This window comes from Bacillus sp. VA15, assembly GCF_055721145.1.
The window spans coordinates 115,344-173,014 of the sequence record NZ_JBVQPQ010000002.1 but is presented as its reverse complement, the minus strand read 5'-3'; the positions used below and the strand labels follow the sequence as shown (position 1 = coordinate 173,014).

The following is a 57,671-nucleotide window of genomic DNA, read 5'->3' as shown; positions in this document are numbered from 1 at the left end:
AACCGATAGGCGGCATTCTCATTCAGATCGTAACCTTTGCCGAAGGAGAACAGCAATTGTTTTCAGGGTTGATTGGACTGCTAAAAACGGCCGAGCAGGAAAATGCCAAACTAACCGGCCAAATGATTGAAGTCAGCAGTGAAGAAAGCGGAGAAGGCATAGCTGGCAAACTGATAGAAAATCAAATGAGCAGCGATTCATATATCAAATATCACAACGGCACACGATACATTGCTGATTGGCGTGACATCAAAACGGCAAACCAAGACATCAGCAAGCCGTGGAAAGATGATGGCGTTTATCTCATTACAGGTGGTGCCGGAGGCTTAGGCCTTATTTTTGCAAAAGAAATCACGGAACAAACGAAGAATGCGACAGTGATTCTGACAGGCCGCTCGCCTCTTAGCGAAAGTAAAAGCAATAAGCTTAAAGAGCTTCACGGCAAGGGGGCTGAGGTCACCTATCAGCAAACAGATGTTACCGATAAGATTGAAGTCTACCAGCTTATTGACAGAATTCAGAAAACATACGGCCGTCTGGACGGCATTCTTCACAGCGCGGGAATCATCAAAGACAGCTACATGGTCAATAAATCAGCCGAAGACCTGCACGACGTACTGGCGCCTAAAGTAAAAGGACTTGTTTACCTAGACGAAGCAAGCAAGGATTTGCCGTTGGACTTCTTTATTCTCTTTTCATCACTTTCTGGAAGTTTAGGAAGCATCGGTCAGTCTGACTATGCGGCTGCCAATGTATTTATGGATATGTATGCAAGCTATCGAAATAGGCTTGCCGACCTCAGCCAGCGGCACGGGAAGACACTTTCTGTAAACTGGCCGTTATGGAGCGAGGGCGGCATGAAGGTCGATCAAGAAACAGAGAAAAGACTTGTGCAAATGGCCGGGATTGTTCCTATGAGAGCAGAAAAAGGAATTCAGGCATTATATCAAGCGTTTCATTCCGAAGCAAACCAAGTAATGGTGATCGAAGGCGATGTGCAGAAGATAAAACAAAACATGCTGGCAAAAACCGCCTCGGTACCTATGGAAAAGAAGGAAACAGAGAGCATGACTGAACAAGCAAAGAACATTGATACAGACAATTTGCTGGATAAAGTAAAGGCGATGTTAAAGCGGGAGGTCGCCAAGCTGTTAAAGGTTAAGCTTGAAACGATTGAAGATCATGCCGAGATGACGGTGTATGGATTTGATTCTATCTCAATGACGGAATTCACCAACCATATCAATCGCGCCTATAAATTAGAGCTGACGCCAACCGTCTTTTTTGACCACCCGACGATTCATGCGTTTGGCAAGCATTTGTCAGAAGAATATCAAGCGGTGTTTGCGAAGACATTTGCTGTGCGCGCAGCATCGGCCCAGGTTCAGCCTGCTGCCAAACAGGAGCAAGCCTTACATGTCAAAGCTAAAAGACGCCGGAAGCAGCAAGTCACGCTGCCAAACGCCGCACAGAGTGATGCTGGGCATGAGCCTATTGCCATTGTGGGCATTAGCGGGATTTTCCCTATGGCGAAAGATGTTGATGCATACTGGAAGATCTTAAAAGAGGGCAAAGACTGCATGACGGAAATTCCGAAAGACCGCTGGGATTGGCGGGAATATGAAGGTGACCCGGCGAAGGAAGTCAATAAAACGAACGTAAAATGGGGCGGTTTTATTGACGGAATTGCAGATTTTGATCCATTATTCTTCGGCATTTCCCCGCGTGAAGCGGAACAAATGGAACCTCAGCAGCGCTTACTGTTGACTTACGCCTGGAAAGCGATCGAAGATGCAGGATATTCGGCGAAACGTCTGTCTGGCACAAAAACAGGCGTCTTCATCGGAACGGGAAATACAGGATACAGCTCCCTTTTGTCAAAAGCCAACTCGGCAGTAGAAGGCTCAGCGGCGGCCAATACAAGCCCTTCAGTCGGTCCGAACCGGGTCAGTTATTTTCTTAATCTGCATGGGCCGAGCGAACCGATTGATACAGCTTGCTCCAGCTCATTGGTGGCTATCCATCACGCCATCTCCTCAATTGAGGAAGGCACTTGTGACATGGCATTGGCCGGCGGCGTGAATACAATTATCCTTCCTGAGGTGTATATCAGCTTTGATAAAGCGGGGGCACTGAGTAAAGAAGGAAAATGCAAAACGTTTTCGAATCAAGCCGATGGTTTTGCCCATGGAGAAGGGGCCGGCATCCTGTTCTTGAAAAAATTAAAAGCGGCTGAAGAAGCGGGAGACCACATTTACGGAGTCATAAAAGGCAGCGCAATCAATCACGGCGGCCGTGCAGCATCTTTAACGACGCCTAATCCGAAGGCGCAGTCGGATGTCATTCAGTCGGCATATGAAAAAGCGGGAATCGATCCGAAAACCGTAACCTACATTGAAGCGCACGGAACCGGGACGGAGCTTGGAGATCCGGTTGAAATTAACGGATTGAAATCAGCTTTTAAAGCACTGGGTGTGAATGAAGGAGATCCATCAGCCAATCCTTATTGCGGATTAGGGTCTGTGAAGACAAACATCGGCCACTTATCGCTGGCAGCCGGTGCAGCAGGGATCATTAAAATATTATTGCAGCTTAAGCACAAAACCTTAGTGAAAAGTCTTCACTGCGAAACCGTGAATCCGTACATTCAGCTGAAAGACAGTCCGTTCTATATCGTACGGGAAACGGAAGAATGGAAAGCGATGAAAAATGAACGGGGAGAAGAGCTACCTCGCCGAGCAGGTGTCAGTTCATTTGGGATCGGCGGCGTAAACGCTCACGTGATTATTGAGGAATATATTCCAGAAGCAGCCGATGAGATTATACCGTCCATCACACCTGAACATCCGGGTATCTTCGTTTTATCGGCTAAAAATGAAGCGCGGCTAAAAGAATATGCACAGCAGCTGGCAGATGCGATTGATAAGGAAACATATAGTGACGTAAATCTCACCCGCATCGCTTATACACTGCAAGCCGGACGGGATGCGATGGAAGAACGTCTCGGGATTATTTCTGGTTCCATTGAGGATTTACAGCAAAAGTTAAAAGACTTTGCAGCAGGCAAAAGCGATGTGGAGGATTTATTTAGAGGCAGGATTGATAAAGGCACGCTGCAAATGCTGACAGAGGACGAAGAGATTCAAGAAGCCGTTGAAAAATGGATGGAACGGGGAAAGTACGCAAAACTGCTTGAGTTATGGGTAAAGGGGCTTGATGTAGACTGGACGAAACTGTATGGCGAGAATCTACCAAAGCGCATCAGCTTGCCGACATATCCTTTTGCAAAAGACCGTTATTGGATCTCTGATCATATTCAAAAAAGCGGCAGCCCTGAAGCAAACAAAGCAGCCTCCCGCCTTGGCGGAGCCGTGCTCCATCCATTAATGCATCAAAACACATCGAACCTCTCGGAACAAAGATTTAGCTCCATCTATACGGGAGAAGAATTTTTCCTTGCCGATCATGTTGTCAAAGGCCAACGGATCTTGCCGGGAGTGGCACATCTTGAATTGGCGCGGGCGGCTGTCGAACAGGCAGCAGAGGTACAAGGTGTTCCGTGCACCATGAAGCTAAAGAATGCGGTTTGGGTGCGGCCTATTGTTGTAGAGGATCAGCCGCAGCACGTACACATCAGGCTTTTACCGGGAGAAAATGGTGAAATCTCTTATGAAATCTACGGTAATCCAGACGCTGCAGGCGAACAGTCAATCGTCTACAGCCAAGGCAGTGCTGTAATAAGTCCTGCTGAAAACCTGCCGGTGGTTGACTTGCAATCCTTGCGGGAGCAGTGTCAGCAAAGCGATTTCAGCGTTACTGAAGTATATGACACCTATCAAATGATCGGTTTTGAATATGGTCCTGCTTACCGCGGGATGAAAAAAATCTATACAGCCGAACATTTTGTTTTAGCAAGATTGTCATTGCATCCGTCTGCTTTAGATACGCTCAGCCAATACAACATGCACCCGGGGTTGATGGACTCTGCTTTGCAGGCATCGAGCATTTTAACAGGCGCGGGGGATAACCAGCTGACACTGCCTTTTGCGGTCCAAGAGCTTGAAGTCTTCGGAGCATGCTCTTCAGAAATGTGGGTATATGCAAGATACAGTCAAGGCAGCAAGGCAACTGATAAAGTACAAAAACGGGATATTGATATGTTAGATGAGAACGGCAATGTTTGCGTACGGATGAAAGGATTGTCTTTCAGGGCAGCTGAAGGCGGCTCTGGATCGGCAAAACCTGATCAAACGCTGGAAACCCTGATGTTTGAAGAACAATGGGTGCCTAAGGCTTGTGAAAAAGAAAATCCTGAGCCTCATTACGAACGGCACATTGTCATGCTTTGTGACATGGATGGCCTCTCAAAAGACAGCATTGAATCAAGAATGATAGGAGCGGAATGCATCGTTTTGGAGTCTTTCCGCGAAGGACTGGCAGAGAGGTTCCAAGATTATGCCGAACAAGCGCTTGAGACAGTACAGAGCCTTCTCAAAAGCAAGCCGCAGGGCAATGTCCTGATCCAGCTTCTAACTTCTGCCCAAAGAAAACAGTACTCATTCTCAGGGCTATCGGCGCTCCATAAAACCGCCAGCCTGGAGAACAAAAAATTGATCGGCCAGACGATTGAGATCGATTCAAACGAAAACATTGAAAGTGTTATAGAAAAACTGAAAGAGAATAAAAGACACGCAGGAGATCAGCACATCAAATATGAAAATGGCAAACGGTACATCAATGAATTACGTGAAATGCAAATGGCTGATCAGGACATAAGCCTGCCGTGGAGAGATAAGGGTGTATACCTCATCACGGGCGGTGCAGGAGGACTCGGGTTTATTTTTGCAAAAGAGGTTGCTCGTCAAGCCGAACAGCCTGTGCTCATTCTGACAGGCAGATCTGCGTTGAATCCGGATCAGCAGGTACAGCTAAACGAACTTCAGCGCTTAGGGGCTCGCGCAGAATACAGACGGATTGATGTGACACAAGCAGAGGAAGCCTCCGAGCTCATCACAAGCATCACGTCTGATTACGGGGACTTGAATGGCGTCATTCACAGCGCAGGGCTGATTAAAGATAACTATCTCGTGAACAAAACCAATGAAGAGCTGACACAAGTTCTCGCACCTAAGGTAAAAGGACTTGTGAATGTGGATGAGGCAACCGAGCATCTCGCATTAGATTTCTTTATCCTCTTTTCTTCAATATCAAGTGTTGCCGGCAGCGTAGGGCAGGCGGATTATGCGATGGCTAACGCGTTTATGGACAGCTATGCAGCTTATCGAAATGCGCTTGTGACCGCCATGTACAGGCACGGACAAACGTTGTCGATCAATTGGCCGCTCTGGAAAGAAGGCGGCATGCGCGCGAATAAAGAAATTGAAAACATGACTTTGAAAAACACAGGTGTGACTCCAATGCGGACCGAGACCGGCATTCAGGCGCTGTATAAAGGTTTGGCATTTGGCAAAGATCACGTCATCGTCATGGAAGGGATCAGAGACATGATGAGGGAAAAGCTGACTCAAAAACCGTCTTCTGATGATGTTCCAATGAAAACAGTGCAGGTACCGGTGACATCTGAAGCAAAAATGGACCAAGACAGTTTGTTTGACCATATTCAAGAAGCTTTAAAGCAAGCAATCTCTCAATTGCTCAAAATCAAACCTGAAGAGATTGACCCGGATATGGAATTTAATCAATATGGATTTGATTCGATAACGTTGACTGAATTTGCAAATACACTGAATGAGCAGTACAAGCTGGATCTCACGCCTACGATCTTCTTCGAACACGCAACTGTTTATGCATTTGCAGCGTATCTGTCAGAAGAATATCCAAATGCCTTTACAGTTCAAACGCCTGTCAAAGCTGAGCAGCCTTTACAACCTGTAGAAAAAAACATAAAAAACATGACATTTTCAGCTGAAAACCGCTTTGCAAAACCTTCGGTAACGCCAGTGCAAAAGGCAGCTGATCACGGGCCTGAGCCTATTGCGATTGTGGGGCTGAGCGGCGTTTTTCCGAAGGCAAAGGACATCGAGGAATACTGGAAGAATCTGAAAGCGGGCGTAGATTGTATTACAGAGGTTCCAAAAGACCGCTGGGATTGGCAGGAGTATTACGGAGACCCTCTAAAAGAAGCGAATAAAACAAACGTCAAATGGGGCGGTTTTATAGATGAAGTAGCTGACTTTGATCCATTGTTCTTCGGCATATCTCCGCTTGAGGCGGAACAGATGGAGCCTCAGCAGCGCCTGTTAATGACCTATGCGTGGAAGGCGATAGAAGAAGCGGGATACTCAGCGCGAAGCCTGTCAGGAACCAAAACGGGTATCTATATCGGGACTGGAAACACGGGGTACAGTTCGCTTTTGTCAAATGTAGACATCGAAGGCTCGGCAGCTGCGAACATGAGTCCTTCTGCAGGACCGAATAGAGTCAGTTATTTTCTGAACATTCATGGACCGAGCGAACCGATCGACACTGCATGCTCAAGCTCTTTGGTCGCCATTCATCATGCGGTTTGCGCAATTGAAAACGGAAACTGTGAAATGGCGATTGCAGGAGGTGTCAACACAGTTGTAACACCTCAAGGCCATATCGCCTATGATAAGGCCGGGGCGCTGAGCAAAGAAGGAAGATGCAAAACATTTTCTGATAGAGCCGATGGATTCGCAGTCAGTGAAGGTGCCGGCATTCTCTTCCTGAAAAAGCTGACAGCGGCTGAACGAGACGGTGATCATATTTACGGTGTCATCAAAGGAAGTGCGGTAAACCACGGAGGCCGCGCAAATTCTCTGACGACTCCTAATCCGAAGGCTCAGGCGGATGTCGTGAAAACAGCATATGAAAAAGCGGGAATTGATCCAAGAACCGTGACCTATATTGAAGCGCATGGAACTGGAACAGAGCTTGGTGATCCAGTAGAAATCAACGGCTTAAAAGCGGCATTTAAAGAGCTGTCTGAAAAAACGGGAGACCCGGCAGTTCATAGCGGTCATTGCGGACTTGGATCTGCAAAGACAAACATCGGTCACTTATCGCTCGCCGCCGGTGTGGCGGGTGTCATTAAAGTGTTATTGCAGCTGAAACATAAGACGCTTGTAAAGAGTTTGTACAGTGAAACGATAAATCCGTATATCAGACTGGAGGACAGCCCGTTTTATATTGTGCAGGAATCCAGAGAGTGGCAGGCGCTGCAGGATGAAGCCGGCCGAGAGCTGCCGCGCCGCGCCGGCGTCAGTTCATTTGGCATAGGCGGCGTCAATGCCCACGTGGTCATTGAGGAATATATTCCAAAAGAAGCAACTCATTCTGCACAAGCGCCAGCTGTGACAGCACAACATCCGGGCATCTTTATCTTGTCGGCAAAGGATGAAGATCGTCTAAAAGACCAAGCCCGGCAATTAGCAGACTTTATCAGCAGTCAATCTATTACATCTCGTGATCTCACTGATATTGCCTACACACTCCAAGTGGGGCGTGATGCAATGGAGGAGAGATTAGGGATCATCGCTGTCTCGGCAGGGGACTTGTTGAAAAAACTGAACCTCTTTATCACTGGACATGCAAGTGCGAAGTACATGTCAGGCAGAGCAGACAAAGGGATCGTACAGACATTGAGATCAGATGATGAAATACAGAAAATCCTCAATAACAGCTGGGAGCCCGTGATATATGAAAGACTGCTTGAATTATGGATAAAAGGCATGGAAATAGATTGGAGTAAACTGTATGGCGGCAAACAGCCGAAACGCATCAGTCTCCCAACCTATCCATTTGCAAAAGAACGCTACTGGATAACGGATATGAAAGAGGAAGCAGTCACACATCATGCAGCACCTAGTGTCGAAACAGCAGCTTTGCACCCATTAGTACAGTCCAACACATCCGATCTATCAGAGCAGCGTTTCAGCTCAACCTTTACAGGTGCTGAGTTCTTTTTCACCGATCATAAGGTGAAGGGAAGCCCGGTCATGCCGGGTGTGGCATATCTTGAGATGGTTCATGCTGCCGTTACGAGATCAGTGAGAGGAATCATAGAGACACAATCTGTTGTTCACATCAAAAATGTTGTGTGGGTGCAGCCAATTGTGGCGGATGGCCAGCCTGTTCAAGTCGATATCAGTCTGGATCCCCAGCAGGACGGTGAGATTGCTTTTAACATCTTTACAGAGGATGCGCACAATGGGCGGAAAATACACTGTCAAGGCAGTGCTGCAATCAGCGGGGCAGGAGACATTCCAGTTCAGGATATCAGTGAGCTTCAAGATCAATGCTGCCTAAGCACACTCTCACACGAGCAATGTTATGAATTATTTAAGGCGATCGGCATTAAATACGGACCTGGTTTTCAAGGAATAGATCGGCTTTATATCAGCCGCAATCAAGCCCTGGCAGAGCTTTCCCTGCCTCCTGGTATATCTCACACGCTGGACGAATTCGTTCTTCATCCAAGTATGGCAGACTCTGCTTTACAAGCGTCAATCGGGTTGAAGTTGAATTCCGGCGACGAACAGCTTTCTCTGCCTTTTGCGCTGCAAGAGCTAGAAATATTCAGTCCGTGTACAGATAAAATGTGGGTGTCTGTCACATCTCGTCCAAATGAGGACAGAATACAGAAACTGGATATGGATCTATGTGATGAACAAGGCCGAGTGTGTGTACGAATCAAGGGTATTTCCTCAAGGGTACTGGAAGAAATACAACCGCAAGATGAGCCGAAGTCACCAGATATCAAGGCATCTCTTGATGGAGCGCTTCTTATGGCGCCGGTATGGGATCAAGTACAACTGGAGAAGAACAGCATTCCGCCTGCTGATGAGCGTGTTGTCATCCTTGGAGGGGATCACAACAGCAGAAAAGCTGTTCAAAGGCAGTTCCCGTTTGCCGAGGAGCTGTATATTGAGCCGAGCGCATCGATTCATGAGATTGGGAGCCAATTTGAAACACTCGGATCGTTTGACCATATTGTGTGGCTGTCCCCTTCCCGTGTGACAGAAAGTGAATTCGGCGACGAAATGATTGAAGCCCAAGATCAAGGCGTGAATCAAATGTTCAGGCTCATTAAGGCAATGCTCTCTTTAGGCTATGGAGAAAAGAAGATGAGTTGGACGGTCGTGACGGCAGATACGCAATGTGTTGATCAGTATGATATTGTCGACCCGGTCGACGCCGGTGTACACGGCCTGATCGGTTCGATGGCAAAAGAATATCCAAATTGGCAGACAAAGCTGATCGATGTCAGGAAGCATGAGGATTTGCGGGTGTCTGAGATCGTTTCCTTGCCAATTGATCAAGAAGGGAATACTTGGGCCTATCGAAATCAGCACTGGCATAAACTGCGTTTGATTCCAGTGCACAACAATCAACCAGTGCATACGAAGTATAAGCACGGAGGCGTTTATGTCGTCATAGGCGGCGCAGGCGGTATTGGCGAAGCCTGGAGCGAATATATGATCAGAACATACCAGGCACTGATTGTTTGGATTGGCAGAAGGAAAATGGATACAGCGATTCAAAGTAAGCTGGACAGACTTGCGCGTCTAGGGTCAGCCCCATTTTACATTCAAGCTGATGCGGCTAACCGCGAGGAATTAGAACATGCTTATGAAACAATCAAACAAACGCATCGAGAAATCAACGGCATTATACATTCTGCGATTGTCTTGCAAGACCGAAGCCTGATGAATATGAGTGAGGACTGCTTCAGAAACGTTCTTGCTGCAAAAGTTGATGTAAGTGTGCGAATGGCACAAGTTTTCCGGCATGAACCACTGGACTTTGTTTTGTTTTTCTCTTCCGTACAATCGTTTGCGAGAGCTTCCGGACAAAGCAATTACGCTGCCGGCTGCAGTTTTAAGGATGCTTTTGCACAGCGGCTTTCTCAAGTATGGTCTTGTACAGTAGCCGTGATGAATTGGAGTTATTGGGGAAGCGTCGGTGTTGTTTCCTCACCGGAATATCAGAAGAGAATGGCTCAGGCAGGCATTGGCTCGATTGAAGCCCCTGAAGCGATGGAGGCATTGGAATTGCTGCTTGGGGGACCGCTGAAGCAGCTAGTGATGATGAAAATGGCAAACGAAACGAATGATGAAGCGGAACAGATAGAAGAAACAATTGAAGTGTACTCGGAAACTCATAGCTCCGCCATTCAAAAGTTGCGAAGCTATCACCCAGGTGACAGCACAAAGATTCAACAACTGTTATAGGAGGGGAAACGCCAATGCTGAACACAGAAGACATTCTCTGTAAAATGCTTTTCGCACAATTGCAGTCCATAGGGTTTTTCACAGAACGTAAATCCCAGCCGGTATTGGAGAATTTCTATGGCAGATGGTTTGAAGAAAGCCAATCGATTTTAGAACGGCATCAATTTCTCAAGCGAACGGAGAATGGACATATTCCAACGCGCTCAATAGGGACCGTAGGTGAGCTGTGGAAGGAATGGAATGAACAAAAGTCGGACCTGCTTCAAGACAATAATATGAAAGCCATGGTGACATTGGTGGAAACAGCACTTAAAGCCTTGCCGGATATCCTGACCGGCAAGGCGTCTGCCACCGATATCCTGTTTCCGGATTCATCTATGGATTTAGTAGAAGGGGTCTATAAAAACAACCAAGTCGCAGACTATTTTAATGATGTGTTAGCGGACACGTTAACAGCCTATCTGCAAGAACGCCTGAAGCAAGAGCCTGAGGCGAAGATTCGAATATTAGAAATCGGGGCCGGAACCGGCGGTACAAGCGCGGCTGTTTTTCAAAAATTGAAAGCCTGGCAGACACATATAAAAGAATATTGCTATACAGATCTGTCGAAAGCATTTTTGATGCATGCAGAAAATAAGTACGGTCCGGACAATCCATATTTGACATATAAACGATTTAATGTGGAGGAGCCGGCATCTGAACAGCATATTGATGTGGGGAGCTATGACGTGGTCATTGCAGCGAATGTGCTGCATGCCACGAAAAATATCCGGCAGACATTGCGAAATGCAAAAGCAGTTCTGAAAAAGAATGGGCTGCTTCTCTTAAATGAAATAAGTGATCATAATATATACTCGCATTTGACGTTCGGCCTTTTGGAGGGCTGGTGGCTGTATGAGGACCCTGATCTCCGTATACCGGGCTGCCCGGGCCTGTATCCGGACACTTGGAAAATGGCGCTTGAAAGTGAGGGATATCGCTATGTTTCCTTTATGGCTGAACAATCACATCAGCTTGGCCAGCAGATCATTGCTGCTGAAAGTGACGGAGTCGTCCGTCAAAAGAAGAGAACTGAGTCGGCAGAAGATACAGGACCTACACAAATGAATGCTGTAAAAGCTCATTCACAGGAAAGCGATTCTCTCATTGAACAAACTGCACAATTTGTCATGCAGACGCTGGCAAAATCAATCAAACTATCACCAGAGCGTATTCATGAAGATACAACATTCGAGAAGTATGGAATTGATTCGATTTTGCAGGTGAATTTCATTCGTGAATTAGAAAAAGTGACGGGGGATCTTCCAAAAACCATTTTATTTGAACATAACAACACAAAAGAACTCGTTGATTATTTAGTAAAGGAGCACGAAAGCAAGCTCCGGACAGTACTGTTAAAAGAAACACCACAGCCTGCCAAAAACGAAGCTCTTGTTCAAACGGAGCGTGCAACTGCTAGTAAGCCGTTTTCTTTTACTACACGCCGTTTTGCTGGAGATCAGCAGGTTAAAGAAACGCAGCAAGCATCAAATAGCGAGATAAAAAAGGAAACGCCAAGCAATGTCCAAGAGGCCCAGACGAAAGATTCTGGTACAGAAGATATCGCAATTATCGGGATCAGCGGACGCTATCCGATGTCTGATAGTTTAGAAGAGCTATGGGCGCATTTAATCGCTGGAGACAATTGTATTACAGAGGCTCCGGAATCCAGATGGCGCACATCGTTATTGAAAACATTATCAAAAGATTCAATAAAGCCTGCAGATAAGAAGCGTTATGGCGGATTTTTACAAGATATTGAAGCATTTGACCATCAGCTTTTTGAAGTGGAGAAAAGCCGAGTGATGGAAATGACACCGGAACTCCGCTTATGTTTAGAAACCGTCTGGGAAACATTTGAGGACGGCGGCTATACCCGCACCCGGCTGGATGAACTGCGGGATGGCGACACCGGAGTGGGTGTCTTTATCGGGAATATGTATAACCAGTATTTTTGGAATATCCCATCAATAGAGCAGGCAGTCCTCAGTTCAAATGGAGGAGACTGGCATATCGCGAACCGCGTTTCCCATTTTTTCAATCTGACCGGACCGAGTATCGCTGTCAGCTCTGCATGCTCCAGTTCATTAAACGCCATTCATCTTGCCTGTGAAAGCTTGAAATTGAATAGCTGCTCTATTGCAATTGCTGGAGGGGTCAATTTAACACTTGATCTCTCAAAGTATGATTCTTTGGACCGAGCCAATCTGCTGGAAAGCGGAAATCAAAGCAAAAGTTTTGGCACAGGAACCGGGCTTGTTCCCGGGGAAGGCGTCGGAGCTGTTCTGTTAAAACCACTATCGAAGGCAATTGAGGATCAGGATCATATTTATGCTGTGATCAAAAGCAGTTTTGCCAATCATAGTGGAGGAAGACAGATGTATACAGCTCCAGATCCGAAGCAACAAGCAAAATTAATTGCCAAGTCGATTGAGCAGTCGGGCATTGATCCGGAAACTATCGGTTATATTGAATCAGCGGCAAACGGTTCAGCACTCGGCGATCCCATTGAAGTAATTGCATTGACAAACGCGTTTCAACAATACACAAATAAGAAACAGTTTTGTGCGATAGGCTCTGTCAAATCCAACTTGGGGCATTTGGAGGCGGCCTCCGGCATTTCTCAGCTGACAAAAGTGCTGCTACAGATGAAGAAGGGCACGCTGGTGCCGACAATCAACGCAACACCTGTCAATCCAAATATTAAACTGGAAAATACGGCTTTTTATCTTCAGGAACAAACGGAGCCATGGCATCGCTTGAATGATCCTGAAACCGGAAAACAATTGCCTCGCAGAAGCATGATCAATTCCTTCGGAGCGGGGGGAGCCTATGCCAATCTCATTATAGAAGAATATATAGAGACGGCTCCTGAGAGACAGATTGCTTTCCGCCAACAGGAATTTACAGCCGTTTTTTCAGCAAAAACAAAATGGAGCCTGCTCAGCTATCTTGAAAACATGCAATTGTTTTTAGAGAAGGAAGCTGCTCTGGGTATTGAACCAATTGTACAGGCTTTACACAGGAGAAATCACAATTTAGAGCATAGGGCTGCATTTACAGTAACATCGACTCAGGAACTGATCGAAAAACTAAAGATGTTCCGAACATCAAAAGAAAGCTCACTCCAGCAAGGTATTTATACATCATTCGATTTACAGCCATGTGCGGGATCAGCCCATAAGGATAAAGAAACAAACCCAGCAAAGCAATGGGCACAAGGGGCATCCATTGCTTTTAAAGAAGCAACTCAAGGGAACCGATCCGGCTGGGTTCACCTGCCACACTATGCATTTGATCATCATACAGCATTTCATTTCGATGTTCCGTCGGGTCAGGGGAAACCACCGGCTGTCGAAAGCAATATCAATCATCCGGTCATACAAGATCAATTCACATATGATGAGCCTTACGTGCGAGGCCACGTCTTTAACAATGAACGGGTGCTTGTCGGTGCAACATACAGCAGTCTGGCCATTGATGCATTTTTTAACTTGTTTCCTGAGGAAACCAGCGGCCGTATCAGCAAATTAAGTTATATCAACCCAGTTGTCATCAAACAAGGCGAGACCATTGAACTACAGGCAAACCCGCTTCAAAAAGATCAAGTCATAGAATTACAAATCATGTACCGTGAGCTGGCCTCTGATACATGGAAGCCTGCCGCCATCGGGCAATGCCAAAAAAGTTTATTTGGAACAAAAAAAGTCAATATCGAGAGCTTAAAGCAGTCATTAACCGAGCTTCATCACATCGAACAGATGTATAAAGCCGGAAACGGGCCTGAGTGGGGAGAGCTATTTAAGACGATTACTCATCTTTACAGAGACAATAGGTCGATACTGGCAAAAATTCGCCTTCCTCAAAGCGGTCTGGCAAACAGGCATCTGTACACTGTAAGCCCATTGGTAACAAACAGCGCCTACTTGGCTATCCTCAGTTTCTTAGAGCAATTTGACATTGAGGGCAGCTTCCTGCCATTTGGAATCAATGATATCCAATTTACAAAACATACGATACAAGAGGATTGTTGGCTTCTGATTACATTGGTTAAAAATACAGGTGACATGCTGCTGTTCGATGTAGATGTAATCAATGAATCGTCAGAAACAGTGCTGCGCTATTCGGGCTACTCGTTAAAGCAACTACGTATTTCAAATCACAGAGAAAATGAAAATCAGCCCATCAAAGTCAGCAATCTAAAAGACCGTATCAGAAGCTATGTAACAGATAAACTGGCAGTAAACATGGCCGACCCGTCAAAACTGTCTCTTTCAAAAGCGCATATTATGGATTTGGGGGTTGATTCCTCTCAGTTGGTTGCGCTGACAAGGGAGATGGAATCAGAAACAAAAATCGAATTAAATCCGACGTTGTTTTTTGAATATCCAACTGTTCAAGAGCTTATCGACTTTTTTGCGGACAAACATGAAGAATCATTTGTCCGGCTGTTTGGTGAAGCTGATCAGCTGCAGGAACGCCCGGCTAAAATTGATAACAAAATGAAACAGATCCCGGCACATGAGGTGAAGACGGATAAAACAATTGAACATGCGACAGACGGAATAGCCATTATCGGCATGTCGGGGCAGTTTCCGAAAGCAAACAGCGTCACGGAATTTTGGGACAACATCATTCACGGAAAGAACTGTATCTCTGAAGTGCCGAAAGAACGCTGGGACTGGCGTAAATTTGCTTCAGCTGATAAAGAGGAACAATCTAGCCTTCAATGGGGCGGATTTATAGAGGGAATAGGTGAGTTTGATCCGCTGTTTTTTGGCATATCACCTAAAGAAGCGGCACATATGGATCCGCAGGAGTTTCTGCTCTTGATACATGCATGGAAGGCGATGGAAGACGCAGGCTTAACAGGACAGGCCTTATCTAGCCGTCCGACAGGAGTGTTTGTCGCGGCCGGCAATACAGATACAGCTGTGATTCCTTCCTTAATTCCTAACCGTATCTCCTATGCACTGGATGTAAAAGGGCCAAGCGAATATTACGAAGCTGCCTGCTCCTCAGCTCTTGTGGCTTTGCACAGAGCCATACAATCAATTCGATACGGCGAATGTGAGCAAGCCATTGTCGGGGCTGTGAATTTGCTGCTTTCACCAAAAGGCTTCATTGGCTTCGACTCAATGGGATATTTGAGTGCAGAAGGACAGGCCAAATCCTTTCAAGCAGATGCGAATGGCTTTGTCAGAAGTGAAGGAGCAGGGGTTCTTATCATTAAACCTTTGCAAAAAGCCATTGAGGATTCAGATCATATATATTCGGTCATTAAAGGGACAGGTGTATCACATGGCGGCAGGGGAATGTCACTTCACGCGCCAAATCCGGTTGGTATGAAGGATGCACTGCTGAAGGCTTATCAAGGAGCGCAAATCGATCCAAAAACGGTGACCTATATAGAAGCGCATGGGATTGCCTCTCCATTAGCAGACGCGATAGAAATGGGGGCATTAACTGCAGGCTTAAGCCAGCTTGAATTGGAACTTTCACAGGAAGTACAGGAGGAAGCGCCATGTTATATCAGCAGCTTAAAGCCAAGCATCGGACACGGTGAACTGGTCTCCGGCATGGCTGCTCTCATGAAGGTCAGCATGGCAATGAAGCATCAAACAATACCAGGCATATCCGGATTTGATTCATTGAATGATCAGGTGTCAATAAAGGGCACCCGTTTCCAAATGACTGCGGAGAACCAGCAGTGGGAGGATGTAAAGGACGGCTCAGGCAGAAAAATCCCGCGCAGAGCGAGTATCAACAGCTATAGCTTTGGAGGCGTAAATGCGCACGTCATTTTAGAAGAATACATTCCTTCACCAAAAGCACCGATTCATATGAATGAGAATGAAGCTCACATTGCGGTTCTTTCTGCAAGGAATCAAGACAGGCTAAAAGCAGTTATTCAACAGCAGCTTGATTATGTGAACAAACAACAAGAACTGTCATTACAACATTATGCTTTTACACTTCAAACCGGACGAGAGGAGATGGGAGACCGGCTGGCGCTGGTCGTCCGCAATAAAGAAGAGCTGGTAACCGGCTTGCAAGACTGCTTAACAGCCGCGGAAAAAGGCGAAAAGCCGAAAAGTTCTGTACCTGTCTTTAGCGGAAATGCGGAAGAGGGCTCGTCAGATATCGAAGCCTTGCTGGATGGTCCATTAAGAGAAATGGTGATAGAGACTTTGTTGTCTGAAAACAACCTTGAAAAGATTGCATTTTGCTGGACAAAAGGGGTGCAAATCCCGTGGGAGCAGCTTTATCAAGGAAAAGATGCTTGCAGAATACCGTTGCCAACCTATCCATTTGAAAAGAGAAGTTGCTGGAATGGCTTTCAAGCAATAGAGAATACGCCTTCTGTTTCACATGATGAGCATATCAACATCCGCGATCATCACATGTTAGCTGATGTATTAGGGATGGCTCCAGAAGAATTGCATCCTCATAAGCAATTGCAACATTACGGATTTGATTCGATTTCTTGCATACAGTTATTACAGCAATTGCAATCAAAGGTTGACCCTCTCATCACCTTGGCGGAGCTGCAAGCATGCCAAACTGTACAGGACATGACGGACTTGATCGCAAAGAAACAGGAGGATGCATCTTTACAAAATGATCATGCTCGCACGTTTGCGGAATTGATACCGTTAAATGACGGTAAGCGGGGGCGCCCTGTATTTTGGTTTCATGGCGGGGTAGGAGGCGTTGAAATCTATCAGCAATTTGCACAAAAAAGCCAGCGCCCTTTTTATGGTATTCAAGCCAGGGGATTTATGACTGATCATGATCCTTTACATGGAATTGAACAAATGGCTTCCTATTATATAGAGATCATTCGAGCTATACAGCCGGAAGGCCCTTATGATGTAGGCGGATATTCCTTAGGCGGAATGATTGCATATGAAGTCACACGCCAGCTCCAAAATAAAGGTCTTTCTGTCAAAAGCATGGTGATGATTGACTCTCCATACAGTTCTGAGACGAAAGAGTATGAGGCTTCTATGAAAGCGTCAATGCTGCAAACAATCAATACGATGCTGGCATCGATTGCAAATCCGGATAAGCTTACTGACGTTCTCATCAGCCGTGAAGAGGTAGACACCAGCACAGAGGAAGAAGAATTCCTGTCTGAGCTGATTGATTTGGCAAAAAAACGGGGATTAAATAAACCGGAGAAGCAAATACGTGCGCAGACGAAGCAAATGATGAAAACACAGTGTGCCTATGATGTTGAATCGTATACTGTACAGCCTCTGCCTAACCCTGAGGCGGTAAAATGTTATTACTTCCGCAACAAAAGCAGGTCTTTCTTTGGTGATTTAGACATTTATTTCACTTTCTCAAATGAAAAAACATCGTTCGATCAAGCTGCCTACTGGGAGGAATGGGAGCGGCAAATTCCCCATTTCAACCTGATAGATATCGATTCAAGCAACCACTTCATGATATTAACGGAACCTAAAGCGTCCAAAGCCATGTTAGAATTTTGCGAAAAACTCTATTCAAATAAGGGAGTAGTAAACGCGAATTTCCTTAAGGCTTTCCGGAAAAAACATGAAGCGAAAGAAGAAAAAGAAGATGAATTGGTGAAGCGCTGAGAAACACAAACGCCCCCTATTTAAGGGGGCGTTTTGAATATGTTATTTTGAAAGTGAAACAGGGAGACATTCTAACCCTCTTAAAAAGACATTTTTTCTCCATTGAATGTCATTAGGCGCTGCCGCGAGTTCAATATCCGGAAATCTCTTTAGAAGCGCGTTGAACGCAATGTGGCCTTCCAGTCTGGCAAGCGGTGCTCCTAAGCAGAAATGAATGCCAAAGCCGAAAGAAATATGTCTGTTAGGCGATCGATTTAGATTTAATGTTTCCGGGTTCTCAAAAAAGTTTGGATCGCGATTGGCAGATCCGATGCCTATAAAGATCATGTCTCCTCTTTTGATCGAATGCCCCTTGTATGTAAAGTCCTCGATGGCCCACCGATTTGCCATCATAACGACAGGCGAGGTGTATCGCAGCAATTCTTCAACTGCTGTAGCGATCATTTCGGGATGCTGCTTCAGTTTTTCGAACTCCTCCTTGTGCTGAAGCAATGCGAGGGTGCCTGATCCGAGTAAATTAACGGTTGTTTCAAGGCCCGCTACAACCAGCAAAAACAGCATCGAATAAAGCTCTTTTTCACTTAACTTGCTGCCGTTTTCATCAGCATGCACAAGCTTACTGATTAAATCGTCCTTTGGCTGTATTCTTCTGTCATGGATCAGCTTGGCGATATAGTATTTAAATTCACGAAGGGCTTGATTTGTCAGCTCTCTGTTACTTTCAGAGGTATCAACCATCGCATTGGTCCAGATTTGAAATTGTGCCCGATCCTCTTTAGGAATTCCCATCAATTCAGATATAACAATAAAAGGCAAAGGGGATGCGAAGGATTTCATGATGTCCACTTTATTTTCTTTTTCCATTTCATCTAAAAGCTGTTCAGAAATTTGTTCGATGCTGCCGCGCAGATTTTCAATGGTGCGGGGAGTAAATGCTTGATGAACAAGTGATCTTAAGCGGGTATGGTCAGGTGTGTCTTTTGCCAGCATATGATCGGATACGAAATCGATATCCTCGCTGACGTTGAGCATTTTGATTTGTTCTTGGCTCATCACGTTTTTAACGTCTCTTGTAATTCGATTGTCTTTTAAAAAGGCCATACAATCATCATATCGGGTGATTAACCAAGCCGGATATGTGCCTCCGAATCGTTTTAATTCAAATCGGTGAATGGGATCTTCCTCTCTAAATCGGCCCAATACTGAAAAAGGATTTTGATGAAATTCTTTACCATGCGGATGAAACATCAATTTTTCCATGTGCATTCTCCTCGCCTAAAATAGGGTAAATTGGTAATTTCATTTTGTTATACAAGTTGCAGGTTGCAAAAAACAGAATTGTTTGAAACTTGATCCTGTCTCTAAAACTATATATCTATTCTAGGCGGCATTCAATAGGGTGAAGAACGAAAAAATGAAAAAGTGGCGTCATGTAAAGCAGCGCCTTTGAATGAAAGCTCAAAGGCGCTAAGCTGTATTATTTTGATGAAAGTGACTATCAGCTGTGCTGGATATCAAATGTATATACTGCACGATCTGTTACAACCTTCAATCCTTCGTTTTCTTGGTGAATATGAATATCGCCTAATAAAGGAATCTCATAGGCATTTTGCGGAAGCGGTACGTCGCCGTCCTCAGTGAATGTTGTTCCTTCGCCTTCTAAAACGAGTTCTTCTTTTGCAACATAGTCATCAGGATGATTCGTGCTGCGTATACCCACTTTTTGAAGATGGAGAACAATCTGATCCAGGTCTGAAATCTCTTCATCATGGGTCAATTCACCTTTTCTAATATCAAGCGTTTGGCCGACTTTTGATTCCAGCCATTGAGAAAGCTGTGTATTCGTGTGTGCCATCAATATTCCTCCTTTTGATCTACACGATACTATTCCCAATTGCTGCATCTTTTACACGGAAAAGAGCCGCCTCATTCTCTATGTATGAAACAATTCGCTGTTCAGAGCCTTGATATAACGTACGGCCGAACGCTGGACTGCTTCGCCGGCATTCTCTCTGACAACTTTAGAAAAAGCATTATAAATCCGGTTAAATTGAAGCGGTTTCACTTTGGCTGCTATTTCTTCAACTTTGGAGGCGGGGAGGGGAATGAGATTTGGATAGCTGTACATAAAGCTGACCCAGTTCCGGTCGGCCGCAACCGTAATGACATCCCCGGTCAACAGACAGCCTTTCCCTTCATTGCCCTTGCTCCAATGCAGAACAGCACCGCCTTTAAAATGTCCGCCCAGTCGGTAAAGGTCCAGTCCCGGCTTCACGTTGAGCGTTTCCCCTGACCAGAAGTGAATGTGATTGCTTGGTCTTGTCACCCATTCTTTGTCATCCTCATGGATATAGATCGGGGCCTGAAATGCTTCAGCCCACTCAACCTGAGTAGAGTAATAATGTGGATGAGACAAAGCGATGGCCTGAATACCGCCTAATTCGTTGATTTGGTCAATTGTCTTTTGGTCAAGATATGTAATGCAATCCCACAGCACATTGAAGCCCTTATGCTGGATAAGATGGGCTGTTTGTCCGATCGCAAACTCTGGTTCAGTTTTGATGCTGTAAAGATGCTCTTCCTCCTTTTTGAGGATGTTTTGGAGGTTTTCTTTCTCACGCATGTCTTCAAGGGTTGTCCAAGATTGTCCATCCGGATGAATATACTGCCTTTCGTCATCGCAAATCAGACATGAGTTCGGCGAATTTACAGTCTGCGCATGTTGTACTCCGCATGTTTTGCAGATATAATATGGCACTTTTTCACTTCCTTCATCCATTTTCTATTATTTTATCCCATTATTATGGAAATTCAAAACATAAAGCCGGCAGTTCTGCAGAGAGAATTGCCGGCTTTATGGTACTGTCTATTGGCCAGGAACGGAATTTTCTGCGTTGACGGCGCCCGCTCCGTAAACATTCGGATCTTCATCTTTCCATTTGTCCGTGCCGTTTTTCAAAAGCTCTTTCACTTCATCAGGTGTAAGATCCGGATTTTGCTGAAGGATTAAAGCTGCAATTCCTGCACAGATCGGTGTTGCCATCGATGTTCCTGACATTGTAAAATACTGAGATCCTACACGGCTTGATTTTTGAAGCTTATCGATATAAGAATTGGGAGAGCGCAGGGAAATAATATTAACACCCGGCGCTAAAATATCGGGCTTTTCTTTCCCGTACACTGTCGGCCCGCGGCTTGAGAAGGAAGCGACCGTATCATCATCGCTGTTTGCGGTATTGTTATCGTCAAGGGCACCTACTGTAATCACCTTTTCGCTCACGCCCGGGCTTGCAATGGTTTGTGGATCAGGCCCTGAGTTTCCGGCAGCGACACAGACGACAATCCCTGCGTTCCACGCTTCTTCAACCGCTCTGACTAACGGGTCTTCTTGTTCATTATCATATCGAAGCGCATCGCCACCGAGCGACATACTGATAATATCAATCGGTTCATTCGGGTTGTCCTCATTGTATTGAATACACCACTCTACACCTTCAATAATATCAGCTAACGTTCCCGAACCTTGCTTGTTCAAAACCTTCACACCGATTAGATTGGCTTCCGGTGCAGGCCCGCGGTATTGGCCAGAAGAGGATGCGCCGCTGCTTGCAACATCACCTGCACAGTGTGTGCCATGACCATTATCATCATACGGTTCTGTTTTTTGATTGACCATGTCCGCGAATCCGATAATTCTGCCTTCTAAATCAGGATGCGGGTAGATTCCTGTATCGACAACAGCGACAGTAACACCTTTTCCAGTCAGGGTCTGCCCGTTTCTGACGACTTCCTTCGCGTGGCTTGCTTCGGTTGCCGTGTCCAGTAGCGCTTTGACTTCGCGGTTTAAATACACTTTGCGGATATCACTGCATTCAGATAGAAGGGAATGTAACGCTGAAGGGGTCACCTCGGCGCTGCAGCAATTGATTTTATTGAATCGGCTTTTTAACTTGCTGCGTTTTTCTTTTTGCAGTACCTCTCCAGCCATTTGACAGCCGGTCTCGTGACAGCCTTCTTCAAATTCAATAATGACTGACATTTTTTTTCTGTTTTTCAATTTGGTTTCGAAAAACTGATGCAAGAAGCAAGGAGTCCATTTGAAGGGCTTGTAAAGCTGCAAGACGCTTTCCCGTAACGGCCAATCTAGCTTATGAGCATTTGCTCTCACCATTTGTACCATAGAGTACCCAAACATGTATTTTCCTCCTATTATAAGGTTCACTGTATACTCTATGAACAGATGATAGTTTTGGTAAGTTTGTTTGTCCTTTATAAGAGGCGGACAAGAGTTGGTTTTTATGAATCTTTCGAATTAGATTCAGGAGTTGTGGCAATCATTGGGGATTGAAAAGGAACGTTTGTTCGTATTATAATATTGTCATATTAAACTGGCAAAGGGAGAGCAGCTGTATGAATTTCTTCTTTCATCGGTCTTTGGAAAGCCAAATACCAATTAGCATTATATATATGAAGAAAGACGGAACGATTAGTAAAAGAACAATTATTGTAAGACAGAAAAGCCAAACGCAAATCAAAGCATTTTGTTTTTCGAAACAACAGATCAGAACGTTTTTGTTGGATTCGATCCTCTCCTGTGACTTTGTGAGAACAAATAAACAAAACCTCTATTTGGCAGACAGATAACAGGCTGTCCGTCTCAGCAACTGGGCAGCCGCTAATAAAACCCTCCTTAAACCTCTATACATGTAATTGCCAAGTGAGGTTATTCCTACCTTTTTTATCTTTCCTCTCAATCTTTTTTCACTCATATTTCAAATGAACCGCTATTAACCGTGACAATCAATTGATTTTTTGAAACCGGGAACTTTTTCACTGATGATATAGCGTATACAATGGTAAGATAAAACCTATTGGCTAAACCTCATATAATGAACCGTGCCATTCTTATGAAAGGAGTTAAACATGAGAAGATTTATACTAAATGTCATATTAGTCTTAGCCATTGTCTTATTCCTGAGATATGTTCATTACTCATTAGAACCTGAACCATCTAATCAGCCAGATACATATTCAAATTTCAGCAGCTTGGCAGAAAATGAGAGCCCAGCCGATTATGATATTTCTTATAGTGAGAAAAAAGGAAGCAAAGTGTTAATTATGTCTCCACACGGCGGAAGAATTGAAGGCGGAGTAAGCGAGCTTGTGCGGTATTTCAATAATGAATTCTCTACATACCTGTTTGAAGGGTTGAAGTCACACGATAACCAAACGCTTCACATTACAAGCACCAACTTTGATGAGCCATTGGCCGAAAAGAAAATCAAGGAGCATCAATATGTTGTGGCTTTTCACGGATATAAAGGAGAGAACAAGAATACACTTGTTGGAGGCACAGATCGAAAGCGGGCGAAAATGATCGTAAGAGCCCTTGAGAGAAGAGGGTTTTCCGCTGAGTTAGCGTCGTCTAAAAGCGGTCTTGCTGGGTTGAGTGCCGAAAACATTAACAACCAAGGGGAAACGGGGCTGAGTATCCAGCTGGAAATCAGCCGCGAGCAGAGAGAAGCATTTTTCGATGATTTTTATTATAAAAATAGGAAATACACAAAGAACAGTGAATTTTATGCTTATGTGAGTGCGATCAAAAGTGTCCTTGAAAAAGAGTATTCGTAATAAGCAGATCAGAAGACAAAATAAGAGAAGATCAGTAGACTGAAATAGGATTATAAAAGGAGGCAAAACATACGATGGCAGAACATCATTTTTATTTAAAAGCGAACTGGCCAGGCAACCGCAATGATGTCGGTACGATCGAAAGCGGGAACTTAATCACATCTATTTCCATTCCTAAAGAAATGGATGGACCGGGAGAGGGGACCAACCCAGATGAAATGCTTCTCGGGGCGGCAGCGACCTGTTACATTATTACACTTGCTGCAATGATGGAAAGAAGCGGGCTGGAAAAGGAAGACTTGCAGATGGAGTCAGAAGGTATTGTCGACGTCACAAAAGGAGTTTTTACATATAAAAAGATCATTCATCGTCCCTCTGTCGTGCTCAAACATGATGCCTCACAAGAAGATGTCACATTGGCGCACAAGCTTTGTGAAAAGGCGGAATCGTCATGCATGATTTCACGCGCAATTCAAGGAAATGTCGAGCTGCAGCTTGAAGCCTCCGTAAAACGGGCTGGAGAATAAGAAACAGACGGTCACTCACAGACCGTCTGTTTTTTATCTTTAGCAGGGGCTTTCGACTGATTTAACACGACGACGCCTGCAATGACAAGCGTGAGCCCGAACACTCCCTTTAAGCTGATGGTTTCGCCAAAAAGCAAAAACCCGACAATGGCTGTAAGCGCCGTTCCAACGCCAGACCATGTCGCATACGCGCTTGATAAGTCAATTGTTTTTAAAGAAAAGCTTAGAAAGGTAAAAGCAGAAAGAAATCCGGCAATGACTCCGACAATGGGCCAGGCTTGTGTAAATCCTTCTGAAAGCTTCAGCATTGTGCTCCCGAAAACCTCAGATACAATGGCAAGAGCCAAATAAAGCAATCCTTTCATCATTATCACTCCTTTACTGCCAGTTAAGTAACACGACCCCTGATATTAATAAAAGAATCCCGATAAGCCCTTTGACATTCAATTCTTCCTTAAACCATTTCACTCCGATCACTGCCGTCAGCACCGTGCCTGCACCGCTCCAAGTCGCATACGAGAGGCTGAGGGGGATATGGTTTAAGGTCAGCGACAGCATATAAAAGGCGAGGGAATAGCCAATCACGACTAAAGCGCTTGGCTTCCACTTTTTGAAACCGTCAGATACTTTCAACATGGCCGCTCCTATCGATTCCGAGCATATGGCAATCGTGAGGAATATATATCCTACCAACATCTTAAATTCTCCTCACTTCAACTGCATTTTTAGATTTGAAAAGATCTTCAGCTAGAAAAATATTAGTGTATGCCTATGTATGAGTCAAGAGATTCATTTTCAATCACCTAAAAAGACCCCTTTTTGAAGAGGCCTTTTGTGTTTAATAGTAGTAAGGGAATGGGGCGTACGGATAATAGGGATATCCGCCATAAAAATAAGGATTAAATAAAGCGCTTCCTACAAGCCCGCCAACTAGGCCGCCGAAAAAAGGTCCCCCGTAAAAACCGAAAGGCCGGCCAAACCCAAATCCAGGTCTTCCAAACCCGTAGCCGAATCCAGGTCTTCCAAATCCGAAAGGCCTTCCAAATATTCTTGTATCTTCAGCAGTGAAATGTTCTATCTCGTTCATTTTTTCTTGCCTCCTGTAATAAAGTGTAGATGATGCAGTGTATTCAGCCTACCCAGATTTGATTGGGCGTTTGATGAAAAAGAAGGGATGTGATCACATTGGGCCTGTATCCGTCTGACTGGTCAAAAGCGCCGCCTCACGCACATGCTTATCATGTCAAAACGACGAGAGAACAGGAACATTATCATCTCATTGAAGGATTTACTCAGCCGGCTAATGGATCGAATACCGATCAGCATACACATTACTTTACAGGGATCACTTCTTTTGAAAGCGGCCATTTTCACCGGTATTACGGAATCTCAGGACCTGCGATTCCCTTAGCGGACGGCACCCATTATCACGAAATCGAGGAAACGACGTATCTGGCCTATAATGAACCGATTGAGATCCGGTACGGAGGCGTGGTGTATGATCCGAAAGATGACGGAAGAAAAACGCATCGGCATGCCCTGAAAGGAAAGACGAGAGAAATCGTCGGCAATGAGCCGCTCGGGTGGTAGAAGAATGTTTACCAGTGCAAAAAAAGGGCAAAATGGATAGGTGGTTGTACATGATGAATGCTATAATGGGGGGAGATTTATAAAAGAGAGTGATACACATTGAATAATACGAAGCAGCCCGTTGTCATTTTAGTCGGACCGACGGCAGTGGGGAAAACAAATTTAAGTATTCAGCTAGCCAAATCCTTGAACGCGGAAATTATCAGCGGTGATTCGATGCAGGTTTATAAGGGGATGGATATTGGAACAGCTAAAATTACTGAACAGGAGATGGAGGGAGTGACCCATCATCTGATTGACATTTTAGATCCCCAAGATTCCTTCTCCACCGCCGATTACCAAGGCTTAGTGAGAAACAAAATAAGTGAGATTGCAAAAAGAGGAAAGCTTCCGATGATTGTCGGCGGTACAGGGCTTTATATACAGTCTGTGCTTTACGATTATACATTTACGGAAGAGGCGAACGATCCTGCGTTTCGACAGAGCCTGCAAGTAGCTGCCGAGCGGGAAGGCGCTGACTTTCTTCATGCCAAACTTGCAGAAGCAGATCCCGAGGCAGCAGCTGCGATTCATCCCAATAATACAAGAAGAGTCATTCGCGCGCTGGAAATTTTACATACGTCTGGAAAAACGATGTCTCAGCATTTGAAGGAACAAAAACGAGAACTTCTGTACAATGCAGTGTTAATCGGACTGACAATGGATAGAGACACGCTTTACGCAAGAATTAATCAGCGGGTCGATATGATGATGGAGGCAGGTCTTCTTCCAGAAGTGAAACGCCTCTACGACAGGAACGTGAGAGACTGTCAATCGATACAGGCGATAGGCTATAAGGAGCTATATGCATATTTTGACGGTTTTGTGACACTTTCTGATGCCGTCGATCAGCTAAAGCAGAACTCAAGGCGGTATGCGAAACGCCAGCTGACGTGGTTTCGCAACAAAATGCAGGTTACCTGGTTCGATATGACACCGCCCGTTGATATGGAGCTGAAAAAAAAGGAAATTTTCACACATATAGCAGGAAAACTCGAACTTTAATCGAAACTGTATGATATAGAGAATCAAGGAGGACGAAACATGAAACCGATTAATATTCAGGATCAGTTTTTGAATCAAATCCGGAAAGAAAATACGTATGTCACTGTTTTTTTGCTGAATGGCTTTCAGTTGCGTGGCCAGGTGAAAGGCTTTGATAACTTTACCGTATTACTGGAATCGGAAGGTAAGCAGCAGCTTATATATAAACATGCGATCTCAACGTTTGCGCCGCAAAAAAACGTCCAGCTTGAACTCGAATAGATCAAAAAATACCATGTCAAGGCATGGGGAGGCTGTCGGGGGAATCCCGGCAGCCATTTTTTAAAATTGATCCACTTCCGTTCCAAGCTTTTTTGTAAGCAGACCATGCCAAGGCACGGTCTTTTTTTATGAAATCAACATATGCAAGACTAACTTGAATATCATGTAAAAATCACAATCTGGGAGTGACGCGACCTTGTTTGAAAGTGAAGCAGAACTGAGACGAATCAGGATTGCGCTTGTGTGGATAGCTGTATTTTTGCTGTTCGGGGCGTGTGGGAACCAAGAAACCATCATTGAAACAGACAGCGGCAATTCAGACTATGAAACGCCTCAGCCAACCTCGTTCCCGCTTGAACATAATCATTTTGGCGTTGTGGAGGACGGCTATATCAAAATTTATGAGTATAATGAGTCCCGCAATGAGGTAAAGCTGAAGAAAGAATACGCGGATGATGAGCTTGAATAAAATTCACAAGCATCCGAATTTACAAAGCGGATGCTACCCGCTAAACTAAATACAGACACAGATCAAACAGAGGGTGAAAAAATGAAGCATAAAGTGATCGTGAATCATTGGGAAGAAATTTGCGAAGATGATTCTTGCTATGAATACGGAACAAGCATCATTGTGAACGGAAAAGAATTAGTCAGAGAAGCGTCAATTATCAGCGCTTTGAAGGCGGTTTTAGAAGAGATCGGTGCGGATGTTGAAATAGAAGAAACAGTAGAGAGCGAAAAATGCTGTGATAGCTTAAGAAAAAAAAATCTAGACTACTAAGCAGTTTTTTTTCATGTTATGATATACATCGGCTTAAAAACGACACCCCGAGTAGGACGAGAGATGATTCTCGTTCTGCTCTCTTTTTTGGGCCCTAATGAGTCTGCCCATTTGCCTGATTTGATCAAAATATGAATTTTTCATAAAAACAAATCTATATATTGTGTTTTTGATAGAGGGTAGTATACTATATATAGTGTTAGTGATGAGAGATTCATATTTTTTGATAGGTCGTGATAAAACGTGGTACAAATCATATTTGATTCGAAAACAGGGAATGTTCAGCGGTTTGTGAATAAAACAGGCTTTCAGCAGATACGCAAGGTGGACGAAATTGATCACTTGGACACTCCGTTTGTTTTGGTCACCTACACGACAAACTTCGGTCAGGTACCGGCATCAACACAATCATTTCTCGAAAAATACGCCCATCTTTTATTAGGAGTCGCTGCGAGCGGCAATAAAGTATGGGGCGATAACTTTGCAAAAAGCGCCGATACCATTTCAAGACAATATCAGGTGCCGATCTTGCACAAATTTGAACTCAGCGGCACATCTAAAGACGTTGAATTGTTTACTCAGGAGGTAGAAAGAGTTGTCACAAAATCAAGTGCCAAAATGGATCCAGTTAAATAACGAAATCATGATCCAAAAAGATGGAAAATTCCAGTTTGATAAGGATAAAGAGGCTGTACATAGCTATTTTGTAGACTATATCAATCAAAACACAGTTTACTTTCACGATTTAAAAGAGAAGCTGGATTATTTGATTGAAAACCAATACTACGAAGAGGAATTCTTAAGCCTTTATTCTTTTGAAGACATTAAAGAAGTGTTTAAGACAGCTTACGCTAAGAAGTTTCGTTTTCCTTCCTTCATGAGTGCGTTTAAATTCTATAATGACTATGCTTTGAAAACGAATGACAAAAAAAGAATCCTCGAGCGTTATGAGGACCGGATCTCAATTGTTGCGCTGTTCTTCGCAAACGGCGACACTGAGAAAGCAAAAGAATATGTGAACCTGATGATCAATCAGGAATACCAGCCGAGCACACCCACATTTTTGAACGCCGGCAGAAAACGCCGCGGAGAACTTGTGAGCTGCTTCCTGCTCGAAGTCAATGATTCATTAAACGATATTTCAAGAGCGATCGATATCTCTATGCAGCTTTCTAAACTGGGCGGCGGGGTTTCTCTTAACCTGTCCAAGCTTCGCGCGAAAGGTGAAGCCATTAAAGATGTTGAAAACGCCACAAAAGGCGTTGTAGGCGTCATGAAGCTTCTAGATAACGCGTTCCGTTATGCTGACCAAATGGGGCAAAGACAAGGATCTGGCGCGGCGTACTTAAACATTTTCCACCGCGATATCAATGATTTTCTCGATACGAAAAAGATTTCAGCGGATGAAGATGTGCGTGTCAAAACGCTATCTATCGGTGTTGTCATTCCGGATAAGTTCGTTGAGCTTGCACGTGAAGACAAAGCGGCTTACGTATTTTATCCGCACACGATTTATAAAGAGTACGGCCAGCACATGGATGAGATGGATATGAACGAAATGTACGACAAGTTTGTCGACAACCCTCGGGTGAAAAAGGAAAAGATCAACCCGCGGAAATTGCTTGAAAAACTGGCGATGCTTCGCTCTGAATCAGGCTATCCATACATCATGTTCCAAGATAACGTGAATAAAGTGCATGCAAATAACCATATTTCCAAGGTGAAATTTTCTAACCTTTGCTCTGAAGTGCTGCAGGCATCTCAGGTTTCTTCATACACAGACTATGATGTAGAAGATGAAATCGGTTTGGATATTTCCTGCAACCTGGGTTCGCTTAACATTCTCAACGTCATGGAGCACAAATCAATCGAAAAGACAGTTAAGCTTGCGACAGACTCTTTAACACACGTGTCTGAAACGACTGATATCCGCAATGCGCCTGCTGTAAGACGGGCAAACAAAGCGATGAAATCAATCGGTCTCGGCGCTATGAACCTTCACGGCTACCTTGCGCAAAACGGTATTGCGTATGAAAGTCCGGAAGCGCGTGACTTTGCAAACACGTTCTTTATGATGGTGAACTTCTACTCTATCCAGCGTTCTGCGGAAATCGCAAAAGAGAAGGGCGAAACGTTTGATCAATATGAAGGATCAACCTATGCGACAGGTGAATACTTCGACAAATACGTTTCAACTGATTTCTCACCGAAATACGAAAAAATTGCTAACCTGTTTGAAGGTATGCATATCCCGACGAGAGAAGACTGGGAAAAGCTAAAAGCATTTGTAGCTGAACACGGCATGTATCACAGCTACAGATTATGCATTGCGCCGACAGGCTCGATCTCATACGTTCAATCAAGCACGGCGTCTGTTATGCCGATTATGGAACGGATTGAAGAAAGAACATACGGCAACTCAAAAACGTACTACCCAATGCCTGGGCTTGCATCTAATAACTGGTTCTTCTATAAAGAAGCCTACGATATGGACATGTTCAAGGTTGTAGATATGATCGCGACTATCCAGCAGCACATTGATCAGGGAATCAGCTTCACATTGTTCTTAAAAGACACAATGACGACTCGTGATTTAAACCGAATCGATCTGTATGCACATCACAGAGGAATTAAAACCATTTACTATGCAAGAACGAAAGATACTGGGCAAGACAGCTGCCTTTCTTGTGTTGTTTGATTAAAGGAGAGTTTATAGTGACGAAAATTTATGACGCAGCAAACTGGTCAAAGCATGAAGACGATTTTACCCAAATGTTCTATAACCAAAACGTGAAACAGTTCTGGCTTCCGGAAGAGATTGCTTTAAACGGCGATCTCCTCACATGGAAGTATCTCGGAAAAAACGAGCAGGACACTTATATGAAGGTACTGGCCGGACTGACTCTTCTTGATACAGAGCAGGGGAATACGGGGATGCCGATCGTGGCTGAACACGTTGACGGCCACCAGCGGAAAGCGGTGCTGAACTTTATGGCGATGATGGAGAACGCTGTCCATGCGAAGTCGTACTCTAATATTTTCATGACCCTGGCACCGACTGAAACGATTAATGAAGTATTCGAATGGGTTAAACAAAATAAATATTTGCAGAAAAAAGCGCAAATCATCGTCGGACTTTACAAAGCGATTCAAAAAGATGACGAGATTTCACTGTTCAAAGCGATGGTTGCTTCCGTCTATCTGGAAAGCTTCCTTTTCTACAGCGGTTTCTATTATCCGTTATATTTCTACGGACAAGGAAAACTAATGCAAAGCGGGGAAATTATTAACTTGATCCTTCGTGATGAAGCGATTCACGGCGTCTATGTGGGTCTCCTTGCTCAGGAAATTTACAATAAGCAGACAGAAGAGAAAAAAGCAGAGCTTCGCGAATTTGCGATCGACCTTCTGAATGAGTTATATGAAAATGAGCTTGAGTATACAGAAGACTTGTACGATCAAGTTGGACTCTCACACGATGTAAAGAAATTCATCCGCTATAATGCCAATAAAGCGCTGATGAACCTTGGATTTGATCCATATTTTGAAGAAGAAGATATCAATCCGATCGTTTTAAACGGATTAAATACAAAAACAAAATCACATGACTTCTTCTCTATGAAGGGGAACGGTTATAAAAAGGCGACAGTTGAGCCGCTCAAAGACGATGACTTTTATTTTGGAGATGAAAAAGAGCAGATATAATATCTGCTCTTTTCGGCTTGAAGGTTCAAATGAGGAGGACGCAGTAACCATGGGAAAAATGGACGAAATGATTTTAGTCGCCCCGCGCGATGACGTGTTTAAGAAAGAAAGCTTAACCTTCCAGGGTGTGAACAGTGAAGATAGCAAAGTAGCAGAAATCATGGCTCAGATCGAAGCAGGCTATCGTGAAATGAGAAGGGGAGACGCAGAAGAAGATCCGCATTTCAAGCAGCCGATTCCTTATGTCGTCATTAAGCGCGAAGATGAAGTTTTCCTTTACGAGCGGCTGGCTGGCGGAGGGGAATCACGTCTGCACAATAAGCTTTCTCTCGGCTTTGGAGGCCATATGAACTCCATCGAAGGAGCAGCCTCATTTGCTGAAGTCTTAAAGCTGAACACAGACCGTGAGCTTGACGAAGAACTGCAAATAAATGAAGAGGATAAACAGGCGATTGTCACACTGGGACTCATCAATGATGATGAAAACAGTGTCGGCAAAGTGCATATCGGTATTCTTTCTGCGCTTCAATTACAGCCAGGCTCACAAGTGGAAGTGAAGGAGAAAGAACAAATTGCTGGAAAATGGATGAAAGTCTCTGAATTAAAACAGGACGACATCTATAACCGTCTGGAAACATGGTCACAATTTGTTGTTGATATCCTTGAATAAAAAAACCCGGTTTCTCGTGATGAGGAGCCGGGTTTTTTTATGAGACGCTCGTCCGCGTTTAGACTATGATTCTAGAATCACAATAGCGTCAAAGCCGGCATTTCTCGCTTTGGCAGCAAGAGCGTCTGCATTGTCTTTGGATGAAAATGCGCCAATTTGTACTTTGTATAATCCATCCTTTAAAAGGACAATCGTGTCAAAGCCTTTAGCTTCGGCACTGCTTGCAAGTGAGTCCGCATTCGCTTTGACTTTAAATGCGCCAATTTGAACCTTATATAACCCTGAGCTGGATGTCTTTTTAAGGCTAAAGGCTTGCTCCAGCCCGTTTGCATGGCCTCTCGCTAAGCTTTGAATAAAGCTGTTTGTTTTCAGCTTATTTGCATCCGCAACGGTATCAATGAAGCCGTTCTCGGTTAATAGGGCAGGCATTGCCGACTCCCTTAGAACGTGGAAGTTTGCTGTTTTTCTGCCGCGGTCTGCAAAGTCGACAGCTTGTATCACATTAGAGTGAATTGCCGATTGGTAAGTCGTCGTCGGGGCACCGACACCCGGGTAAATATAGCTTTCAAAACCTGTGCCGCCCCCGGAATTAATGTGAATGGACAAAAAGAAGTCTGCTCCCCAGTTATTTGCAGCGTTTGTCCGGTCGCTTAAGCTGACATATTGGTCGCTTGTCCTGCTCAGCAGCAAAGAAACGCTTTCATACTCATTTGTCAATATCGTACGTAAAGCTAAAGCGATTTGCAGGGTTAACGTTTTTTCTTGAAGGCCATTTCCTGTTGCGCCTGGATCAGACCCGCCATGGCCAGGATCAATAAAAATCTTAACCATTCTTCATCACCTCATTACAGGATATGAAAAAGCACGGCTCCTGCTTGTACGATTATCATTCGTCTGAAAAATGAGGAAATAACCCTTTCACATGAGGAAATTATTTCTCGGGAAAGCGCACAATTCAACATGAAGCGACAGCAGATTCTATCTGAATGAAAAATGTGAATATGTTATTTGTTTGTGAGAATTATGGGTTCGGCTTTATTTCAACTGATTCCGTCTGGTCTTCGGTTTTGCGTCAGGCATTCGGAACGTAAATTCATACGCAAAGCTCCTTTCATATGCTGAGAAGAAAAAGGGAGGGAAAACGTGTCGCTGAAGACATCTCTTTATTAATAGAAGAAAAAGAAATGTCTCAGGTATCTTAAGCGAATGAGAACAGCAAATTAACCGCGATCCATATGCTGACAGGTGTGATCGATTCGTATTTTTGGCTCGCTCCCTGTTCAAAACCGAAGTGTCATGCCAAACAGGGTGAGCAACGGAGAAAGAACACAGCTTAGGAGGGGATCTTCCGCTGAGAGATTCGTTTGAGCTGTTAAAAGCGATATAGGAAGTGTCCGTGATAAAGAGATTTATATGTCAAAGGCATATCACCATATTCATCGCTCAGTGTTCCTTACAAAATTGTTAAAAACAAAATCTCTTGGTTTGTCCACCCCATGTCCGTGAATACAATAAGAAATAAAGTATTTCTCGGGAAAGCGCAAAATTCCTTATCATTCCCGAAAAAAGCAATTGTTTCGACACATGATAGGCGTTTGTCACAAACGGCATCCGCTTGAATATCATATAGAGAGAACAGAGAGGTGAAAATGTTGGAGCGCGCTGTGACATATAAAAACAACGGACAGATCAACATTATTCTTAACGGGCAAAAGCAGGTGCTGACGAATGCTGAGGCAGAGGCGGAATATCAAGCTGCATTGCAAAAAAACGAAGCAAAGCACGGCATTTTGAAGGAAATCGAAAAAGAGATGAGCGCACTGGTTGGGATGGAGGAAATGAAACGCAACATCAAGGAAATATACGCCTGGATTTTTGTGAATCAGAAACGCGCGGAGCAAGGCTTGAAGGTGGGGAAGCAAGCGCTGCACATGATGTTTAAAGGAAATCCGGGAACGGGAAAAACAACGGTTGCACGGCTGATCGGCAAGCTGTTCTTTGAAATGAATGTCCTGTCAAAAGGCCACCTGATAGAAGCGGAGCGGGCAGATCTGGTCGGGGAATATATCGGCCACACCGCCCAAAAGACGAGAGATTTAATCAAAAAGTCATTAGGCGGCATTTTGTTTATAGACGAAGCCTACTCGCTGGCAAGAGGAGGCGAAAAGGACTTTGGAAAAGAAGCGATCGACACGCTCGTAAAGCATATGGAAGACAAACAGCATGAGTTTATTTTGATCCTTGCCGGATATTCTCGTGAAATGGATCATTTTCTCTCATTAAATCCCGGTCTCCAATCAAGATTTCCCATCTCCATTGATTTTCCGGATTATTCTGTCACACAGCTCATGGAGATTGCGAAACGCATGATCGCTGATAGGGAATACCAGCTCAGCCAAGAAGCGGAATGGAAATTGAAAGATTACTTAATGACAGTCAAAAGTACGACAAGTCCCATTAAATTCAGCAATGGCCGTTTTGTCAGAAATGTGATCGAAAAATCAATCAGAGCGCAAGCCATGAGGCTTTTAATGGGCGATCAATACTTAAAAAGTGATTTAATGACCATTAAAAGCCAAGATCTTTCCATTAAAGAAGAAGCATCTGGCTCTGCATAGACCTCTCGGTTTTCGAGAGGTCTGTTTTTTGCTTGTATTTCTTGCTTTTCAAAGCAATCGATTTGTGGTATACACATGCAGGGTTTGGTATGATAATACTACTGCCCAATATGCAAAAGAAAGGAACATCCATTTGAACGAACAGGAAACAAGACAGGAAAAAGCTATTTTAGTCGGATGTCAGCTGCCGCATATCACGGATGAGCATTTTGAAAATTCTATGGAAGAGCTTGCATCTCTGACAAAAACAGCAGACGGAAAAGTATTGACCAGCGTCACACAAAAACGGAACAGGGCTGACGCCGCTACATATATAGGAAAAGGGAAGGTAGAAGAGCTGAAGGCACTGGTGGAAGAGCTTGAAGCTGATCTCCTCATCTTTAATGATGAGCTGTCGCCAAGTCAGCTAAAGTCATTAGCAACAGCAATTGAAGTGAAGATGATTGACCGTACGCAATTGATATTAGATATTTTCGCAAAGCGGGCGAGAACGAGAGAAGGCAAACTCCAAATTGAGCTGGCTCAGCTGCAATATGCACTTCCGCGCCTGACGGGGCAAGGGATCAATCTTTCCCGGCAAGGCGGTGGAATTGGGGCGAGAGGTCCCGGGGAAACGAAACTAGAAACTGACCGCCGCCATATCAGAAATCGCATTCACGAAATCAACACACAGCTTTCAACTGTTATTCGCCATAGAAGCCGATACCGTGAAAGAAGAAAGAAAAACGGTGTGCTTCAAATTGCGCTTGTCGGATATACAAACGCGGGGAAATCAACATGGTTCAATCGCCTGACAAGTGCTGACAGCTATGAAGAAGATCTCTTGTTTGCCACACTGGACCCGATGACCAGAAAAATGGTCCTGCCAAGCGGGTACAGCGTGCTTCTGTCAGATACAGTAGGATTTATTCAGGATCTTCCGACGACATTGATTGCTGCATTCCGGTCAACGCTTGAGGAAGTCAAAGAAGCGGATTTGATCCTGCATTTAATTGATTCCTCAAATGAGGATTACCCAGGACACGAAAAAACGGTGCTTCGGTTGCTTGAGGAGCTTGAAGCCGACGACATCCCGATGCTGACGGCTTACAATAAGCGAGATCAAAAGCTGCCTGATTTTATTCCGTCCGCCGGAAAGGATCACATTATGGTCAGTGCGAAATTTGAGGAAGACGCTGAAACGTTTAAAGAAACGATTCAACGCTATTTGCGCCAAGAGCTGTTAACGTCTTTTGAAGCGCATGTGCCGGCAAGTGAAGGCAAACTCCTTTCGAGAATCAAATCGGAAACGATGGTTGACCGCTTCTATTTTAATGAAGAAAATGAACGGTACGACATATCAGGCTATGTACAAGAAGAGCAAAGCATCATTGGTGAATTAAAGAAGTATATGTAGGAAGGAAATTCAAAAACATGTTTGACACATTAACACACGGAGAGTTATTGAAAAAAACGGCAATGGAAGTGGAAGCGGACATTGCCGGTGTTCATAAACAAATAGAAGAAATTAGCGAGCGCAATGAATGGAGAGTGCTTCAAAGCTATAGAAAACACAAAGTAAGCGACACTCATTTCACGCCGTCTACTGGATACGGCTATGATGATATCGGAAGAGACACGCTTGAAAGCATTTATGCGGATGTGTTTGGCGGAGAAGCGGGACTTGTAAGGCCGCAAATTATCTCAGGCACGCATGCCATCTCGATTGCTTTGTTCGGTGTTCTCAGGCCGGGGGACGAGCTTCTTTATATAACGGGCAAGCCATATGATACGCTAGAAGAAATTGTAGGCGTCAGAGGCGGAGAAAACGCTGGATCGTTAAAGGATTTTCAAATCGGCTACAATGCGGTTGATCTGACGGAAGACGGAAAAATTGACTATGATGCAGTCGCCGCTGCGATCAATCCGAAGACGAAAGTAATCGGCATTCAGCGCTCAAAAGGATATGCGAATCGCCCTTCTTTCTTAATTAGTGAAATAAAAGAGATGATCCGTTTTGTAAAAGAAATCAATGAAAACCTGATCGTCTTTGTGGACAACTGTTACGGAGAATTTGTGGAAGAGCTTGAGCCTTGCCATGTCGGAGCCGATCTGATGGCGGGATCTCTCATTAAAAATCCCGGCGGCGGTCTTGCGAAAACAGGGGGCTATCTCGTGGGAAAAGCGAAATGGATTGAAGCTTGCTCTTACCGTATGACGTCACCTGGCATCGGCAGAGAAGCAGGAGCATCTCTCTACTCGCTCCAAGAAATGTATCAAGGCTTCTTTTTGGCGCCTCACGTTGTGTCCCAAAGCTTAAAGGGAGCGGTGTTTACAGCGAGATTCCTTGAAAAACTGGGTTTCACTTCAAACCCGAAATGGGATGCGAAAAGAACAGATTTGATACAATCCGTTGAGTTTTCTGACAGAGAAAAGATGATTGCCTTTTGTCAGGCCATTCAATATGCATCGCCGATCAATGCCCACGTGACGCCTTATCCAGCCTACATGCCGGGATACGAAGATGATGTCATTATGGCAGCAGGCACATTTATTCAAGGAGCAAGCATCGAATTATCAGCAGATGGCCCTATCCGCCCGCCATATGTAGCGTATGTTCAAGGTGGATTAACCTATTCGCATGTGAAGAATGCCATATGCAGTGCAGTGGATTCACTCATGGAAAAGCAATTAATTTAAATTTTTTAAAAATTTCACTGAATTACATGTTAAGAATCCTCACATCATATTGACACAAAATATAACATGACCTATAATGAAACTAAGTTAAGAAAAGGAGGAAATTGAGATGAGTGATAATATTCGCCGCTCAATGCCTTTATTTCCAATAGGAATTGTCATGCAGTTAACGGAGTTATCAGCAAGACAAATTCGATATTATGAGGAAAATGGATTGATATTTCCAGCCAGAAGTGAAGGGAATAGACGATTATTTTCATTTCATGATGTAGATAAACTGTTAGAAATCAAGCACCTGATAGAACAAGGTGTAAACATGGCAGGAATTAAACAGATTCTGGCGAAAGCGGAAGCCGAGCCGGAGCAAAAACAAAACGAGAAGACGAAAAAACCAATGAAACATGATCTGTCCGATGACGAACTGAGACAGCTCCTGAAAAACGAGCTCATGCAAGCCGGCCGTTTTCAAAGAGGGAATACATTCCGCCAAGGCGACATGTCCCGCTTCTTTCATTAATCCGTTAGCAACTGTTTTGCTATATACATTTACCTTTTAAGAGGAGGAGTTTTACGAAATGGCAAAGTACACTAGAGAAGATATCGTAAAATTAGTAAAAGAAGAAAACGTGAAGTATATCCGTCTTCAATTTACTGACATTCTTGGGACAATCAAGAATGTTGAGATTCCTGTAAGCCAGCTTGAAAAAGCGCTTGATAATAAAGTCATGTTTGACGGTTCTTCTATTGAAGGATTCGTTCGCATCGAAGAGTCAGACATGTACCTGTATCCAGATCTGAATACATTTGTTATCTTCCCATGGACAGCTGAAAAAGGTAAAGTAGCACGTTTCATCTGTGATATCTACAATCCGGATGGCACACCTTTCGAAGGTGACCCGCGAAACAACTTAAAACGGATTCTGAAAGAAATGGAAGACCTCGGCTTCAGTGATTTCAACCTCGGGCCTGAGCCTGAATTCTTCTTATTCAAATTAGACGAAAAAGGCGAGCCGACGCTTGAACTAAACGACAAAGGCGGATATTTCGACTTGGCTCCAACTGACTTGGGAGAAAACTGCCGCCGCGATATCGTTCTTGAGCTTGAAGAGATGGGCTTTGAAATCGAAGCGTCTCACCACGAAGTAGCACCTGGCCAGCACGAAATCGACTTTAAATATGCTGGTGCAGTCCGCTCTTGTGACGACATCCAAACGTTTAAACTAGTTGTCAAAACAATTGCCCGCAAACACGGCCTGCATGCGACATTTATGCCAAAACCATTATTCGGTGTGAACGGTTCCGGTATGCACTGCAATCTATCACTCTTCAAAAATGGTGTTAACGCATTCTATGACGAAAACGCAGATCTTCAGTTAAGTGAAACAGCGAAACACTTCATTGCAGGTATTGTGAAGCACGCAACAAGCTTTACAGCAGTAACAAACCCGACAGTAAACTCTTACAAACGTCTTGTTCCTGGCTATGAAGCACCTTGCTACGTTGCATGGAGCGCGCAAAACAGAAGCCCGCTTATCCGTATCCCGGCTTCCCGCGGCATCAGTACACGCGTTGAAGTCCGCAGCGTAGATCCAGCTGCTAACCCGTACCTTGCACTTAGCGTATTGCTTGCTGCAGGCTTAGATGGAATCAAAAACAAACTGGAAGCGCCAGCTCCAATCGACCGCAACATCTATGTGATGAGCAAAGAAGAGCGCATGGAAAACGGAATCGTTGACCTTCCAGCAACACTTGCGGAAGCGCTAGAAGAATTCAAATCAAACGAAGTCATGGTCAAAGCACTGGGCGAGCACCTCTTCGAACACTTCATCGAAGCAAAAGAAATCGAGTGGGATATGTTCCGCACACAAGTTCATCCTTGGGAGCGCGAACAGTATATGTCTCAATATTAATCTTTCAATCCCTTGGCACTATTGGTGTCAGGGGGTTTTTGATTTGATCGATAGAATGGAAAAATAGCATTTTTGGTCATTGACCAAAATATGACCAAAAATATTTGAAGTTATGAATCTAACTCCACAATTGAGGACACGTATTTCTCGTAATCATTAATTCGATTTTGGTCGAGCTTCTTACTAATAAGTGAATAAACATAGGCAGTCACCATCATGCTTTTATGATCTAAACGTTCTTGATTATATTTCATATCAGCGGAAAATGGTGAATGTACTAATGCTTAATTTTTTTGTGAGAAAAAATTCCAAAGGGTTCAAATGAGTTTTTGAGATAAGATAATTACCATAAGGAAGAATTTGAGGGCTTAAGAAACTTCAAGGGACAATTGATTCTTAAATAGAGGTGTTACATAAAATGAAATTGTATAATGAATTTATAAATATAGCTAAAACTTTTAATAAAGAGTTAGACATAATTCCATTATTATATGGCTCTTTAGGTCTTGAAAAGGTAACTGGGTTGGACTTTTCCCCAGAAGATATTGATATCCTTATTCCTTTATTTTTTTTAGAGGAAAAGTGGGAAAAACTAAAAAAAGTTATGGAACTGCAAGGATACAAAATGGTTGATTTACATGAGCATGAATTTATGAAAACTAATACTAAAATAGGCATTGCTTACATTGAGGATTTAAAACCATTTGCAGATGTAGACTATAATAACCTAGAGGTTTTTGAAGATGACGGAGCGAAATATCATTTGTTAACTATTGATGATTACCTCAAGGTTTATAATAAGTCTTTTTTAGATGGGTATAGAAGAACAAAGAAGAATCATAAAGACCAAAGTAAAATTAACATATTGAAAAAACTAATACAGAATTAATTTCTATTATTCTCTTTTGTTCCAACAACAAACATAAGTTTGTAGCAATGTTCTAGGATTCTTCCATGTAGGCATCTGATAAGTCGCCTTCACCCGAGATATCAGGAATACACTCGTTAAAAAAGCAATTTTAACAATTCGATCAATCGATTGGTCAGCAATGCCAGCCTAATCTTCATAAAATGATTTTATGTATTGGCCCTCCTGAAAACTCGCTATCTAAGCAGTTTTGATAACATCCCGAATATAAAATATCCTGTATATATCATAGTTGGTATATCAGCCACCATAGGCCAGAGACTTCCCTCACATTCTTTCTGGCGTTTAAACTGTAAGGAGGACAACACTGTGTGGAAAGCTTTAAGACGTTTATTCAAGAAACAGAAAAATCAAAGTCCAAACACTGATGGCTATTTGCATATTTTAGAGAAGGATATAAATCTAGAATTAAAACAAAAAATATATGCGTTGGAAGGCTTAGGAGAAGTAGTAGCAGAAAAACTGCAACGTAAATACACAGATGTTTTTGGAAGTCAGGGCAAACGTAACCTTAGTATCAAAATTTGTAGAGACATAGATGGAGATGTGTTAAGTGATTTAACAGCTGAGAGGTGCTTGGAAAAAGAATACCGTTCCCAGATAACAATTAATTATGGAATTGTGGCAGCCTACGATGAAGATTTAGACGCTTTTACAATTGATTTATGGTACTACTACGGTGGGTTTAAAGGAACTGGTAGGGGAACATTATTTGATGTAAAGAACAATGATCTAGAGAAAGAAATTGAAGAGATGCTAATATATTTACAATATGACAAACAATCCGCGAAATAAAAAAGAAAGCTTCAAAGGGATTTCAAGCTTTTGTGATCTCTGTCTTTACACTGCTACTACTGATTTTTTTATTTAGATGAGATATCTAAATAGAAAAAATACAATGTAAGTTCAGTTTTTAGTGAATAGCTAATATTTGCTGTATTATTTTTAAGTAACTAGAAAGTCTTTTAACCTTTCCCAAAAAGTCTCCCCCCTAGTTTCGCATTTGTGATACTAGATGTTCTCCTGTATCTGTAATAATAACAGCCTGATTAGGATTAAACGTTACATCTTTAGTGCTTTCATATTGAGTACAACAGCGCGAACTTTATCCTGCTTATTAAAGTAAAGTGATTATGCATCGTCATTTGACTGAATTTCAAGGATATCACCTTCGGCAAATATAAAGATTCATACTGCCTATTTTAGTTGGCTTTGATGGAGTGGCTATACCTGTAATTTGATTTTTCATTATAGCCGTCATTTTTTAGGACGACCGACTACGTCATCATGGTTCAAACTTTCCCTAGTTCAATTGACAAAGATATTTCCAATTGGGACTTACTTCTTTGCGGAAGCGGCAGGAGCGTTAGTTTCCATGAATATGGTTTGCAAGAACAAGAGCTCAAACAGAGACAGCAAAAATGATAGTTGCAAATCTTCATTTCTTTATTCGGTTCTCCTGTTAGTAATTTTCTTCATTTCAATTCTGAACGGGTATACAAATATTGTAAACTAATCGATGTTTTGTATATTCTTTTTGACGATCATAATTATTTTAAGAATACAAAGTAATGACATTAAAATTGAGGCAACAGCAATTCGTATTAACACTAAACCGGCAATGATATAACCTTTCATTTCTTCGCTTATCAAATTATCACTCCAATAAAGAATGACCTCCCACAAGTTTGCAACAATTTGATTTTTTATTCCATAGGCTAAAGATACTCTCTTGTAAAATTGGACTGAACAGAACCGGAAAATAAAGAAATAAAGACGAAAACTAAAGAAAGGCCTACATATTGAGTAAGACTTCTGACCATTAAACGATTAACGTTAATTTACTTGGAAAATGAGCTGACTACAATAACAGTAGGACAATGAAAAACTTTTGAAAAGAGATTCGATGAGATTTTTACTAAATCAAATGAATTACAATATTACATAAGTTGTTTATAAAGGTGAGTAATATCCCTTTGATTTAACGAAACCTGTGATACTTATTAATTAAAATCGCCTTTGTTTCTTAACAAATATTTATATGATTGGTAGCATTTATTAAAGAAAGAAGGTGATTTATGAGATTGTCTGTTTGATAAGTATGTATGCAAGGTGAGAGTTTTTTTACAAAGGGGTTATTTTAATGAACAAGTCTTTTTTTCGAACGATCCTAGCATTAGTTGCCGTATTTGTACTGGCTTTTGCAACATTTCCGCAAAACAGTGATGCAAAGAGTACAATTTCAACAGATAATATCGACAAGGATAAGGTAAAAACAGAGGCGGAATTTATTGCAGATCATACGATTGATGTAAGCGATGATAATAAGGAAAAGCTTCTTTTAAAAGCTGAAAAAGCAATTGAAAATGGAGACATTACATATCACAAGTCAAATGAAAAAGTATTTGATAATGAATCAGTTAGAGCTATTAACTATGATGATGGCACAGTCACTTATTCAGTTTCTTATCTATACGTGGACACTGAAAAAGTTGATAGAAGAATACTATGAAGTTGATATGAAGAAGATCAGCAGCACACAAAACGAAATGACATATTGGGTTAATGGAGTAATAGACGAAGACAAGTCAGGAGTCTTTGAAACAGAAAAATCTTCAGACAATGAAACAGGGTCAACAAACATGATGAGTACCCAGAGTTGGACTGGGTGTGTATCTGATTGTTTAGGTGATAAAAATATTAGCCAATGGGCAATCACGGGCTTAGCTATTTTATGTGGTGCTGCATGTACAGCTGGTGTCCCAGCAACAGCAGGAACTGCTTGCTATGCTTGTGTAAATACTGCAGGAATCATTGGTGTTAATGCATTCTTTGACTGTATGGAGAAGTGTAAATGATCAATATCTTAAGTAAAATACTATTTATTTTGTCTGGTTGTGCATTGTTGATTTTTGGGATCGTCTTTAAGAATGGATCAATGGCTTTTGGATTGTTCGCTTTATTCTTCATAGCGGCTATCATCGTTCGTGTATTTCATAAACGAACTGAAGAACATTAGTAGCAGCCATATTGTAGGAGAGGAAACTCTCCTACTTAAAAGAAAATTAAGATTTGAAAGTCAAAAAAACACTAATATAAATTTCATGTTGATATCGGATTATATGACCTGACCTTTAATGGTCCAATAAGGTTTTAAGCTTTCAATTAAGCTGTTTTCAATGAATAAGGAAGCAAGTGAAGTTTTTTATGAAGGGGAAGGCAAAACAATTTTCACTGAAATAATACCTGATTATTAAATATTTTCAACTATGTAGGGAAAATAAAAAGATTTTAGATGAGGTACAGAGTGGTTTTATGGTATTGGAAATATTCTGGGAGTTGTACAATGAAGTTACCTTCATGCTTTGTTATTCATCCAGTTGACGCTGAGGGGAAGAGGCTTTATTGTCACTTTCAGTGGAAGTGACTCCATTTTTTTGAGTCTTATTCTGTGACGTTGTTGCTTTTTAACAGCAGTTTTTTTTGTTTCACACAGCCATTAAATCCTCTGTCAGTCACATATCCATTCTTACTCTAAATTGAAAGCTTCTCTGATTTGCTTCTTGTTCATCTTTCTTAAATTGATCTATGTATTTGGTGTTAGGCTCATATACATACGCTACTCGCCAATCCTTCATTCAATAATGTCTCTTGGACAGATTTTCCATCAACATAAGCGTAAGCTGACTTCTTCACATTTTTATCTCTGCGATCACCTTCATCAAACTTCAATTGCAATCTTACCGTTGCTAACCAATTCCTTGTTTCGCTTAGGTGCATCTTTGCCACTGGTTTCTTAGTCTTAGGAGTGTTTGCGAGTAAGAAGCGAACTGTATCAAGAAGGACTTGGCTTCATTAATTGGTACGTGACATTTCTTAAATATTTGAGAAAAGGAATGTATAAAAAGAAGGCAATTACCGACATATTTCTTGCAGGCTGATTTAAATTTTCTGAAAAAGATGTTGAAAAAGTCAAAAGGATTTTATAATATTAAATCAAGTTAGTTTGTTCGGTCAACAAACTAATAAGATGAACTTTAATTGACCATCGGTAAAGTTCTTGCTAAATATGGATGGAAGGGGGATGAGAGGCTCAATTTATTTGGAGCTTAACAATATAAGAAGCGGAAGAAAGAGGCTTTTATCCTTTTTTAGGCATATAAGGTATGACGAAAAAAGATGAGTTTACTGCTTGTTGATCACCATTTAGATGATGAAAATGCTCTGTGAACGTAAATCACTATAATTCTTTTTGAAAGCGCTTTTATAAACACTTCCTGTCCATAAGTTTAAGGGAATTTTTATACCATTTCATACTGTTCCTTATTAAAGGATCGAAAAGGGGAGAAATCATGCTCAGTGAAAATGTAAAGAAGATTAGCATGGTTGAAAAAGTTGGATATGCGTCTGGAGATTTTGCATGTAATTTAATTTATGCAACAGTGTCTACTTATCTTTTGTTTTTCTATACAGATGTATTTGGTTTATCGGCAGCAACAGCCGGTACTATGTTCTTGGTGGTTAGAATAATCGACGCTCTTGCTGATCCTTTTATTGGAACAATAGTTGACAGAACGAATAGCAGGTTTGGACGCTTTAGACCGTATCTTTTATTCGGAGCTTTTCCATTTGTCATACTGGCAATACTCTGTTTTACAACCCCAGATTTTTCGGATATGGGGAAATTAATATACGCCTATATGACCTATGTTGGCTTGTCGCTTACATACACAATGATAAACGTTCCATATGGCGCGTTAACTTCTGCAATGACTAGAAATAATCAAGAAGTTGTTAGTATAACATCTGTCCGTATGTTATTTGCGAATCTTGGGGGACTTGTCGTTGCATTTTTTGTTCCCTTACTGGCTGCCTATTTAAGCGATACTTCCGGCAACGAATCTCTTGGCTGGCAACTAACCATGGGTATTTTGGGAATGATAGGCGGGGGCCTTTTAATCTTTTGTTTTAAAAGCACAAAAGAGCGTGTCACTCTTCAAAAATCTGAAGAGAAAATTAAATTATCTGATATATTTGAGCAATTTCGTGTTAATCGTCCACTTGTTGTATTAAGTATTTTCTTTATTATTATTTTTGGAGTGAATTCAATCAGTAATTCGGTTGGCATTTATTACGTAACGTATAACTTAGAAAGAGAGGATTTAGTGAAGTGGTACGGTTTGATAGGAAGTTTGCCCGCTTTGGTCATTTTACCGTTTATTCCAAAGCTACATCAATTATTGGGGAAGAAGAAATTACTAAACTATGCATTATTACTGAATATTATCGGCCTCTTAGCTTTACTGTTTGTTCCGCCAAGTAATGTATACCTCATACTTTTCTTTCGATTAATCGCTGCTGCTGGAAGTCTCACTGCGGGGGGATATATGTGGGCGCTCATTCCTGAAACAATAGAATATGGAGAGTACAGGACTGGGAAAAGAATGGGTGGGCTCATATACGCTATCATCGGATTTTTCTTTAAGTTTGGTATGGCCCTGGGAGGAATTATTCCTGGTCTGGTTCTAGATAAGTTTGGATATGTGGCAAATCAGGCACAAACTCCGGAGGCATTAACGGGAATTTTAATTACAACAACCATTATTCCAGTGTTTTTGCTGGTTCTAGCCATGATTGATATTAATTTCTATAATTTAGACGAGAAAAAATATAAAAACATGGTACGAGAATTAGAGAATAGAGATAAAGTTTATTTGGATCATATTGATGATTTCAAGGCTTAAGAAATAATGAGTCAAAAGAAAATAGCTGAGGAGGAGTTCCAAATGAAGATTATCAATCCAGTACTTAAAGGATTCAATCCCGATCCAAGTATTTGTAGGGCAGGAGAGGATTATTATATCGCTGTGTCTACATTTGAGTGGTTTCCAGGTGTCCAGATACACCATTCAAAAGATTTAGTGAATTGGCACTTAGTCGCACATCCATTACAGAGAGTTTCACAATTAGACATGAAAGGGAACCCTAATTCAGGCGGGGTTTGGGCACCATGTTTAAGTTATAGTGACGGAAAGTTTTGGCTGATCTATACGGATGTTAAGGTAGTAGATGGCGCTTGGAAAGATTGTCACAATTATTTAGTTACTTGTGAAACGATTGATGGTGATTGGGGGGAGCCGATTAAATTAAATAGTTCGGGGTTTGATGCTTCTTTGTTCCATGATACGGATGGAAAAAAATATTTATTAAATATGTTATGGGATCAGCGTATTGATCGGCACTCATTTGGAGGAATTGTCATACAGGAGTATTCTGATAAGGAGCAAAAATTAATCGGTAAACCGAAAGTTATATTTAAAGGAACTGATAGAAAATTAACAGAAGCTCCGCACCTTTATCATATCGGGAACTATTATTATTTATTAACTGCAGAAGGAGGAACACGGTTCGAACATGCTGCTACAATTGCCCGTTCTACAAATATTGAAGGCCCATATGAAGTTCATCCCGATAATCCAATCCTAACGTCATGGCATGATCCAGGAAATCCACTGCAAAAATGTGGACATGCATCGATTGTTCAAACACATACAGGTGAGTGGTATTTGGCTCATTTAACGGGACGTCCTATTCATCCTGACGATGATTCAATTTTTCAGCAAAGAGGATATTGTCCTTTAGGCAGAGAAACAGCTATTCAAAAACTCTATTGGAAAGATGAATGGCCTTATGTAGTAGGTGGAAAAGAAGGAAGCTTGGAGGTAGAAGCGCCTTCTATACCCGAAAAAATGTTTCCAGCAACGTACCCGGAAGTTGATGAATTCGAGGATTCGAAATTAAATATTAATTTTCAAACTTTAAGGATCCCGTTTACGAATGAATTAGGTTCATTGACTCAAGTGCCAAGTCATTTGCGATTATTCGGTCATGAATCATTAACCTCGACATTTACTCAGGCATTTGTAGCAAGACGTTGGCAAAGTCTCCATTTTGAAGCGGAAACTGCTATTGAGTTTTATCCGGAGAATTTTCAACAAGCCGCTGGTTTGGTGAACTATTACAATACAGAGAACTGGACGGCTCTTCAAGTCACGCATGATGAAGAACTTGGCCGTATTCTTGAATTAACAATATGTGATAACTTTTCTTTTTCACAACCATTAAAAAATAAAATTGTTATTCCTCGCGAAGTAAAGTATGTATATTTAAGAGTAAATATTGAAAAGGAAAAATATTATTATTTCTATTCTTTTAACAAAGAAGATTGGCACAAAATTAACATTGCATTGGAATCGAAAAAATTATCTGATGATTACATTCGGGGAGGAGGGTTCTTTACAGGAGCCTTTGTAGGGATGCAATGTCAAGATACCAGTGGTAATCATATTCCGGCCGACTTTAGATATTTTCGCTATAAAGAAAAATAATTTGTACGTGAAAAAGGAGACTTCTATTTTAGGACTCCTTTTTCATATGAGAAGGTATCATACGTAAATATTCCTTAACAAAATTGTCCTATTCAACATTAAAATAACAAAACAAAAAACTCATCTTTGAAGATGAGCGTAGAACATAGAGATTTGTACATTTTAATAATGAATTACATTTTAACGATATCTAGAAAATGTTCAATAACAATGGAAGACATCCCTAATGCCGGTGCATTCTTTCCTAAGGAAGATGGTAATAATTCATAGCTATTGCCTAATTGGGGATAAACCCTGGACGACACTTCACTTCTAATTGAATTTAAAACCATAGGATGCGATTCAATTATGCTGTTTCTTAAAATGATGGCTTGTGGATTGAATGTATTAAGAATATTGGTAAGGCCTATTCCTAAATAGAATCCGAAATTCTGTAATGCATTTAAGGTGCCGATATCATTCAGATGGGCGAGGTCTATGATATCTTGATAGGACACTTTTTTCTCTTTAGTCTGAAGAGATTTTAATAAAGCCTTCTCTGAAGCATACAATTCCCAGCAGCCTCGGTTTCCGCAACTGCATTTAGGGCCATTAAAGTCTATTGTCATATGTCCCATTTATCCAGAGAATCCGCTTACCCCTCTATATAATTGATTGTTGATAATAACACCGATCCCTATACCTGTGCTGATACTTGCATAAATAATGTTATCGTGATTTTTTGCAGCACCAAATACTTTTTCCCCATATGCACCAGCATTTGCCTCATTTTCAATAAAAACAGACACATTGAACTTCTCTTGTATGAAAGATTTTAAGTCAATTTCTCTCCAGTTGGAGTTCGGAGTGAAAACAATTTTTTGATTTTTATCAATTAGTCCAGGCACGCATATGCCTATACCAATAAGCCCGTACGGAGATTGTGGCATATGCGTAATAAAGTGATGAATCATATCAATTAAAATGTCTTTCGTTATTTCTGGAGAATTGCATTCCAAATGGTGGTGTTGATCAAGAATGATCGTTCCTTCAAGGTCTGTTAAAATGCCATTGATATAATCCACACCAACATCTATTCCTACGGAGTATCCTGCCTTTTTATTAAAAACAAGCATGACAGGTCTTCTTCCGCCGCTTGATTGTCCCTGACCTATCTCAAATACAAGATTTTCTTTCATCAGCGTGTTAACCTGTGATGAAACAGTTGATTTATTTAATCCAGTCATTTCAGATAATTTTGCTCTTGAAATAGGTGAATTCTTAAGTATTTCTTTTAATAATAACTTTTGATTTACTTTTTTGACAAAGGTTTGATCTGCGATATCCACTTCATCCACTCCATTTGTATAACCTTTAAATTAAGTTGAAATTTTTGTGTTTTCAGTATGAAACATAGTACATAGCGAATCTTACCTTTATTATATCGAATGTGTTCATAAATAACTAAAAAAATATTGAAAATACTGATGAGGTTATATAAGATTAAAATAAGTTAGTTTGTTTGGGCAACAAACTAATGTACAACTTACTTACAATATGACATACAATGCGCCTGTATTTGAATTTATTTTTAAGGGGGAAATCACATGGCTCAATCTCATTCTGGTTCGGTTAACTATTTTGGAAGCGTAAACAAAGTGGTTTACGAAGGGAAAGATTCCACTAATCCTTTAGCATTTAAATATTATAATCCTCAAGAAGTAATCGGCGGAAAAACGATGAAAGAGCATTTGCGATTTTCTATTGCCTATTGGCATACATTTACTGCTGATGGCACAGACGTTTTTGGAGCAGCTACAATGCAAAGACCATGGGATCACTATAAAGGCATGGATCTAGCTAGGGCGAGAGTAGAAGCAGCATTTGAGATGTTTGAAAAACTAGATGCACCATTTTTTGCTTTTCATGACCGAGATATTGCACCAGAAGGAAGTACGTTAAAAGAGACAAATCAAAATTTAGATATTATCGTGGGCATGATTAAAGATTACATGAGAAATAGCAACGTTAAGTTATTATGGAATACTGCGAACATGTTTACAAACCCCCGTTTCGTCCATGGTGCCGCGACTTCTTGCAATGCAGATGTATTTGCGTATGCTGCAGCACAAGTAAAAAAAGGGTTAGAAACAGCAAAAGAGCTTGGCGCCGAGAACTATGTATTTTGGGGCGGCCGTGAAGGATACGAAACATTGTTAAATACCGATTTAAAATTTGAGCTTGATAATTTGGCGAGATTTATGCATATGGCAGTAGATTATGCGAAGGAAATCGAGTATACAGGGCAGTTTTTGATTGAACCAAAACCAAAAGAGCCGACCACCCATCAATATGATACAGATGCAGCAACAACCATTGCCTTTTTGAAGCAATATGGCTTAGACCATCATTTTAAATTAAATCTAGAAGCCAATCATGCCACATTAGCCGGGCATACATTCGAACATGAATTACGCATGGCAAGAGTACATGGTCTTCTTGGCTCTGTTGATGCGAACCAGGGGCATCCTCTTTTAGGCTGGGACACGGATGAATTTCCGACAGATTTATATTCTACGACATTAGCAATGTACGAAATCCTGCAAAATGGCGGCCTTGGAAGCGGTGGATTAAACTTTGACGCGAAGGTCAGAAGATCTTCTTTTGAGCCTGATGATTTAGTATATGCCCATATTGCAGGGATGGATGCATTTGCAAGAGGATTGAAAGTAGCCCACAAATTAATCGAAGATCGTGTGTTTGAAGATGTGATTCAACATCGTTATCGCAGTTTTACTGAAGGAATTGGTCTTGAAATTACAGAAGGAAGAGCTAATTTCCATACTCTTGAGCAATATGCGCTAAATAATAAAACAATTAAAAACGAATCTGGAAGACAGGAGCGATTAAAAGCGATATTGAACCAATACATCTTAGAAGTATAACAGAAGAAAGAGGAGCCCCAGATCCATCTATAAGAAGATATAGCAAGATAGCCAAGTCACCTAACTACCCGTCATGATTCCTTTACTATTTCTTATTGTTATGACGGGTAATTTCTATAATTGGGATTTATTTAAAGTGAATGGTTTTTTAAAAGGTTAAGGAGTGAAAAAATGAAGTATGTCATTGGAATAGATCTTGGAACGAGTGCTGTTAAAACCATTTTAGTCAATCAAAACGGCAAAGTTTGTGCAGAAACGTCCAAAAGTTATCCGCTCATCCAAGAGAAGGTGGGATATAGTGAGCAAAACCCTGAAGACTGGGTGCAGCAAACAATTGAAGCATTGGCTGAATTGGTTTCTAAATCCAATGTTCAAGCCAAGGATATTGACGGGATAAGCTATTCAGGACAAATGCATGGGTTAGTACTGCTTGACAAAGATCGTCAGGTGTTACGTAATGCCATTCTTTGGAATGATACCAGAACGACGCCTCAATGTATCAGGATAACCGAGAAATTTGGCGATAACCTGCTTGACATCACAAAAAACCGTGTTCTAGAAGGGTTTACATTACCTAAAATGTTATGGGTGAAGGAACATGAACCTGAACTTTTTAATAAAACTGCTGTTTTTTTGCTTCCGAAAGACTATGTGAGATTCCGTATGACTGGTGCGATTCACACCGAATACTCCGATGCAGCAGGAACTTTACTTTTACATATTACTCGCAAGGAGTGGAGCGATGATATTTGCAATCAATTTGGTATTTCTGCAGATATTTGTCCTCCGCTTGTTGAATCTCATGAATGTGTAGGATCGCTGCTTCCGAACGTTGCGGCGGAGACAGGGCTATTGAAAAAAACAAAAGTGTACGCTGGGGGAGCAGATAATGCCTGCGGTGCTATTGGAGCGGGGATTCTTTCTTCCGGAAAAACATTATGCAGTGTTGGGACGTCAGGGGTCATACTTTCCTACGAAGAAGGCAAAGAAAGAGACTTTAAAGGGAAAGTGCACTTTTTTAATCATGGAAAAAAGGATTCTTTTTATACGATGGGAGTCACGCTCGCTGCAGGATACAGCTTGGACTGGTTTAAAAGAACGTTTGCACCAAACGAAGCGTTTGAGCAATTATTGCAGGGGGTGGAATCTATTCCGATAGGGGCCAATGGACTGCTATACACTCCTTATCTGGTTGGTGAAAGAACGCCACATGCAGATTCTTCTATTCGGGGAAGCTTGATCGGAATGGATGGAGCCCACAAAAGAGAGCACTTTTTGAGGGCAATAATGGAAGGCATCACATTCTCTTTACATGAATCAGTTGAGCTATTCCGCGAAGCAGGAAAATCAGTTCATACTGTTGTTTCTATTGGTGGGGGAGCTAAAAATGAAACGTGGCTGCAAATGCAAGCTGATATTTTCAATGCGAAGTTGATTAAGTTAGAAAATGAACAAGGTCCAGCCATGGGGGCCGCTATGCTAGCTGCCTTTGGAAGTGGATGGTTTGAATCCCTTGAAGAATGCGCAGAGCAGTTCATTCGTGAAGCTGCTGCATTTTATCCAAAGCAACAAAATGTTCAAAAATATAAAACACTATTCGAGTTGTATAAGAAAATTTACACACACACAAAGGATCTAAATGCAGCTTTGAAGAGCTTTCGAAAAAACTAATCATAAGTGTGATTCGTAAAGAGTGTATTTTTTGTCAGGAGATCAACGAAAGAACAATTAACGATTAATCATCATCAAAGACCTTTAATGACATAGCAATATTTTTAATCACAAAACACTAAGCTATTACAATAGTAACTTAACTGATAGCAGGAACAATAATATAACTACTATGGCTGCCTTTTTTTGAGAAATGGTGAGAACAAACATTACGGTAAGGTCTAAATACAACCTAATCAAACAGGAGGAATACCGAATGAAACAAAAAAGAATGAAGTTTTTGTTAGCGGTTTTATTTAGTCTAGCGCTGACATTACCTGCATGGCCCGCACAGGCGGCAACTACTATTACCTCAAATCAAACTGGCTCTCAAGATGGCTATGATTATGAATTGTGGAAGGATTATGGGAACACCAGTATGACGCTCAATAGCGGCGGCGCATTTAGTGCCCAGTGGAGTAACATTGGGAATGCTTTATTCCGAAAAGGCAAGAAATTCGATACAACCAAGACTCACTCAGAGCTTGGAAACATATCAATGAATTACAACGCAGCCTTCAATCCGGGCGGAAATTCCTATCTATGTGTTTATGGATGGACGAAAGATCCGCTCGTAGAATATTACATCGTAGATAATTGGGGCACCTATAGACCGACCGGAACGCCAAAGGGTACTTTTACTGTTGATGGGGGCACATATGACATTTATGAGACCACTCGAATCAACCAACCTTCCATTATAGGTATCGCAACCTTTAAACAGTATTGGAGTGTCCGGCAGACAAAACGAACGAGCGGAACCGTATCTGTCAGCGAACACTTCAAGAAGTGGGAAAGCTTAGGAATGCCAATGGGTAAGATGTATGAAACCGCGCTAACGGTAGAGGGATATCAAAGTAATGGCAGTGCTAATGTAACTACTAATGTACTGACTGTTGGAGGGAAAAGTAAATCATCCTTTTAAGTTTTGATTCAAACCTGATTTGGTATCAGTCCAAACTCTTGATTGAATTCGGGAGTATATTTGCACACAAATAACCCCTCACATTAACGTGAAGGGGTGTTTTTTATTATCTACACGATCTAATAGCTATTTTTATATTATTCAACAAGATTCATGTTTAAAAAGCACGATCAACTCTATCTTGTAGGAGTTACTAAACCAGATAAAAACATATAGGATAATATAGTATCTCCTGGAACTACTATACAGCAGAAAATTTCACAGGCATAGTTGCATGACCTCTGTCTATTTTAGATTGGTAAGCAGAATGGAAACTAGACACGCCAGCTACATCTTCCTTAACTCAGTTTGCAAACGTTTCTGTTCCTCGAGTTGACGATGGAGCAGAAGAGGTTTCATTTTCATTTGTACTGGAAGTTTCACTCAATTCTTTCTTTGGGAGATGCATTCTGATACGTTGCTGCTTTTTTACCCTTAGTGTTTGTCTGTTTCACGCAACCATTAAATCCTCTGTTAGTCACATAACCATTCCTGCTCCAGATTGAAAGTTTTTCTGATTTCGCTTCTTGCTCATCTTTCGTAAATTGGTCTATGTATTTTGTGTTAGGCTCATATACATACGCTACTCTGGCCAATCCTTCTTTCAATAATGTCTCTTGAACAGACTTGCCATCGACATAAACGTAAGCTAACAGTCTTCCATACTTATCTCTGCGATCGCCTTTATCAAATTCCAGCTGAAGCTTACCGCTGTTGACCAATTCTTTATTTCGTTTTGACGCATCTTCACCGTATGGTTGAACACAAGAATGTGGTTTCTTCGTCTCAGGTGTATCAACGAGCAAGTAGCGAACTGTGTCTTCCTTTCCGTTGTAAATAACCTTAATCGTATCTCCATCAACTGCTCTATCTAATGTAACATTCACCAATTTCTTATGATTTTTTGAATGAGATGTGCCAGCCTTTTGTTCTGGCTGTTTATTTTCATTAGATTGAGTATCTTGAGAGACTTGCTCTGTGTCATTAGAATCTGAATGGCTTTTTTCTGCGTGATTTGATTCACAAGCTGCCAAAGTAATGCTTAAAACGAATGCGATAATACTGACCAAAACTTTCTTCATATGATTTCCTCTCTAGAATGTAAGTTCTTGTATGCTCTCCTTTAAATCGGTTAAACATCATCATTATAACGAGTTGTACATTTTTTGTGAATGAAAAATATCCATAACGCTAAGGGAGATTACATTGAATGCTTACAGTCAAAATGTAAACTTCACAATGAAGTGACAAAAACATACCTATCACACAAAGGAAACAAACAATTCTGAAGATTATATTGATTGAAAACGCTTTTGGAATTATGATAATATCAGATATGACAATAATGTGACAAAAACATCACTACAACATAACAATTCATCGCTTATGTGTATTCTATCGACGAAATATGAAAGCGATTACAAATCCAGAGGCAGAAGTCTAAGATAGAGATGACTTTAGTTTTGTATCAATATCCACACTGAAAGAACTTATTAAGTATTCTTAATAAAGGCAGGGGAAATGGATATGAATGAACATCGAAATCGAAGATTGAAATTAATAATGATTTCAGCAACATTTGGAGGGCTTCTCTTTGGATATGACACCGGAGTTATAAATGGAGCTTTGCCTTTTATGGCAAGACCAGATCAGCTTCAGTTAACACCGGTTACAGAAGGGCTTGTTACAAGCATTCTTTTATTAGGTGCGGCGTTCGGAGCGTTGTTATGCGGCAGATTAGCTGATCGCTATGGCCGCCGTAATATGATCCTTAATCTTTCTTTTTTATTCTTCCTGGCATCACTTGGAACAGCGTTAGCACCTAATGTTTTAATCATGGCGGTCTTTCGTTTTTTGCTCGGGCTGGCTGTTGGGGGAGCTTCAGCGATGGTACCGGCCTTTTTAGCAGAAATGGCACCGCATGAGAAGAGAGGACGTATGGTAACCCAAAATGAGCTAATGATTGTTGGCGGGCAATTTTTAGCATATGTTTTTAATGCGATCCTTGGTGTAACAATGGCAAATACCGGACATGTTTGGAGATACATGCTGGTCCTTTGTGCCGTTCCGGCTTTAATGTTATTTGCCAGTATGCTCAAGGTTCCAGAAAGCCCGAGATGGCTAATCTCCAAAGGCAAAAAAAGTGAGGCGCTGCGTGTTCTTAAACAAATTCGAGAAGAGAAACGTGCAGAGGCTGAATGTAGAGAAATACAAGCAGCGGTAGAAAAAGATACAGAACTGAAGAAGGCATCACTCAGTGACTTTTCTACACCATGGCTGCGCCGTCTTTTACTCATTGGAATTGGTGTTGCCATAGTGAATCAAATTACAGGTGTTAACTCGATTATGTATTATGGCACTCAAATCCTTAAAGAATCTGGTTTTGGTACAAAAGCAGCTTTAATCGCTAATATTGGGAATGGGCTGATATCGGTCATAGCAGTTATATTTGGGATTTGGCTGGTCGGAAAAGTGAGCCGGCGTCCAATATTATTGATTGGTTTGGCGGGGACCACGACAGCACTTTTATTAATAGCAATATTCTCAATAGTGCTTGATGGATCTGCAGCACTCCCTTATGCTGTACTTTCTTTGACCGTTTTATTTCTTGCCTTTATGCAAGGATGCGTAGGGCCTGTGACTTGGCTGGTCATAGCAGAAATATTCCCTCAAAGATTAAGAGGGCTTGGTTCTGGAATAAGTGTTTTTTTTCTGTGGATTTTAAACTTTATGATTGGTTTTGCTTTTCCAATATTGCTTAGCTCTGTCGGTTTGTCTTTTACCTTCTTTATATTCGTGGCATTGGGTGTATTGGCAATCGGTTTTGTTTACAAATTCATGCCGGAAACAAAGGGGCGTACACTTGAAGAACTAGAAGAGCATTTCCGTTCTCAACACGATAAAGATACCCCTGAAAAATCAGCTATTGAGGTATAATAAAATCATTATACTGATGCATGAAATCTCTCTGCTTATAGGAGGGATTTTTTGTTTGGTTTCAGAAAAGTAAAACCCCTCCGGTAGCGGAATCTTGATTCAGCATAAAAGAGAGATTTTGGGGTATTTACAAAAAAACGCAAATGCAAAACTACACGTATAATACTGGAGTTGATACTTTAAAAATCTCGCCATCTCTTATATAAAAACGAGGGATGCGGCGGCTTAATGTAGACACGACTTCATAGTTAATCGTATTGAGCATTTCAGCCACTTCATCAACGGAAATCTCGGCTCCTTTTTGCTTACCGTAAATCACGACTTCTTCTCCTTGTTTACCTTCACCGTTCTCTCCTAAACTGACCATGATCATATCCATTGTTACTCTTCCCGCCACTGGGACTCGTTTTCCGCGATGAAGAACAAACCCGCGATTTGAAAGTGCACGGGAATAACCGTCAGCATATCCGATCGGGAGTGTAGCAATGACTTCGTCGGGTTCTGCAATGTATGTAGCACCATAGCTAATGGTTCGGGGTTCTGTCCGCATGGTTTTCACATAAGCGATACGCGCCTTTAAACTTAATGCAGGAACAAGCTTCACGAGGTTTAGTTGTTTGATATAGGTTGAAGGATATAACCCATATAAGCCGATACCTAAACGAATCATATCAGCACTAAATTCCGGAAAAGCAATAGCTGCAGCCGTGTTGCTCATGTGCACGGTGGGCAGTTCAATGCCCTGGTTCTTTAAAAAGCTGAGAAAACTAATGAATTTATCGTGCTGCAGCTTGGTTAGTGTGGTGTCAGCTTCATCAGCTGTAGAAAAATGTGTAAATATCCCTGTCCACCTGAGGGATTTGCTTGCCTTTAGTGCCTTCACTACTGCTAAAAGTTCTTCCTTTGTGCGTACACCTAATCGTCCCATCCCAGTATCCACGTTAATATGAATAGCCAGCCGGTCAGTACTCGCTTCTTTTTCCAATATCTCGTTAGCTTCTTTAATCCAATCAACCTGAAATGCTGATAATGTTATATTCCAAGCTGCTGACTTTTTCACACAACTAAGGGAGGTAAAACCAAGCACAAGGATAGGTGCTGTAATCCCCGCTTTTCGTAAAACGATTCCTTCCTCCACGCTGGCAACAGCGAGCTCACTCGCCCCGTGTTCCAGTGCATGGCGCGCCACTTCTACAGACCCATGACCATAACCGTTCGCTTTTACGACAGCCATAATTTTGCTTTTATTTGGAATATGACGGCGAATTGTTCGCAAATTTTTTTTTATGGCATCAAGATTGACTTCAATCCAAACTTCTCGGCAAAGCTTTGTCATTAATGCTTCCTTCCTTCTTATGGAATAGTAAAAACCGCATTTAGCCGCAAAATAAATGTTAATTGTTGGATGGTTTCGATCTTATTTTATTCAACTTCATTTGAAATCATTCAACAGCAAATCTATGATATATGAGAAGGTGTCATCGATGCCGAAATATTTGCTTTCAATGTTCTATAACCCAAACGTGAAACTGAAGATACTGGCC

At 42.0% G+C, this 57,671-nt stretch carries 40 protein-coding genes and 1 pseudogene (1 of these 41 only partly in view); 29 read left to right on the top strand and 12 right to left on the bottom strand.

Annotated elements, in window-relative coordinates:
* Both AC0DBE_RS06025 and AC0DBE_RS06020 read left to right on the top strand, forming a co-directional pair.
* Positions 1–10,214 carry the 3' portion of an amino acid adenylation domain-containing protein gene (locus AC0DBE_RS06025; RefSeq protein WP_472961946.1) on the top strand. Its footprint begins 6,190 nt before the window's first position, so 10,214 of the gene's 16,404 nt are visible here — the last part of the coding sequence; the start codon falls outside the window, past its left edge; its stop codon occupies positions 10,212–10,214.
* Between the two features lie 14 nt (positions 10,215–10,228).
* Positions 10,229–17,860, top strand: coding sequence for a beta-ketoacyl synthase N-terminal-like domain-containing protein (locus AC0DBE_RS06020; protein ID WP_472961453.1), 7,632 nt, complete (start codon positions 10,229–10,231; stop codon positions 17,858–17,860).
* 42 nt (positions 17,861–17,902) lie between these two features.
* Here the strand turns inward: AC0DBE_RS06020 and AC0DBE_RS06015 are convergent, their stop codons facing one another.
* The 4 genes from AC0DBE_RS06015 to aprX form a co-directional block, all read right to left on the bottom strand.
* The gene (locus tag AC0DBE_RS06015; protein ID WP_472961451.1) at positions 17,903–19,120 is read right to left on the bottom strand and encodes a cytochrome P450 family protein; all 1,218 of its coding nucleotides are present in this window, start codon (positions 19,118–19,120) and stop codon (positions 17,903–17,905) included.
* Between the two features lie 238 nt (positions 19,121–19,358).
* Positions 19,359–19,715, bottom strand: coding sequence for a protein YmzB (locus tag AC0DBE_RS06010; protein ID WP_079287773.1), 357 nt, complete (start codon positions 19,713–19,715; stop codon positions 19,359–19,361).
* A gap of 78 nt (positions 19,716–19,793) precedes the next feature.
* Entirely contained in the window at positions 19,794–20,618 is an 825-nt protein-coding gene (locus AC0DBE_RS06005) for an MBL fold metallo-hydrolase (RefSeq protein ID WP_472961448.1), read from the bottom strand.
* Positions 20,619–20,726: 108 nt separating this feature from the next.
* The gene (aprX, locus tag AC0DBE_RS06000) at positions 20,727–22,055 is read right to left on the bottom strand and encodes a serine protease AprX (protein WP_014113866.1); all 1,329 of its coding nucleotides are present in this window, start codon (positions 22,053–22,055) and stop codon (positions 20,727–20,729) included.
* A gap of 215 nt (positions 22,056–22,270) precedes the next feature.
* On the opposite strand from aprX, the gene AC0DBE_RS05995 reads away from it, so the two are divergent.
* From AC0DBE_RS05995 to AC0DBE_RS05985, 3 genes are all read left to right on the top strand, one after another.
* Positions 22,271–22,504: a hypothetical protein gene (locus AC0DBE_RS05995; protein ID WP_041520966.1), complete on the top strand. Its 234-nt coding sequence runs from the start codon at positions 22,271–22,273 to the stop codon at positions 22,502–22,504.
* 279 nt (positions 22,505–22,783) lie between these two features.
* Entirely contained in the window at positions 22,784–23,491 is a 708-nt protein-coding gene (locus AC0DBE_RS05990; protein WP_014113869.1) for a poly-gamma-glutamate hydrolase family protein, read from the top strand.
* Between the two features lie 74 nt (positions 23,492–23,565).
* The gene (locus AC0DBE_RS05985; protein WP_472961444.1) at positions 23,566–24,018 is read left to right on the top strand and encodes an OsmC family protein; all 453 of its coding nucleotides are present in this window, start codon (positions 23,566–23,568) and stop codon (positions 24,016–24,018) included.
* A gap of 11 nt (positions 24,019–24,029) precedes the next feature.
* Here AC0DBE_RS05985 and ebrB read toward each other — a convergent pair whose 3' ends face one another.
* From ebrB to AC0DBE_RS05970, 3 genes are all read right to left on the bottom strand, one after another.
* Positions 24,030–24,383 carry a multidrug efflux SMR transporter subunit EbrB gene (ebrB, locus tag AC0DBE_RS05980; RefSeq protein WP_061187512.1) on the bottom strand — a complete coding sequence of 118 codons (354 nt, stop codon included), beginning with the start codon at positions 24,381–24,383 and terminating at the stop codon, positions 24,030–24,032.
* 13 nt (positions 24,384–24,396) lie between these two features.
* A complete protein-coding gene (gene ebrA, locus AC0DBE_RS05975; RefSeq protein ID WP_088679108.1) occupies positions 24,397–24,714 on the bottom strand; it encodes a multidrug efflux SMR transporter subunit EbrA in 318 nt (105 codons plus the stop codon).
* 142 nt (positions 24,715–24,856) lie between these two features.
* Positions 24,857–25,105, bottom strand: a complete 249-nt coding sequence (locus AC0DBE_RS05970) for a hypothetical protein (protein WP_041520968.1) — start codon at positions 25,103–25,105, stop codon at positions 24,857–24,859.
* A gap of 89 nt (positions 25,106–25,194) precedes the next feature.
* Here AC0DBE_RS05970 and AC0DBE_RS05965 point away from each other — a divergent pair, with 89 nt between their 5' ends.
* From AC0DBE_RS05965 to AC0DBE_RS05925, 9 genes are all read left to right on the top strand, one after another.
* The gene (locus AC0DBE_RS05965; RefSeq protein WP_439846030.1) at positions 25,195–25,608 is read left to right on the top strand and encodes a YmaF family protein; all 414 of its coding nucleotides are present in this window, start codon (positions 25,195–25,197) and stop codon (positions 25,606–25,608) included.
* Between the two features lie 99 nt (positions 25,609–25,707).
* A complete protein-coding gene (gene miaA, locus AC0DBE_RS05960; RefSeq protein WP_014113874.1) occupies positions 25,708–26,652 on the top strand; it encodes a tRNA (adenosine(37)-N6)-dimethylallyltransferase MiaA in 945 nt (314 codons plus the stop codon).
* 39 nt (positions 26,653–26,691) lie between these two features.
* Positions 26,692–26,913, top strand: a complete 222-nt coding sequence (gene hfq, locus AC0DBE_RS05955; RefSeq protein ID WP_003221097.1) for an RNA chaperone Hfq — start codon at positions 26,692–26,694, stop codon at positions 26,911–26,913.
* Between the two features lie 196 nt (positions 26,914–27,109).
* Positions 27,110–27,382 (top strand): YmzC family protein, encoded by a 273-nt coding sequence (locus AC0DBE_RS05950; RefSeq protein WP_061187515.1) that lies wholly within the window; start codon positions 27,110–27,112, stop codon positions 27,380–27,382.
* Positions 27,383–27,463: 81 nt separating this feature from the next.
* Positions 27,464–27,694, top strand: a complete 231-nt coding sequence (locus AC0DBE_RS05945) for a hypothetical protein (protein ID WP_003221102.1) — start codon at positions 27,464–27,466, stop codon at positions 27,692–27,694.
* A 243-nt stretch (positions 27,695–27,937) separates the two neighbouring features.
* Positions 27,938–28,330, top strand: a complete 393-nt coding sequence (gene nrdI / locus AC0DBE_RS05940; protein WP_014113877.1) for a class Ib ribonucleoside-diphosphate reductase assembly flavoprotein NrdI — start codon at positions 27,938–27,940, stop codon at positions 28,328–28,330.
* The gene (gene nrdE / locus AC0DBE_RS05935; RefSeq protein ID WP_061187516.1) at positions 28,290–30,392 is read left to right on the top strand and encodes a class 1b ribonucleoside-diphosphate reductase subunit alpha; all 2,103 of its coding nucleotides are present in this window, start codon (positions 28,290–28,292) and stop codon (positions 30,390–30,392) included. Before nrdI ends, nrdE begins: the two co-directional genes overlap by 41 nt.
* A 17-nt stretch (positions 30,393–30,409) precedes the next feature.
* Positions 30,410–31,399: a class 1b ribonucleoside-diphosphate reductase subunit beta gene (gene nrdF, locus AC0DBE_RS05930; RefSeq protein ID WP_014113879.1), complete on the top strand. Its 990-nt coding sequence runs from the start codon at positions 30,410–30,412 to the stop codon at positions 31,397–31,399.
* 49 nt (positions 31,400–31,448) lie between these two features.
* A complete protein-coding gene (locus AC0DBE_RS05925; protein ID WP_014113880.1) occupies positions 31,449–32,069 on the top strand; it encodes a hypothetical protein in 621 nt (206 codons plus the stop codon).
* 63 nt (positions 32,070–32,132) lie between these two features.
* Here the strand turns inward: AC0DBE_RS05925 and cwlC are convergent, their stop codons facing one another.
* Positions 32,133–32,900, bottom strand: a complete 768-nt coding sequence (cwlC, locus tag AC0DBE_RS05920; RefSeq protein WP_014113881.1) for a sporulation-specific N-acetylmuramoyl-L-alanine amidase — start codon at positions 32,898–32,900, stop codon at positions 32,133–32,135.
* A gap of 818 nt (positions 32,901–33,718) precedes the next feature.
* Between cwlC and spoVK the strand changes: the two genes are divergently transcribed.
* The 9 genes from spoVK (at position 33,719) to AC0DBE_RS05875 (ending at position 43,062) form a co-directional block, all read left to right on the top strand.
* Positions 33,719–34,687 (top strand): stage V sporulation protein K, encoded by a 969-nt coding sequence (spoVK, locus tag AC0DBE_RS05915; RefSeq protein WP_061187517.1) that lies wholly within the window; start codon positions 33,719–33,721, stop codon positions 34,685–34,687.
* Between the two features lie 133 nt (positions 34,688–34,820).
* Entirely contained in the window at positions 34,821–36,083 is a 1,263-nt protein-coding gene (gene hflX / locus AC0DBE_RS05910) for a GTPase HflX (protein ID WP_041520970.1), read from the top strand.
* A 17-nt stretch (positions 36,084–36,100) separates the two neighbouring features.
* Positions 36,101–37,366, top strand: coding sequence for a methionine gamma-lyase family protein (locus AC0DBE_RS05905; protein ID WP_041907108.1), 1,266 nt, complete (start codon positions 36,101–36,103; stop codon positions 37,364–37,366).
* A gap of 109 nt (positions 37,367–37,475) precedes the next feature.
* A complete protein-coding gene (glnR, locus tag AC0DBE_RS05900) occupies positions 37,476–37,883 on the top strand; it encodes a transcriptional repressor GlnR (protein WP_003238341.1) in 408 nt (135 codons plus the stop codon).
* Between the two features lie 58 nt (positions 37,884–37,941).
* Positions 37,942–39,276: a type I glutamate--ammonia ligase gene (gene glnA, locus AC0DBE_RS05895; protein ID WP_014113887.1), complete on the top strand. Its 1,335-nt coding sequence runs from the start codon at positions 37,942–37,944 to the stop codon at positions 39,274–39,276.
* A gap of 418 nt (positions 39,277–39,694) precedes the next feature.
* Positions 39,695–40,165 carry a hypothetical protein gene (locus tag AC0DBE_RS05890; protein WP_072566313.1) on the top strand — a complete coding sequence of 157 codons (471 nt, stop codon included), beginning with the start codon at positions 39,695–39,697 and terminating at the stop codon, positions 40,163–40,165.
* 348 nt (positions 40,166–40,513) lie between these two features.
* On the top strand, positions 40,514–40,999 hold the full coding sequence (locus AC0DBE_RS05885) for a hypothetical protein (RefSeq protein WP_072566314.1): 486 nt from the start codon (positions 40,514–40,516) through the stop codon (positions 40,997–40,999).
* Positions 41,000–42,347: 1,348 nt separating this feature from the next.
* Positions 42,348–42,716: a hypothetical protein gene (locus tag AC0DBE_RS05880; protein WP_236827488.1), complete on the top strand. Its 369-nt coding sequence runs from the start codon at positions 42,348–42,350 to the stop codon at positions 42,714–42,716.
* 7 nt (positions 42,717–42,723) lie between these two features.
* Complete coding sequence (locus tag AC0DBE_RS05875; protein WP_236827489.1) at positions 42,724–43,062, top strand: hypothetical protein; 339 nt, start codon at positions 42,724–42,726, stop codon at positions 43,060–43,062.
* 748 nt (positions 43,063–43,810) lie between these two features.
* On the opposite strand, the gene AC0DBE_RS05870 is transcribed toward AC0DBE_RS05875, so the two are convergent.
* Positions 43,811–43,984, bottom strand: coding sequence for a hypothetical protein (locus AC0DBE_RS05870; RefSeq protein WP_372402791.1), 174 nt, complete (start codon positions 43,982–43,984; stop codon positions 43,811–43,813).
* Positions 43,985–44,556: 572 nt separating this feature from the next.
* Between AC0DBE_RS05870 and AC0DBE_RS05865 the strand changes: the two genes are divergently transcribed.
* Both AC0DBE_RS05865 and xynB read left to right on the top strand, forming a co-directional pair.
* Positions 44,557–45,948 carry an MFS transporter gene (locus AC0DBE_RS05865; protein WP_072566315.1) on the top strand — a complete coding sequence of 464 codons (1,392 nt, stop codon included), beginning with the start codon at positions 44,557–44,559 and terminating at the stop codon, positions 45,946–45,948.
* A gap of 42 nt (positions 45,949–45,990) precedes the next feature.
* Entirely contained in the window at positions 45,991–47,592 is a 1,602-nt protein-coding gene (gene xynB / locus AC0DBE_RS05860; protein WP_326198491.1) for a xylan 1,4-beta-xylosidase, read from the top strand.
* 173 nt (positions 47,593–47,765) lie between these two features.
* Here xynB and xylR read toward each other — a convergent pair.
* A pseudogene (gene xylR / locus AC0DBE_RS05855) lies at positions 47,766–48,920 on the bottom strand (transcriptional repressor XylR).
* Positions 48,921–49,178: 258 nt separating this feature from the next.
* Here xylR and xylA point away from each other — a divergent pair.
* The 3 genes from xylA (at position 49,179) to AC0DBE_RS05840 (ending at position 53,151) form a co-directional block, all read left to right on the top strand.
* Entirely contained in the window at positions 49,179–50,516 is a 1,338-nt protein-coding gene (xylA, locus tag AC0DBE_RS05850; RefSeq protein ID WP_061187530.1) for a xylose isomerase, read from the top strand.
* 171 nt (positions 50,517–50,687) lie between these two features.
* Positions 50,688–52,187, top strand: coding sequence for a xylulokinase (xylB, locus tag AC0DBE_RS05845; RefSeq protein ID WP_014113896.1), 1,500 nt, complete (start codon positions 50,688–50,690; stop codon positions 52,185–52,187).
* Between the two features lie 256 nt (positions 52,188–52,443).
* A complete protein-coding gene (locus tag AC0DBE_RS05840) occupies positions 52,444–53,151 on the top strand; it encodes a glycoside hydrolase family 11 protein (RefSeq protein ID WP_014113897.1) in 708 nt (235 codons plus the stop codon).
* Positions 53,152–53,570: 419 nt separating this feature from the next.
* Here the strand turns inward: AC0DBE_RS05840 and AC0DBE_RS05835 are convergent, their stop codons facing one another.
* Entirely contained in the window at positions 53,571–54,272 is a 702-nt protein-coding gene (locus AC0DBE_RS05835) for a thermonuclease family protein (RefSeq protein WP_014113898.1), read from the bottom strand.
* 439 nt (positions 54,273–54,711) lie between these two features.
* On the opposite strand from AC0DBE_RS05835, the gene AC0DBE_RS05830 reads away from it, so the two are divergent.
* Entirely contained in the window at positions 54,712–56,127 is a 1,416-nt protein-coding gene (locus AC0DBE_RS05830; RefSeq protein ID WP_472961431.1) for a sugar porter family MFS transporter, read from the top strand.
* A gap of 151 nt (positions 56,128–56,278) precedes the next feature.
* On the opposite strand, the gene alr is transcribed toward AC0DBE_RS05830, so the two are convergent.
* Entirely contained in the window at positions 56,279–57,463 is a 1,185-nt protein-coding gene (gene alr, locus AC0DBE_RS05825) for an alanine racemase (protein WP_090557862.1), read from the bottom strand.
* Between the last annotated feature and the right edge of the window lie 208 nt (positions 57,464–57,671).

Excerpts from the sequence above, each read along its gene's own strand:
- AC0DBE_RS05865 (WP_072566315.1), top strand. The coding sequence starts at position 44,557 with ATGCTCAGTGAAAATGTAAAGAAGATTAGCATGGTTGAAAAAGTTGGA.
- AC0DBE_RS05875 (WP_236827489.1), top strand. The coding sequence starts at position 42,724 with ATGAAGAAGATCAGCAGCACACAAAACGAAATGACATATTGGGTTAAT.
- AC0DBE_RS05985 (WP_472961444.1), top strand. The coding sequence starts at position 23,566 with ATGGCAGAACATCATTTTTATTTAAAAGCGAACTGGCCAGGCAACCGC.
- aprX (WP_014113866.1), bottom strand. The coding sequence starts at position 22,055 with ATGTTTGGGTACTCTATGGTACAAATGGTGAGAGCAAATGCTCATAAG.
- spoVK (WP_061187517.1), top strand. The coding sequence starts at position 33,719 with ATGTTGGAGCGCGCTGTGACATATAAAAACAACGGACAGATCAACATT.
- AC0DBE_RS05880 (WP_236827488.1), top strand. The coding sequence starts at position 42,348 with ATGAACAAGTCTTTTTTTCGAACGATCCTAGCATTAGTTGCCGTATTT.
- AC0DBE_RS05995 (WP_041520966.1), top strand. The coding sequence starts at position 22,271 with ATGAATTTCTTCTTTCATCGGTCTTTGGAAAGCCAAATACCAATTAGC.
- xylB (WP_014113896.1), top strand. The coding sequence starts at position 50,688 with ATGAAGTATGTCATTGGAATAGATCTTGGAACGAGTGCTGTTAAAACC.
- AC0DBE_RS06020 (WP_472961453.1), top strand. The coding sequence starts at position 10,229 with ATGCTGAACACAGAAGACATTCTCTGTAAAATGCTTTTCGCACAATTG.
- AC0DBE_RS05830 (WP_472961431.1), top strand. The coding sequence starts at position 54,712 with ATGGATATGAATGAACATCGAAATCGAAGATTGAAATTAATAATGATT.
- AC0DBE_RS05925 (WP_014113880.1), top strand. The coding sequence starts at position 31,449 with ATGGGAAAAATGGACGAAATGATTTTAGTCGCCCCGCGCGATGACGTG.
- AC0DBE_RS05890 (WP_072566313.1), top strand. The coding sequence starts at position 39,695 with ATGAAATTGTATAATGAATTTATAAATATAGCTAAAACTTTTAATAAA.
- AC0DBE_RS05835 (WP_014113898.1), bottom strand. The coding sequence starts at position 54,272 with ATGAAGAAAGTTTTGGTCAGTATTATCGCATTCGTTTTAAGCATTACT.
- glnR (WP_003238341.1), top strand. The coding sequence starts at position 37,476 with ATGAGTGATAATATTCGCCGCTCAATGCCTTTATTTCCAATAGGAATT.
- AC0DBE_RS05945 (WP_003221102.1), top strand. The coding sequence starts at position 27,464 with ATGAAGCATAAAGTGATCGTGAATCATTGGGAAGAAATTTGCGAAGAT.
- AC0DBE_RS05970 (WP_041520968.1), bottom strand. The coding sequence starts at position 25,105 with ATGAACGAGATAGAACATTTCACTGCTGAAGATACAAGAATATTTGGA.
- AC0DBE_RS05990 (WP_014113869.1), top strand. The coding sequence starts at position 22,784 with ATGAGAAGATTTATACTAAATGTCATATTAGTCTTAGCCATTGTCTTA.
- xylA (WP_061187530.1), top strand. The coding sequence starts at position 49,179 with ATGGCTCAATCTCATTCTGGTTCGGTTAACTATTTTGGAAGCGTAAAC.
- AC0DBE_RS06015 (WP_472961451.1), bottom strand. The coding sequence starts at position 19,120 with ATGGAAAAATTGATGTTTCATCCGCATGGTAAAGAATTTCATCAAAAT.
- glnA (WP_014113887.1), top strand. The coding sequence starts at position 37,942 with ATGGCAAAGTACACTAGAGAAGATATCGTAAAATTAGTAAAAGAAGAA.
- cwlC (WP_014113881.1), bottom strand. The coding sequence starts at position 32,900 with ATGGTTAAGATTTTTATTGATCCTGGCCATGGCGGGTCTGATCCAGGC.
- AC0DBE_RS05905 (WP_041907108.1), top strand. The coding sequence starts at position 36,101 with ATGTTTGACACATTAACACACGGAGAGTTATTGAAAAAAACGGCAATG.
- ebrA (WP_088679108.1), bottom strand. The coding sequence starts at position 24,714 with ATGTTGGTAGGATATATATTCCTCACGATTGCCATATGCTCGGAATCG.
- AC0DBE_RS06010 (WP_079287773.1), bottom strand. The coding sequence starts at position 19,715 with ATGGCACACACGAATACACAGCTTTCTCAATGGCTGGAATCAAAAGTC.
- xynB (WP_326198491.1), top strand. The coding sequence starts at position 45,991 with ATGAAGATTATCAATCCAGTACTTAAAGGATTCAATCCCGATCCAAGT.
- AC0DBE_RS05840 (WP_014113897.1), top strand. The coding sequence starts at position 52,444 with ATGAAACAAAAAAGAATGAAGTTTTTGTTAGCGGTTTTATTTAGTCTA.
- alr (WP_090557862.1), bottom strand. The coding sequence starts at position 57,463 with ATGACAAAGCTTTGCCGAGAAGTTTGGATTGAAGTCAATCTTGATGCC.
- ebrB (WP_061187512.1), bottom strand. The coding sequence starts at position 24,383 with ATGAAAGGATTGCTTTATTTGGCTCTTGCCATTGTATCTGAGGTTTTC.
- hfq (WP_003221097.1), top strand. The coding sequence starts at position 26,692 with ATGAAACCGATTAATATTCAGGATCAGTTTTTGAATCAAATCCGGAAA.
- AC0DBE_RS05870 (WP_372402791.1), bottom strand. The coding sequence starts at position 43,984 with ATGCACCTAAGCGAAACAAGGAATTGGTTAGCAACGGTAAGATTGCAA.